Below are 55,000 nucleotides of genomic sequence, written 5' to 3' on the forward strand. Positions count from 1 at the left end.
GCTGACCTGCTTGACCGCCTCGGCCTTGAACTCGTCTGTGAATCGCTTGCTCGCCATAGATCCTCCGATCCTCAAAAGACACTATCAGGTGTCTACGGAATCGGGGGCGTACCAACGTGGTACGCCCCCGCTTTCGTAGACGGTTAGGGGCTTTGTTTTGAGTTAACCGCCTCAAACATCATTGGCGCAAGGCCTCCCAGATGTCCATGGCGGCGCTGTCGATTGTAGAAAACCTCGATGTAATCGAACACGTCACTGCGCGCTTCTTCGCGACTGCTATAGACCCTGCCGCGTACGCGCTCCTTCTTCAGGCTGCTGAAGAACGACTCAGCGACTGAGTTGTCCCAGCAGTTGCCGCGACGACTCATGCTGACTTCCAAGCCGTGCTCGCGGCAAAAGCGACGCCAGTCGTCGCTACCGTATTGCACGCCCTGGTCGGAGTGGATGACAACCTCCGAAGTGGGGCGGCGCCGCCAGATGGCCATCAACAGTGCATCCATCGCCAGTTCGCGCGCCAAGCTGGATTTCATCGACCAACCAATGACCGCGCGCGAGTAGAGGTCGATCACCACGGCCAAGTACAACCAACCTTCGGCAGTGCGCAGGTAAGTGATGTCGGTGACCCAGGCAAGGTCGGGTTGCTTGACCGTGAACTGTCGTTGCAAGCGATTGGGCGCCACCACTGCAGGCTTACCGCCCTTGTATCTGCGACGCAGCGGAGAGCGCACCGAGCGCAGTCCCTTCTGTCGCATCAATCGCTCCACCCGCTTGCGGCCAATACGTTCGCCGGCCTCGGTCAGATCGCGGTGCACATTACGACTGCCATACACGCCGCCGGAGGCCAGGTAAGACTCCTCGATGTACGCCAGCAGGCGMGCATCCTCTTTGGCACGTGCCGACTGCGGGCACTTCAGCCATGCGTAGTAACCGCTGCGCTCSACCTTGAGCACCCGGCACATCGTCACGACCCGAAACTGCTGCTGATGGGCCTGCATGAAGGCGTACCTTGCCCTTACCCCTTGGCAAAGTACGCGGCGGCCTTTTTTAAAATGTCGCGCTCCTCTTCGGCGCGACGCAGCTCCGCACGCAGCCGGGCGTTCTCCTGGACAAGGTCCWCGCTCTTCTTGGCCTTGCGCACTTCGCGACTGATCCCGCGCTCACGCAGCCAGCCGTAGAGGCTGTGCGATGACACGCCGAGTCGCTCGGCAACTTCAGTGACGGGGTAACCACGCTCGCTGACCTGCTTGACCGCCTCGGCCTTGAACTCGTCTGTGAATCGCTTGCTCGCCATAGATCCTCCGATCCTCAAAAGACACTATCAGGTGTCTACGGAATCGGGGGCGTACCANAACCACGCTCGCTGACCTGCTTGACCGCCTCGGCCTTGAACTCGTCTGTGAATCGCTTGCTCGCCATAGATCCTCCGATCCTCAAAAGACACTATCAGGTGTCTACGGAATCGGGGGCGTACCAAAGCGTGGTCGATGTGGAGATGCCGCTCGCCTCCAGCAAGATTGCGGACTTCGTGCGTGAGACGTCATCGCCCGGCTGGACGCGACAGCGCGGGGTGCAGGCCTTGGCGCAAGGTATCGACCAGCGTGCTTTGCGCCGGTTCGATGCCGTCGTGCGCGTACCGCCCGCGTCGTGCAGCGACGAAGAGTTGCAACATCTGGCGAAGCGGCACTTCGGTCGTACCGGGCTGCTGGCCCTTGTCGACGAGCATTACGGGCATGGGATCAGCTGGACGGACGACTACCCGCATGCGTTGGTACAGATGCGGTGGCGGGGCCGCCCCGCCTTCGTGATCTGGTCCAACTCCCAGAAAGCCCGCATGCTGCCTTGGCACCCAGGCATGCCGGTGGACTCGCCACAGGAAGCGGACCAGAACTGGTCGCTGCCCTTGAGCGCATCGCTCCAGGCGTTGTTGCCGCCGCAATCGCGTACCCATGAACGACTGGGCGGCGCCGACATGGAGCAACGACTCAACCGGAATGCCATGTACAAGGCGGAGCGGCAGTGCGAAGCGCTACGTGGAGGATCGGATGCGAGCGCTGGATCGCACAGGTAAATTCCCTCCTGTCTTGCAGCGATCCGGCCTGCCCGTCGCTACCAGGTCGCCTCCCGGCGCTTGAACGGCTGCGTGGTCCGCATTCGCGGCGGGCTAGGCAAACTGGCGCGAGAAATTCCCGACCGCATCGATGTTGGCGCGTGCGAGCGCGCGCATGTCCGATCCGATCCACTCGCTGTCTGCCACGCGATGCCAGAACGCGATCGCCGCCCCTGCCGCCCAACGGATGTGGCCGATCTGCCCGGTGCGATCCGGTGCGGTTGGTCGCACGGCCTCCAGGGGGCGCACGGCGCCGGTGCGCGAGGGCGCCAGCGCCATCGGCAGCATGTCGTAGGCCGGCGCCAGCGCAAGCGGACGATCATTCCCGAGATGGAACCCGAGATTGCCCGCATGCATGTCGCTGTTGTCGATGAAGCGCCCGAACCAATGCAAGCGCGCCATCTGCGTCGCGTCCTGCGTGGTGATCCAGCCGTCGGCCGCCAGCCGTTCGCCGAATCGCCCCCAGTCGCGTGCGCCGTCGCCGTAGAACGCGGCGTCCAGCGCTTGCAGGGAGACGAAACCATGACGGCCCAGCGTGTCGGCGGCGCGATCGAAGCGACGGACTTCCAGGAAGGTGTAGCCGTCGGCATGCAGGCACTGCGACAACGCCGCAGGCAGGCCCGCCTCGTGCAGCGTGGTGGCGGCCAAGTGCTCGCAACCCAGCAGGTCGGCCCAGCGGCGGACCGCGAGGCCTTCGTCCGGCACCGCGAACTTCACCAGTGCGGCGTAGCGCGTGCCGTCCTCCTGGTGCACGGTGGCGGTGAACTTCGGTTGCTCGCCGCCGGGCGAGGAGCCGATGTCCTCGCCGGCCAGCGCGGCCTGCGCCCAGGCGGGGTATTGCCGCGCGCGATCGGAGGCAGCGACGACATCGGTCGGCGTGTCGCGCTCGGCCATCGCCGTGGCCAGGGCTTCCTGACCGAGGATCAGGTCGCCGATGCCGGTGCCGCCGGTCCGGGTGATCGCCAGCAACGTGTCGCGGACCTGCCATCGGTTCAGGTCGTCGGGTACGCCGAGCGCGCGTCCCTGGCGGTGCGCCAGCGTGCGGCCCAGGAATCCTTGGGGCCGCAGGTCGTCGAGGAACCAAGGCAGGCCGCGATGGAAGCCGGCGACCCGATCGACGGTGCGTGTCAGCAGGGGCCTGTCACCGGAGGCCTCGAAGAAGAAGCGGTCTCCGCGCAGGGCATGCAGGGTGCCCAGTTCTTCCAGCGTCGCATCCGGCCGCATCCGCCACAGCGGCCAAGCCTCGCCTGCATCCGTGCGCGCGCGCGCCGCGTAGGCAGTGGCGCGTGCCTTGCCGATCCGCAGCACCGCCGGCCCGGCCTCGGCGACCAGCCGGGCCAGGATGGGGCGGCTCACGCCCAGCGCCTGTGCCAGCGCCGCCGCCGGCACGGGGTCGCCACCCGCCAGCAACGACAGGAGATCGGGTACATCGGCAGTGCGCGCGCGAGGCATCCGGAAGCCTTGATTCTTTACGATTCAAGAACGATATATCAGAAATCTGTTCCCGTAAAGAATTGATATAAAAGCATTTATTCAAAGCATCGCGCGATGTTTGTTTACGATTCCCGGTGCGATACCGACGGCATTGCCCGGGACGACTACCAGCTCGCCTCCAACCGGCTGAAGGGGTGGGCGATCCGTAATCCCTGATTGTCGTAGTCGCTCACCGCCTTGCCATCCACCGTCACCCGCGACGGCTTCGTGCGGGTCGGCCAGCTGACCTTCAATGCGGTGTCCTTGCGCAGGCCCGGGCCCAGGGTGATGCGGAGCGTCTGGCCCTGTTGCCGCGCGGCCATCGCCAGCGTGCCGTAGGCGGTCGGCAGGCCGTCCACGCGCAGGCCATCGCCGGCGACCCACGCCGGCGGCGTGCCGGGCAGCAACGACAGCGCGTCGTCGCCTTCGTGCATCAGCATGCCGAAGATCGAGCGCGCGTATTCCGACCCGATCCACGTGTGCGGCATGTCGCCGAGGTAGATCGCGTGGCGCGCATCCGAGTACACCACTTCCGCCAGCACCTGCCACGGCGCGGGGCGGCGGTGGCCGAGGAAACGCATCAGCAGTTCGTGCGCTTCCTGCGGGCGGTTGAGGTGCACGTAGGTCAGCACGTTGCGGATTTCGTACGGCGTGTAGGCATACAGCGCGCCGGGCGTATCGCGCTTGCGCACCTCATCGAGGTAACGGTCGAAGGTGGTCTTCAACGCATCGGCCGGCATCACGTCCTGCTGGCCGGCCGGGTCCAGGCCGATCGACAGGCTGGTCGGGTCGCTGCCGCCCATGTCGGCGTCGGCGGGCACGTAGTCCACGCCTTTCCACGTCATCGTCGCGCGCAGCGATGCGGCCATCGATGCGCGCAGCGCCGCGTACTGCCCGCGCGCCCACGCGGCGGTCTTCGCATCGCCCCACTGTTCGGCCAGCCACGCACCGTCGTGCCAGCCCTTCAATGCCCAGTAATCGTCCCAGTAACTGTGCGTGGGCACCGGATAGCCTTCGTGGCTGATCGATGGTGCGAGGATGCCGTGGAAACGCTCCGGCGACGGCTGGTCGGCGAGATAGCCGGGCACCATCGTGCGTTCGCGCAGTTCCTGCATGAATTTCATCGCGCGCGTCACCTTGTCCTGGTAGTCGCGCACGCTGCGCGCACCGCCATCGAGGCGCGCGAGTTCGGCGACCAGCCAGATGAACTGCCCTTGGCTGTCGTACTCGATGTCGGAACCGAATCCCGTGTTGACCGACCCGTCGTCGTTGAGGATCGGCGACACCAAGCCGTTCTCGTGCACCGCGTGTCCGGCGTACCACTGCAGGTAGTCGCGCGCCGTCTTCGGCATGCCCATGCGCACCAGCGTGGCGGCGGTGGCGGCGCCATCGCGGATGAAGGAGCGGTTGTAGTTGCGCGGCCCCGGCTGCATGGCGTGGCCGCTCTGGTTGATCAGCATGTAGGCCGCTTGCGCGCGCAGCATGTCGACCAGGGACGCATCCGGCAGCGACAGGCCGATGCGGCCCAGGCGCTTCTGCCATTGCGCGGCGACCTGGTCGGCGAGCGTGTCGAACGCGCCCTCGCCGGTGAGTCCTTTCATGTCGATCGCCGGTGCGGCCGGCAGCGGCTTGGCCGGATCGATGCGTGCATCGCCGAGGGCGAAGGCGATGACGATGTCCTGCGTCGCGCCCGGCGCCAGCGCCACGTCGTAGCCGAGTTGCCCGGCCGCCAGGCCCGTGTCGTCGTGCGCCTGCTGCGCGTCGGGCAGGGCATCGGCCATCAGCAGGCCGGTGATCTCGCCTTCGCCATGCGCGCCGAACGCCGATGCGGACGCGCGCGCCACCGGCGTCAGCGACTGGAACAGCGTGCGTCCGTTGACGGCGACCTGCGCCGCGTTGCCGGTGCCGACGCTGATGTCGCGGATCGGCGAGGGGCCGCCGTTCTGCCACGGCGGACTGACCTGCATCGGCCGCGTGAGCAGGTTGAAGCTTCCGGCGACCGGCGTGGTGCCGGTGTTGCGCAGGCGATAGCGCACCAGCGTGACCGGCGCGCCGCGTTGTTCGAGCGCGATCGCGGCGGTCGTCAGTTCCAGGCCGGGCTGTGGCGACCAGTGCACGGTCGGCATCGGCATCCAGCCGTCGCGCAGCGCGTGGGTGATGGTGGTGTCGGCGTTCGCTGCATTCGCGCGGCCGCTGGCGTCGCGCCATACCGGCTGCACCAGCGGTGCGCCCTTGAAGGCTTCGACATGACCGAACTCGTCGAGCACCGACTTCTGCCGGCCAGCGGGAATACCGACCGCCGTCCAGTACACCTGCTGCTGGTGCAGCGACGAGGGGAACAGCGCACGGTGTTCGCGCGACGCCGCGAGTTCGTAGCGCTTCATCGCCGTCATCACCCGCTTCGGCCCGATCAGGCGAAGCCGTTGCAGCGACGGTGCCTGCGTGCCCTGGCCGCGCACGCTCAAGCGCAACGCGGACAGCGTGCGGGCCTGGCTGTCGGCGAGGAACGCGGTGCTGCCGTAGGCGTTGGGATCTTCCGCCAGCACGATCCAGCGATCCGAACCCGCCTCGCGCCCTTCGAGTCTCGCGGCGCGCGGCGTGTCCTTCCACGCGACTTCCAGGCCGGCTACCGACAGCGGCCTGGGCAGGTCGATCTGCAGCTGCCGCATGCCGTCGGCCGCAGGCTTCGCGTTCATCGCATGCGCCTCGCCCGCATCGGACCACAGCGCGGCGGGATCACCGGTTACGCCGGTGATGCGCGGCGTCTCGCCACCCGCGTACGGTTGGAATTCGAACACCGACACGCCCCAGTCCGCCGAGCGGTCCGGCGCGGTGAGGCGCAGGTAGCGCGCCTGCACGGTGGGGAACACGTCGTACTCGATGCCGCCCACGCCGTCGCGCGTCTCGAACGCGGTGCGCCAGTGCTCGCCGTCGTCGGAGGCCTGGATGGAATACGCGCGTGCGCCACCCCATTCCCAATGCAGTTCCACTGCACCGACGGAGACGCGCTTGCCGAAGTCGACCTGGTACCAGTGGCCGGGCGAGAACGCGCCGCCCCACTTGGTGGCGGGGTCGCCATCGATGCCTTTGGCCGGGGCCATCTCCACGGTGGTGCTGGCCGAACTCGTCGCCGTCCACGCGGCGCGCGGAGGCAGGGCGTCGGCCGAACGGGCCAGGGGGCTGATGGCCAGCCCGATTGCCAGGCCGAGCAGCGCGACGGCCAGGGGCGGGCGGATCGCGGGTGCGGAGGGGGTCATGGCGGGGCTCCAGCGGCGGGCCATGCAGGCCAGGGGAGCGCCGGATACTAGGGATGAAAACGTTTACATGCTAGTTGCAGCGCACGATTCGCCGCTGATCGCCGTGCGTTGCGCGCAGCCAGCCCGGCACCGCTTACGGGGCGCGGTGCAGCCCGTGGCCGGCCTGCTCGCAGACCACGAGGGTATGCGGCTCGGACACCGTGCCGGTCGCGCGAACGCGGTCGCCGGCCTTGAGCGCCTGCACATCGTCCGGCGGCGGCGCCTTGCACAGGTTCCAGCGCGCCGGCAGGTGCACGTCCACGTTGCCGGTCGGCGTGGCCAGCGTGACCACCGCGCTGCCGTCGTAGGTCCAGGGCGTGGTATCGACCGTGGCGACCTGGCCTTCCACCGTGGCCTGCTGTCCCGGTACCCAGGCGGGCGCGGCCGGCGTGGTCGTGCAGGCCGCCAGCGACAGGCACGCGGCCAGGGTGGCGGTGAGGCGGGCGGTCGATGCGGTGGTGCGTGGCTTCATCGAATGACTCCGGGACGCGGCTCAGGGATTCGAGGCAGGTTCGGTGACTTTCGGTGCCTCAACCGGACACCGCGGCACGCCCGAACCGACCACGCAGTTCACGCAACACGCCTGGCCTTCCGGCGACGCGTCGGGCGCGTCCTGTACCGGTGGCAGGTAGCCCGGGAGTTTCGCAAGTTCCGCCTGCGATTTGAGGCGCAGGATCGCCGCCCAGTCCTGGCGATTCATGTTGCAGGCAGCTTCGTTGTCGGGCGCGCACAGCGTGCCGTCGCCGATCCGCAGCGGCAGCCCGCCCCAGAATTCGCCGTTGCGGTTCAACGGCAACATCCGCATCGTCACCGCCTGCTGCACGTTGCCGCCGATCGCGTACGCGGTGCTGTCGTTGTTCGGATTCACCGCCACGACGATGTCGCAGTGCATGTCGAGCGAGCCGCCACTGCGCAGCAACGGCACCAGGCCTTCATGGCCGAACAGGCGGCTGTACTGGCGCACGTAGCAGATGAGGTCGCCGACCGCCGGCTTGGCGTGGGCCACGTCGATCACGTCGAACGCGTTCGACGCCGGCTGCTGGTAGGCGGCCTGCACATAGGTGAAGTGGCGACTGGAGCCGCGGAACCCCGGCACCCTGGCTTCGCGCATCACCCACGAGATGAAGGCGGCCGACCACGGCGTGTCCACCACGAAGCCGCGGCAGGCGTCGGCCTGCGGGCCGGTCGCCGAGGCATACAGGCAGTCGGTCGCACCGCGGCGATGGCCGATCGCGCCGAGCAGGCCGCTGTCGCGCCAGTAACGCGCCACGCGCTGCCAGGCGCGGTCGTCGCCGATCGACAACAGCGACGACTCCGCTTCCATCATCGGCGCGTTCGCCAGCTTGCCCTCCCGGTCGATGAAGGGGCGATACCACATCAGGTGCTCGCGGCAGGCGACCGCGGCGATGCGGGTGGCGACATCGGACGGCGTCTGCTGGGCCAGCTGCGGGCAAGGGTCGGCCGCACGCGCGGCGAAGGAAGACAGCAGCAACAGGGGCAGCAACAGCCATGCACGCATCAGCAAGTCCTTCGGGGTCTGTGGTCTTTCTTACGCATCATGCCGCATCGGCAGGACAGGACTTCGTCACGCGGCCTGAAGGTATGGCTTTGGTCGGGCCGTTGCCGGGTGTCGCACGGGCTGGCTAAGCTCGCGCTTCATCGTTGGGAAACCCGCCATGCCTCGCGCGTCCGTCTTTGCCCGTTCCGTACTCGCAGCCCTCCTTCTGCTACTGGCGCCGTTCGCGTCCGCAGACGCGAACCGCTATGAGAACCCGACCCTGCAGTTCGCGTTGACCAAGCCGTCGACGTGGCACTTCATGTCGGCGCGGGAAAATCGCGAGAACCTTGAGCGGGTACAGTTCGGGTCGGATGCGTTCAAGCGGCAGGTGGTGGAGCAGTCCGCCGCGCCGTTGGTGGTGATCACCCAGTATCCGGAGCCCCACGCGGGCCTCAATGCCAGCCTGAAGGTTTCGGTAAAGCCGTTCGGCGCGTTGCCGACGCGCGAGCCCGCGCCGCTGCTGAGCATGATCCTGCCGGTGATGCAGCAGCAATTGAACGATGTGCAGGTCATCCAGGAACCTCGTGCGACGACCGTCGCGGGGCTGCCCGCAGCACACGTCGTGCTGCATTACACGTTGGGGACCGTCGATGGCGATGCATTCGCTACGCCATCCGAGTTGTGGATCGTCCCCAATGGCGACTTCTTCTACATGATCGGCGCCGGCTATGCGCAAGGCGACGCGAATACGCGGGCAGAGATCGCCAGGGTGGTCGAAGGGCTGACCATCGCACGCCAGGAGGCGCCTTGAGATGAGGAAGCCCGGGTATTCATGGATGACGGTCGTGCTGTTCGCCTTATCGCTGGCAGCGCAGGCGACCGAACCGGATCGCCGCATCGCGATCACCATCGACGATCTGCCCTGGCAGCGCATGGACAAGACGCCGGCCGCGGAGGTGCAGGCGCGCTATGCGCAACTGATGGCGCAGCTCAAGCAGGCCGGTGTGCCGGTGGTGGGTTTCGTCAACGAAGGCAAGCTGGAGGTCGACGGCCAGGTGCAGCCGACGCGCGTGGCGATGCTGGACGACTGGCTCGACGGTGGCTTCGAACTCGGCAACCACACGCACGGCCATGTCGATCTGCACGCCGTCGGGTTGCCCGCATTCCAGCAGGACGTGCTCGATGGCGAGCGCGTCCTGCGTCCGCTGCTTGCGAAGCGCGGGCAGGCGCCGCGCTGGTTCCGCCATCCCTACCTGCGTGCCGGCCGCACGCCGGAAGACCGCGCCACGTTGTCGGCCTTTCTCCGTGCGCACGGCTACCGCATCGCGCCGGTGACCGTGGACAACGGCGAATGGGTCTGGGCCTTCGCCTATGCGAACGTGCTCGACGGCCAGCCCGATACGCCCGAGCGTGCCGCCACGCTGGAGCGGCTGAAGCGCGGCTACATTCCCTACATGCTCAACAAGGTCGACTACTACGAACGGCAGTCGCAGGCCCTGCTCGGCTATGCGCTGCCGCAGGTCTGGCTGCTGCACGCCAACGAGCTCAACGCCGTCGCCTACGCGGACCTCGTGGCCGGCGTGCAGCGGCGCGGCTACCGCGTGGTCACGCTGGACGAGGCGATGCGCGACCCCGCCTACGCACGGGGCGAGGATGGCTACAACGGCCGCTACGGCCCCAGCTGGCTGCACCGCTGGGCGATGGCCGAGAAGAAGCCGAAGGACTTCTACGCCGGCGAGCCGGTGGTGCCGGGCTGGGTGCTGCAGCTGGCGGGCGTGGAATCGGAGTAGCTGGCCCGGGGGACCCTGTTTCCGCGTTGTTCGGAATGGACCAGGGTAGGACGGACCGCATGCCAGGCATGGGCGCGACGTGATCGAGCCGGAGAGAACGCATGCAGAAGAAAGTGGACCTGTCGACCTGCCAGGGACATCTGGTGGAAGTGGTGATCGAGCGGCCCGACGACCAGCAACCCTGGTCGCTGGCGGTGCGCGTGCGCGACGCGCAGGGCAGCGCCTGGAGCGAGCCCTGGCGCGAGGGCGAGCCGCACTACTTCACCTGCCACGACGCGCTGGCGGCGGGCAAGCAGCAGGCGGTGCGGATGATCGGCGCAGCGGACGCGGTCGATCCCGGCTGATCAGGCGCGGCCGGCGGCCTGCAGCGCAGCGAACTCGGTGTCGTCGAACAGCCGCGACCGCACCAGGAAGCGCACGCCTTCGCCATTCTCCAGCGAGAACATGCCGCCGCGGCCCGGCACCACGTCGATGATGAGCTGGGTGTGCTTCCAGTATTCGAACTGCGCGGGACTGATGTAGAAGTCGGCACCGCCGATCTCGCCCAGCCGCACGTCGCGATCGCCGACGATGAAGTCGCCCACCGGATAGCACATCGGCGAGGAACCGTCGCAACAGCCGCCGGACTGGTGGAACAGCACCGGCCCGTGCCGTGCGCGCAGCGTGTCGATCAGCTGCAATGCCGGCAGTGTCGCGATCACCTGCAGGGGAGGGGTGGCTGCAGGGGGCGGCGCGTCGGTCACGGGCGGTGCCATCCGGGGGGCGTCAGGCGGCGAAGTCGAGCACGATGCGGCCTTCGATCTGGCCGGCATGCATGCGGGCGAACACCTCGTTGATGTTCTCCAGCCGGTCCGTCGCCACGGTCGCGGCCACCTTGCCCATGGCGGCGAACGCCAGCGACTCCTGCAGGTCCAGCCGCGTGCCCACGATCGAGCCGCGTACCGTGACGCCGTTGAGCACCATGCCGAAGATGTCCAGCGGGAACTGCCCCGGCGGCAGGCCGTTGAGCGACACCGTGCCGCCGCGGCGGACCATGCCGATGGCCTGCTCGAACGCTTTCGGCGAGACCGCGGTGACCAGCGCACCATGCGCGCCGCCGATCTCCTTCTTCAGGTAGGCCACCGGATCGGTGGTCTTCGCGTTGACGGCGACGGTGGCGCCGAGGCGGCGTGCGAGGTCCAGCTTCGCGTCGTCCACATCGACCGCCGCCACGTTCAGCCCCATCGCCTTCGCGTACTGCACGGCCATGTGGCCGAGCCCGCCGATGCCGGAAATCACGACCCAGTCGCCCGGCTTCGTGTCGGTGACCTTGAGGCCCTTGTAGACGGTCACGCCAGCGCAGAGCACGGGCGCGATCTCGACGAAGCCGACGTTGTCCGGCAGGTGGCCCACGTAGCCGGCGTTGGCCAGTGCGTACTCCGCGAATCCGCCGTTGACCGAGTAGCCGGTGTTCTGCTGCGTCTCGCACAGCGTTTCCCAGCCGCCCAGGCAGTGCTCGCAATAGCCGCAGGCCGAGTACAGCCACGGGACGCCGACGCGGTCGCCTTCCTTCACGTGGCTGACGCCGGCACCCACGGCCGCCACGTGGCCGACGCCTTCATGGCCGGGGATGAAAGGCGGGTTGGGTTTCACCGGCCAGTCGCCTTCGGCGGCGTGCAGGTCGGTGTGGCAGACGCCGCAGGCTTCGATCTTGACCAGGATGTCACCGGCCGCAGGCCGCGGCACCGGGACTTCCTCGATCACCAGCGGCTTGCCGAATTCCCGCACGACGGCGGCCTTCATGGTGCTGTCCATCTGCTGCTCCTGTCTTTGTCCGAAGAACCCCCACCGTACGTCGGTGGCGATGCGGGCACGTTGATTCCAATCAATCCAGCGTGGCGTCGCGCGGCCGCCCGTCGGACGGCCGCGTGCGACGGGCGTCAGAAGAAGCCCAGCGCCTTCGGCGAATAACTCACCAGCAGGTTCTTGGTCTGCTGGTAGTGGTCCAGCATCATCTTGTGGTTCTCGCGGCCGATGCCCGACTGCTTGTAGCCGCCGAACGCCGCGTGCGCCGGATAGGCGTGGTAGCAGTTCGTCCACACGCGACCGGCCTGGATCGCGCGGCCCATGCGGTACAGGCGCGACGCGTCGCGGCTCCACACGCCGGCGCCCAGGCCGTACAGGGTGTCGTTGGCGATGGCGAGCGCTTCGGCTTCGTCCTTGAACGTGGTCACCGACACCACCGGCCCGAAGATCTCTTCCTGGAAGATGCGCATCTTGTTGTGGCCCTTGAACACGGTGGGCTTCACGTACCAGCCGCCCGCGAGGTCGCCGTCGAGCGCGTTCTGCTCGCCGCCGATCAGGACTTCCGCGCCCTCCTGCCGGCCGATGTCGATGTAGCTCAGGATCTTCTCCAACTGCTCGCCCGAGGCCTGCGCACCGATCATCGTGTTGGGGTCCAGCGGATTGCCCTGGACGATCGCGGCCACGCGCTTGAGCACGCGCGCCATGAACGCGTCGTAGATCGACTCCTGGATCAGCGCACGCGACGGACAGGTGCAGACCTCGCCCTGGTTGAACGCGAACAGCACGAAGCCTTCCACCGCCTTGTCGAGGAAGTCGTCGTCCTCGGCCATCACGTCGGCGAAGAAGATGTTCGGCGACTTGCCGCCCAGCTCCAGCGTCACCGGGATCAGGTTCTGGCTGGCGTACTGCATGATCAGCCGGCCGGTGGTGGTCTCGCCGGTGAAGGCGATCTTGGCGATGCGCGGATTGCTGGCCAGCGGTTTGCCGGCTTCCAGGCCGAAGCCGTTGACCACGTTGAGCACGCCGGGCGGCAGCAGGTCGCCGATCACTTCCATCAGCACCAGGATCGAGGCCGGCGTCTGTTCCGCCGGCTTCAGCACCACGCAGTTGCCGGCGGCCAGCGCGGGCGCCAGCTTCCAGCAGGCCATCAGCAGCGGGAAATTCCACGGGATGATCTGCCCGACCACGCCCAGCGGTTCGTGGAAGTGGTAGGCGATCGTGTCGTGGTCGATCTCCGCGACGCTGCCTTCCTGTGCGCGGATGGCACCGGCGAAGTAGCGGAAGTGGTCGACGCACAGCGGGATGTCGGCGTTGAGCGTCTCGCGGATCGGCTTGCCGTTATCCCAGGTCTCGGCGTGGGCGAGCAGGTCGAGGTTTTGCTCGATGCGGTCGGCGATCTTCAGCAGCACGTTCGCGCGCTCGGTGGGGCTGGCCTTGCCCCAGGCATCCTTCGCGGCGTGCGCAGCGTCCAGCGCGCGCTCGATGTCGTCGGCGTTGGAACGCGGGATGCGGGTGAAGACCTTGCCGTTCACCGGGCTGGCGTTGTCGAAGTACTGGCCGGAGGCCGGTTCCACCCACGCGCCACCGATGAAGTTGGCGTATTGGCGCTTGAAGATGGCGGATGGATCGACCGCTTGCGGGCGGGGCGTGGCGACTGCGTTCATCGGTGGTCTCCCTGGAAGTCAGTGGGCCCGGTTGGGCTGCGACCGTCCGACGCAGGGCGCGTGCCAACAAGATGTGCTGCGTCGCGTCACGGCGTGGAGCGAAGCGCGATGGCACACCGGTGTGGATTCCTGTGGCGGCGCAGCATGGAGGGGGATTGCGGGGTGTCGCGCGCTGTGGTGTGTATCGGGACAGCAGGTGGTTGCGCTGTCGCAAAATGCGACACATCGCCAGCGAGGACCGGACCATGGCGCGTGCACAGACGGGCAACGATGCGATCAGCGAAGCGCGACGCGCCTTCTTCGAGGCCGGCCGCACGCCCGTGGGCCAGGTGCCCGGCGCGATCCTGCAGTCGTGGCGGCGGTGTCGCGGCCTGGGGCTGGCGGCGAATGCGCGACCGGCGATCGAGCCGATCGATGCGCCGCGCCTGAGGATCATGCGCGAGCAGCACGAGCGGCTGTGGCGCCTGGCGCGCGCGGAAGTCGAGATGCTGGCCGCCGATGCCGCCGACACCGGCAGCATCGCCATCCTCACCGACGCGGATGGCTGGATCCTCGATGCCGAAGGCAGCGCCGCCTTCCTGGACAAGGCCGGCCGCGTGGCGTTGATGCCGGGCGCCTGCTGGAGCGAAGCGCGCGTGGGCACGAACGCCATCGGCACCGCGATCGCCGATGGCCTCGCGGTGGAAGTGCGCGGCGCCGAGCACTATGCCGCGCCGCACCGCATCCTCAACTGCGCCGCGTCGCCGATCTTCGATCCGCAGGGCCGCATGGTCGGGGTGCTCGACATTTCCGGCGATGCGTCGGTGGCGCAGGTGCATGCGCTGGGGCTGGCGCAGATGGCGGTGGCGAACATCGAGCACCGCTACTTCGACGAAGGCATCGCCGATGCCGACCTGCTGCGCGTGCACAGCAATCGCGCGCTGCTGGGCACCGCACGCGAAGGCCTGCTGGCCTTCCGCAACGGGCGGCTGGTGGCGGCCAACCGCGTGGGCCTGGCGCTGTTCGGGCTGGAACGCGGCGACCTGGGGCGCGCCTCCTACGAAGCGCTGTTCGATGGCGCGGTGTCGCGGCTGCGCGACGACGGCGCGCTCCACGACCGCAGCGGACGCGTGCTGTACGGCCATGTCGACGAACCCACCCGTGCCCGTCGCGCGCGCGCGGCCACGCCCATCACCGTTTCATCTGCGACGTCGTCGCGCGATGCCGATGCGCCGTTGTTCGATGAAGCGCAGCGCGACGATTTGGCGCGCGCCTGCCGGGTGCTGGATGCCGGCATCCCCGTGCTGGTGCTCGGCGAGACGGGCACGGGCAAGGAGGTGTTCTCGCGCGAGTTGCATCGCCAGTGCGCGCGCGCCGGCAAGCCCTTCGTCGCGGTGAACTGCGCGGCGCTGCCGGAGGGCCTGATCGAGGCGGAGTTGTTCGGCTACGAAAGCGGCGCTTTCACCGGCGCCCGCAAGGACGGCAGCCAGGGCCTGCTCCGCCAGGCCGATGGTGGCGTGCTGTTCCTCGACGAGATCGGCGACATGCCGATGGCGTTGCAGCCGCGGCTGCTGCGCGTGCTGCAGGATCGCGAGCTGTCGCCGCTCGGCGGCGGCCGGCCGGTGAAGCTGGACTTCGCGCTCGTCTGCGCCACCCACCGCCACCTGGAGGAGGCGGTCGCGGAAGGACGGTTCCGCGCCGACCTGTACTACCGCATCTCGCACCACATCGTGACGCTGCCATCGCTGCGCGAGCAGCCCGCGCGCGACGCGCTGGTGCGGACGCTGTGGGAGCGCATCGGCCAGGGACGCCAGTTGACGCCGGCCGCGCGCGACGCGCTGGCGCAGTACGGTTGGCCGGGCAACCTGCGCCAGCTGGTCGCCAGCCTGCGGACCCTCGCGGCCCTGAGCGAACCGGGCAGCGACGTCGGCCTGGATGCGCTGCCCGCCTACCTCCGCACGCGCATGGCACCGATGCCCCGCCCGCTCGCGCCGCTCGACGCGGATCTCGACGCCATCACGCTGGCCAGCATGCGGGCGGCGGTGGAGGCTTGCGGCGGCAACATCGCACGGGCGGCGCGGCAGTTGGGCATCAGCCGCAGCACGTTGTACCGTCGCCTCGGCGCCGATCCGCGCGTCCTCTAGCCCCGGGAGCGCCGATGCCTGTGAAGCGATCCGCAGCTCCCGCCGATGTCGGGGCGTTCCTCGCCGCGCTGGCGCATCCGCAGGACGCCACCCTCCAGCGGCTGCGCACCGCGATCCGCGCCACCGATCCGCGCATCGGCGAAGACATCAAGTGGAATGCCCCGAGCTTCCACGTGGACGGCAGGCACTTCGCCACCATGCAGCTGCGGAAGACCGACAGCGTGCTGCTGGTGCTGCATCTGGGCGCCGGCAAGCGCGCGCTGCAGCAAGGCGCGATCGCGGATCCGGAAGGGCGGCTGACCTGGCTCGGCGCCGATCGGGCGACCCTGGCCTTCGCCAACCCAGGCGAGGTGGATGCACATGGCGAGGCCATGCAAGCCGTGCTGCGGCAGTGGATGGCGCATCTCCCGTCGCCGGGCGCGCAAGATCATCCCGAACCCTGATGCGGGCGGCCTTCCGCGCGTGATACAACGCCGTCCTGCCCTGGGGAAAGGACGTCGGATGCGATACGCGCTGCTGAGTGCCCTCTTGTCCGTGCCCGCGGTCGCGATGGCGGCCCCCGCCGAGATTCCCGCGGAGGTCCTGGCGCGGCAGACGTGCCAGGAGCATGTCGTCGAACCGGCGAAGGCGACCCCGGCCGACCTCCCCAAGGTCTCCGGCGAGTACAACGCCTACGTCATCGTCGACTACCGCCTGGACGGGTCGGGGAATGCGGTCGACCCGCGCGTCGTCGAGGCGCGCCCGCGACGGGGTTTCGACGACTACGCCCTGCGGATGCTGGCACGCACCCGGTTCGCGCCGGGCGTGCAGGCGCAGTGCACCGATGTCCGCACGATCAGCAAGCTGCGGCGCGGCGGCCGATAGGGCCAAGCGCGCACGCGGGCGCAGAATTCGATGGCGAAATAGTGGATAGTGCGGCGCACCACCCGGACCGCCCCGCCGCCGCATCCGCATGCCCGACCCCGTCCCGCCCGCCGGCCGCGTCCCGCGTCCCCCGTCGCTGAGAAGGCAGTTCGCGCGCGCGGTCGTGCTCGCGGCGTTGCTCCCCGCCGCCGTGCTCGGCGTCGTCGAGCAGGTGCGTTCCTACCGGGCCGAGCAGCACCACCTCGGCGAGCGCCTGGAGGTGAGCACCATGCTCAGCGCCACGGCGGTCAACGATTTCGTCGACATGCACCAGGCCGGTGTCGCGCTGGTGGCGTCGATGAGCGGCAAGGACACCGACTGGCCGGCACAACTGGAGGAACTGCGCCGGCGCTATCCCGGGTTCAGCAGCGTGCTGGTGACCGATGCGCTGGGTACCGTGCAGGCATCCCAGCCGGTGCCGCCGCGCGCGCCGGCCATCAACGTGGCCGATCGCGAGTATTTCCGGGTGGCCCGCGAGACGGGTGCCCCGTTCGTCTCCGACGCGTTCCGCGGCCGCCGCCTCAGCAACGATCCACTGGTGGCGGTCTCCGCGCCGTGGCAGGTGGAGGGCGCCTTCGCGGGCGTGGTGCAGGGCTCCATCCGCGTCGATGCCTTCACCGGGCCGCGGGTCGCGGCCATGCGTCGCCGCGGCGTGGAGATGCTGCTGCTCGACCGCGAACTGCGGGTGATCCGCGCGACCGAAGGACTGCAGTACCGTTTCCAGCAGTCGCTGGCGGGCACGCCGCTGCTGGCCGGTGCCGGACATGGCGCACGCGAGACCGAATCGCGCAGGCTGCACGGCGTGATGGCGGACGGCCGTGCGGCCTGGGTCTCGCAGGCGAAGCTGACCTCCGGCTGGACCCTGGTGCTGGTGGTGCCGGACGACATGCTGGTCAGCACCGTGCGCAGCCGGGCACTGGCCACGGCGGGCCTGCTGGTGCTGATCGCGGCCGGGGTGTGGTTCGCGTACGCCTGGCAGATGCGGCGGCTCGATGGTGCGCTCGCGCAGTTGTCCGACGCGTTGCATGCGCTGGCCGTGCACCGACGCTCCAGCGCGACGGCGCCGCTGCCGGAAGAGTTCGAGCCGGTGGGGCGCGCGGTGGGCGAACTGGCCGACCAGCTCGAGGTCGCGCATGAAGACCTCCAGCGCTCGTTGGCCGACCAGAGTGCGCTGGCGTTGTCGCTGCAGCGCACGCTGGAGCGGCGCGAGCAGGAGATCGACCGCCGCACCGCCGAACTCCGCCAGGCCAATGCCGAACTGGACCGGCTCAACCGCACCGATCCGCTCACCGGCTGCCTCAATCGCCGCGGCCTGCAGCACAAGCTGTCGCTGGTCAGCGACGAAGCCGGGCAGCTGACCGTGGACATGACGGTGATCGCCATCGACGTGGACCACTTCAAGGCCTACAACGATCGCTATGGCCACGCGGCCGGCGACAGTGCGCTGCGGCGCGTGGCCGGCGTCGTGGGCGGCCTGCTGCGGCATCCGCAGGACGCGGTGGCACGCATGGGCGGCGAGGAATTCCTGGTGGTGCTGCCGGATACCGATGCCGCAGTCTCCGCCCGCGTGGCCGAGCGCGTCCGCGCGGCCGTGCACGCGTTGGGCATTCCGCATGAAGATTCGCCGTGGGGCGTGGTGACCGTCAGCATCGGCTGGGTGCGCACCGCGCCGGGCGAAGACTACGCGCAGGCCTTCCTCATCGCGGACGAAGCGCTGTACCGCGCGAAGCACGCCGGTCGCAACCGGGTGGAAACCGACGAGTAACCGGCGCGCGTCACGTCGTCGGTCGTGGCCCCACCAGCTTCAAGAAGGCTTCGTGCTGGTAGCGGCTCATGCGCAGCTGCTGGCCGGTGTCCAGGGTGATGACGTGGTGGCCGTTGAACCACGGCTGGATGTCGCGGATCCGGCGCACGTTGACGATGGCCGAACGATGCACGCGGGCGAAGTGGCGCGGATCCAGCCGCGCGGCCAGCGAGGCCATCGTTTCGCGCAGCTCGTGCACGCGGCCGGCCAGGTGCAGCAGCACCGTGTTGCCGTTGGCGCGGATCCAGACGATGTCGTCCACGTCCACCAGCACGACCTTCTCGTCCTCGCGCACGGGGATGCGGGTGGCGTAGTCGTCGCGCTGGCGCAGGGTTTCCAGGGTCTGCAGGATGCGCGTGGTGGCATCGGCGTCGGCGCCTTCGCGGACCGTCAGCCGCTGGCGTGCGCGACGCAGGGTTTCCTGGAAGCGTTCGCGGCTGAACGGCTTGACCAGATAGTCCACCGCGTGCGCTTCGAAGGCGCGCACGGCGTAGTGCTCGTAGGCGGTGACGAAGATCGTCGCCGGCATGCGCGCCGCCCCGATCGTGGCGACCACGTCCAGGCCGGTGATGGCCGGCATCTGGATGTCGAGGAAGACCAGGTCCGGCGACAGGGCGCGGATCGCCTCGACCGCGGACACGCCGTCGCCGCATTCGCCGACGATCTCCAGATCCTCCGCGTCGCGCAGATGGCGGACAACCGCGTGCCGTGCGATCGGCTCGTCGTCGACCACCAGCACGTGCAGGCTCATGCCGGCACGTGCTCCGGCGCATCGTCGTCCTGCGCAAGCTCGTGGAACGGCACGCGCAGGCGGCAGGCGACGCCGCGCGGCACCATCGCATCCAGGCGCAGGTCGGCGTCGTCGCCATACAGCTCGCGCAGCCGCAGGCGCGTGTTCGCCATGCCGATGCCGTGTCCGCCATCGCTGGGCTGGCCCAGCGTACTGTTGCCGTTGCGCACTTCGATCAGCAGGTGCCCGCCCTCGCGGCGGCAGTCGATCTCGACGCGGTCCTCGCCGACGTTGCGGCCGATACCGTGGCGGATCGCGTTCTCGACCAGCGGCTGCAGCACCAGGCTGGGCACGGCGGCATCGAGCGTGTCCGGCGCCACGTAGATGCGGGTCTCCAGGCGGTCCTTGAAACGCCGGCGCTGGATGCCGAGGTAGAGTTCGAGCAGTTCCAGTTCGCGCCGCAGCGAGATTTCCTGGCCGTCGTAGTCTTCCAGGAACGCGCGCAGCAACTCGCTCAGCTTCAGCAGCATGTCTTCCGCCGACAGCGTGTCCTCGTCGAGCAGGGTGACGATGGCGTGCAGCGTGTTGAACAGGAAGTGCGGCTGCAGCTGGGTCTTGAGCACCTGCAGGCGCGATTGCGCGAGTTCGGTCGCGAGCTGGCTGGCCTCCAGTTCGCGCCGTGCCTTCTCGGCGTGGAACTGGATGGCCTGCTGGATGGCGAACAGCAGCCAGTAGGTCAGCAGGCCGATGGCGAAATGCTGCTCCAGGAAGTATCCCAGCTGTTCGAAGAAACCGCTGGGTTCGAACAGCGTGGAGACCAGTGCGCCGATCATCATCGCGACGAAGGTCGTGCACAGGCTGGCCACCAGCTGCTTGCCCAGCCCGCGGAAGCGCATCGTGTCGCGTATCGGATAACGCTCGGCCAGCCGGAACACGAGCGGCGCCAGCGCCGCCCAGGTGTACCACTGGATCAATGACCAGCGGATCAGATCCCACAGCGGCCAACTGGGACGGTGCAGGCCGTTGTTGAGTTTCGTCTGCAGGGTGAACAACAGCGCGACCGCCGTCCACAAACCCAGATAGCGGAACAGGCCGATCTCGAGGGTGCCCAGTCGGATCTTCATGCGTGGTGTCCCGGAAGGTGGGGGCATCCTAGGCCGGGGTTCCGCGCGTGGGAAGCGTCACGCGCGCAGGGCTACGATTCGACCCGGCGCCGCGACGATTCATCCCGAATCCGTTGCCGGCATGGCGCGGGCGGCGCGAGATGCGGCCATCCGCCGCGCCCGCGTGGCCTTCGGCGGATCCCCTTCCCAACGGAGATTCGCCATGCGCCCCCTGTCGATCCGCTTCGCCCTCGTCGTCGCTTTGTTGCCCGCCGCCGCTGCCATCGCCCACGCCGAGGACGTGTCGCGCGTGCACTACCTGGACATCGTCAACCGCGCCCATGAGCGACTGGTCGCGCTGTCGGCCGCGCCCGTCGGTGGCGAGCCCGTGCCCGTCGTCCTCGGTGAGGATCTACAAGGGGGCGGCAATTCGGCCACGGTGCGTCTGCCGCTGCAGGGCTGTGTGCAGGACTTGCGGCTCGAGTTCCGCAACGGCCAACAGGTGCTGTATCCGGCCGTGGATGTGTGCGCGCATCGCGGGTTGACGATCCTGCCTGCGCACGCCCGCCGGATGACGGCAGAGGAACTGCAGAAGCAGCAGCGCGTCGCGCGCGGGGATTGAACGCGCGTCAGCGCACCACGCTGAGCCGTCGCGGCGGGTGTTCGTCGCGCTGGAACAGCACGCGTTCGGGACGGTGCAGGGCGAAGCCCTGGCCGTAGTCCACGCCCAACGAACGCAGCGCTTCGCAGAGTTGCGGGCTGCTGACCCATTCGGCCACCACCTTCAGTCCGCGCTGATGGCCGATCTGGGCGATGGCGCTGACGATGGTGCGGCTCATCGGTTCGGTTTCCAGGTCACGGATGAAGCTGCCGTCGATCTTGATGAGGTCGACCGGCAGGTTCTTCAGGTAGCCGAACGACGACATGCCCGCGCCGAAATCGTCCAGCGCGATGCGGCAGCCGGCGCGGCGCAGCCGCTCGATGACGTTGACGACCTTCAGCAGGTTGCGCACCGCCACCGTTTCGGTGATCTCGAAGCACAGCGTGTGGGCGGGCACGGCGTATTCGGTGATGCGGGCCAGGATGAAATCCGCTAGGCCATCGTCCTCGATGCTCGCGCCGGACAGGTTGATCGCGCAGGTGCCCAGGCGCATGCCGGAATGATGCAGTTGCGCGAAGTGCGCCAGCGCGTTGCGGATCACCCAGCGGTCGATCGCGGGCATCAGGCCATAGCGCTCGGCGGCCGGCAGGAACGCGCCGGGCAGGACCACGCCACCATCCTCGTCGCGCAAGCGCAGCAGCAGCTCGATGCTGGTCGCGGTGTCGCTGCCGTCGAGCGGGACGATCTCCTGGTAGTCCAGCAGCAGGCGGTCCTGCTCCACCGCCCAACGCAGGCGGCTGGCCCATTCCATCTCGCCCTGGCGGCGCGTGGTCTCGTTGTCCTGCCGGTAGACGTGTACGCGGTTGCGGCCGTTCTCCTTGGCCAGGTAGCAGGCGGTATCCGCCCACGCCAGCAGGTCCTTCAACGTCGGTTCCTGCTGGTCCACCACGACCACGCCGATGCTGGCGCTGACGGTGTAGGTGCGGTCCTGCCAGACAAACATCAGCGCCTCGATGCACTCGCGCAGGCGTTCGGCCAGCGCCTGCGCGCCGTCGGCATCCACGTGGAAGGCCATCAAGCCGAACTCGTCGCCGCCCAGTCGCGCGAGCACGTCGCCGCCGCGCAGCTGGTGGCGCATCGCCAGCGCGAGTTGGGCGAGCAGCTGGTCGCCGGCCATGTGGCCGGAGACGTCGTTGATCAGCTTGAACTGGTCCAGGTCGATGTAGAGCAGCGCGCACGGGTCGGTCTGCACGCGGCCCTTGCGCTCGTGCAGCGCCTCTTCCACGCGACGTTCGAATTCGCGGCGGTTGCAGAGCTCGGTCAGCGCATCGTGCGTCGCCTGGTAGCTCAGGCGCTCCGTCAGTTCGCGCTGCTCGGAAATGTCGGTGGCGACCATCAGCAGGTGGGCCTGGCCTTCCATGTCCACCTGGGCGATCGACGCGTTCGCCCAGAACGCATCGCCGCCCGGACTGAGCAGCACGGCTTCCAGGTTGCCCCAGTCGTTGCCGATGGCATCGGCATCGCGTGCGCGATGCTGCAGCTGTGGATCGGAGAACAGCGCGGACAGCGGCAGGCCGGTCGGGTCGCCCAGGCGCAGGCGCGCGGCCTGGTTGGCGTAGACGATGCGGCCGTCGCGCGCATCGGCCAGCAGCACCAGCGCGGGCAGCAGTTCGTTGAGCGTGCGGAAGCGCAGTTCGCTTTCGCGGAAGCGCTCGCTCATCTGTGCGCCCAGCGCGACCGCACGCTGGCGGGTGGTGGTCAGCGACCACACCAGGGCCGATAGCAGCAGGCTGATGAGGCCGCCGCCCACGAGGATGGCCTGCAGCCGCCCCAGGTCCAGCGGCTGCGGACGCGGCAGCAGCTCGATGCGCCATTGGCGGCCACCGAAGTCCAGGCGGCGTACCTGCGCAGGCAGCCCTGGCGCCGTGGCCGTACCCGAGTCGTAAAAAGGATGCGCATCCGCCGTGGCGTCGTGCAGGCGTACCCGGAAGCCATCCAGCACGGGGCCGGACAGCGCGCTTTCCACCATCGGCTCCAACCGGATGCCGATGGCCAGTGCGCCCAGTTCGCGTGCGCGGCGCTGGTTGGGCGTGGTCGGCGTGGGGCCCTGCGAGTACACCGGCAGGCGCAGCGTCACGCCCAGCGGGTTGTGGCCGGCCGGCGTGGACTGGCGCAGCGCGAACGGCGCGGAGACCACCACCGTGTCGGTATCGCGGGCCTGCAGCAGGGCGGTCAGGTTCGCCTTCTGGGTCGCCATGTCGAAGCCGATCAATGCCGTGTTGGCTTCGTACGGCGCCACATAGACATAGCGATACGACACCTGGTCGGCCAGCGGCTGCCCGGCCGGCGTGCGGCGGGCGAATGCCATGGACGTGTACGCGCCCGGCTGCAGCGGGCTGCGCAGGCTGGCGTGGTACTGGCTGAAGTGCGCCTGGTCCATCCGGTCGTTGGACAGGAACACCGTCTGCATCGCGCGCAGCATCGAGGCCGCCTGCTCCAGCGGCACCCGCAGGCGGGCGACGCCGGCGTCGGCCAGGGCGCCACGGTGCTCATCGGCGCGGTCCTGCAGATCGTTCCACTCGCGATGCGCGACGAACGCCGTGCACAACAGGCCCGCCAGCAGCACAGTCGCCGCCCATGCCGTCGGGGGCAGGCCGAGGCGGCGGTCGGGCGACCCCGTGGCCGCCGCACTGGCGTGCCCGGGGGACGTGTGGGTGGCTTCCACCAGCAGCATTCCTGCGTTGAAGGGGACGGCCATCCAGGGCGGTGCCGATCCCGGGAAGGGATGCAGGCTTCGTGCCAATCCGCCGATGTGTCGAAAGCACGGACTTGCGGGGCGTGCCCGCAAGCCGGTCCTTCACCGGACGGAAGTCGGATGGACCGTATGGGTCACTATCGGCCCTGCCTGCGCCATCTTGACCATGGCGCGTGCTTCGTCGCGATAACGTAAAGCGGGTTACGCCAACGGGTGAATCGGAGAGGGACGGGTCATGCGCCTTCGCGTGGCCACCGGCCAGGCGTGGGTGTGCGGCGCAGGCTCGAGCGCGCTCAGGGACCGCTGCAGCAATGCGAGGTCCTGCAGGGCGCCCAGCTGGTCGACCAGTTCGGCGATGTCGCGCGTTGCCGCCGCCACGCCGTGGGTGGACACGCGCAACCGCTTCAGCGTGTTCAGTTGCATGCGCAGGCGTCGCGACTTGCGGCGCAGGTCATGGAGGTCGTCGAGGCTCCCGCTCGCCAGCGCGACCTCCTGGGAGCGTTGCTGGCGACGCACCGAACGGGCCAGGCCATGGCGGAGGTCGTTGGCGTGCAACCGATGCCACGGCAGCGCCCGCAGCCGTTCGGCCTCGCGGTGCGCCCGCGCCTGCCGTCGCATGAAACCCGGATCGTCGGCGAGGGCGTTGGCCACCCGGTGCTCCTGCTGGTGGACCAGCAGCGGCCTGAGCGCGTCCCAGGTCGCCGCCTCGTCCGCGCTGCCGGCGTGGCGTGCGCAGTGATCGGCGGCGTCCAGCACGACCTGGCCGTCGCGCAGCGCCGACAGGCCCTTCGCCAGCGTCTTCAGTGCGTCATCGATCGTCCGCACGTCGGCCTTGCCGAGCGCGGCACGCACGAGCGCAAGCAGCGAGCGCAGGCGGCGGATGCTCTTGCGGGCCTCGTGCACGCCTGCCGGTGCCGCAGGTGCGGCCGCCAAGGCTTCGGCCAGCACCTGGATCTCGTCGGCGGCGAGCGCGGCGACGCGCTTGCCGGTTCGGGAAGAGGCTCCGGGCATCGGCACGCTCCGGGGAGGGGAGCCGAGAGTCTACGGCGTCCCGCCGTGGCCGCCGCCGCGACATCGCTGAACGGCCCGCCGCCCGTCGGAAGGCGGACGCTTGGCGACGGTCCCCGAAAAAGGTATAAATGATTTATACGATTTTCGGGGGCGCCATGGTCAAGCAGCGAAAGTCGCGCGCCGCCGCGCCGATGGACAGCGTGGACAAGCCCGCCAGGCTGGTCCGCGACAGCTTCACCATGCCGGCCGACGATTTCGCGCTGGTGGCCGTGATGAAGGCACGCGCGCTGCAGGCGCAACGGCCGGCGAAGAAGAGCGAGTTGCTGCGTGCGGGCTTGCATGCGTTGTCGTCGCTGTCGCCGCAAGCGCTGGCCAAGGCGCTGGATGCGCTGGCCCCGGTCAAGGCCGGGCGCCCGAAGAAGAAATAGACGTCGCGTCCGCGCGGCGAAACCGAACCGTCCTACGCATGCGCCCCACGGCGCGTGCGGTGTCCCCGTCCCGGATGTGTTGCCGATGAACGTTGCCGCTTTCCTTCGCCGCCGCCGCGTGGCGCTCCTGTTGTCCTTGCTGCTGCTGGCGCCGGTGCTGGTGGCGTGGTCGCACGTGCACACGCGCGGCGATGCCGGTGCCGAGGCGCAGGCGGGCTATCGCGTGCAGGACCTGGACTGGGTGGACCCGGCGCGTGGACGCGCGGTGCCGGTGAAGTTGTTCTGGCCCGATACGGCACGCGCCGGCAAGGTGCCGCTGGTGGTGTTCTCGCACGGCATCGGCAGCGCGCGTGATGGCTACACCTACCTGGGCCGTTACTGGGCGAAGCACGGCATCGCCAGCCTCCACGTGCAGCATGTCGGCAGCGACCGCACGCTGTGGGAAGGGAATCCCTTCGCGCTGGTGTCCCGCTTCCAGCAGGCGGCGGGCGATGCCGAAGCCATCGATCGCGTCCGCGACCAGCGCTTCGCGTTGGACCGCATTCTGGCGAGCGAATGGGGCGCGCACATCGACCGCGCGCGCATCGCTGCCGCCGGGCATTCCTACGGCGCCAACACCACGCTGATGTCCGCCGGCGCGCGGGTGGTGCGCCATGGGCAGGCGATCCAGCTACGCGATCCGCGCATCCGCGCCGCGATCGTGATCTCCGCGCCGCCGTTCTATGGCGACCAGGATTTCCGCCCGATCCTGTCGGGCATCACCGTGCCCACGCTGCACGTCACCACGGCCGACGACATCATCCGCATCCCCGGTTTCGGTTCCGGGGTGGAAGACCGGCTCAAGGTATTCGACGCGATCGGCGGCGCGCACAAAGTGCTGGCCGTCTACCGGCACGGCACCCACAACGTGTTCACCGATCACCGGTATTTCGATTCGCGCGAGGTCAGCGAGGACGTGAAGCGGGCCACCGAATCGCTGTCGCTGGCCTTCATCGACGGCACGTTCGGTGGCTCGCCTGCCGAACTCGCGCAGTGGCGCGCGCGTCACCGCGCGCTGCTGGCGCGCTACGAGACGCGTTGACTCAGGTCGCCGACCACACGGCCAGCTCGTAACCATCGGGATCGGTGAACTGGAAGCGCCGTCCGCCGGGGAAGGCGAAGATGGGCTTCGTGATGCGCCCGCCGGCAGCGTCGACCTTCGCCAGGCTGTCCTCCAGCGCCGTCGAGTACAGCACGACCAGCGCGCCGCCCGGCTGCGCCGCGTCGTGGGTGAACCCGCCGGTCAGCCGGCCATCGCGGAACTCGCAATAGTCCGGGCCGTAGTCCTGGAACGTCCAGCCGAACGCCTCGCCGTAGAACGCCTTCGATGCAGCGATGGAGGCGACGTTGAACTCGATGTAGTCGATGCGGTGGTGCTGGTCGGCGGTGCTCATGGCGGGCGTCCGTGGAAGAGGCCGTCAGTCTGGCCGAGTCCGCGCGCCCTGTCTTGGCGAAATCGGACAGTCAGTCCGCGACCTGCGCGATCAGCTGGGTGGGCGTGAGGCCGGTAAGCCGGCGCGCGTCGCCGGCCAGCTGCGCGGCGTCGTAGTAGCCCGCGTCGAGCGCGGCCCCCAGCAGGGTGGCATGGCGGTGCCGATGCTGCAGGAAGCGTTGCAGCCGCAGGATGCGCGCCAGCAGCTTCGGTCCATAGCCGAACGCCTCGTCGCACTGGCGCAGCAGGGTGCGTTCGGTGAGGCCGAGATCCCGCGCGAGCTGCGCGACCGAGGCGGGCTGCGTGCGCGATAGGCGCGCATGCACGGCCTGCATCGCGCGGTCGCGCGGTGGCGTGTCGGACAGGATCCGCTCCGCGAGCCAGGCCATCGCATCGTCCTCACGTTCCGCCAAGCGTTCGCCCAGCGCGCTCAGGCGGGGACGACCGATATCGCGCAGGTCCACGCGCTGGTCGGCGAGGGCGTGCAAGGGGACACCCAGCCAGCGCGCGGCCGCGGCCGGTGCGAACCGCAGGCCCTGCAACCGGCGAGCCGGCGCGATGTGCGCGTACTGCGCGTGCGTATCCGGTCCGGCGATGCTCAGGCGCGCGCCATCCCACAGCAGGTCCACGCAGGCATCCGGCAGCACCAGCGCGGGCGCGGCCTGCGCCCCCTGCACGTAGTCCCAGCGGCAGAGCAGGGGCTGGCCGGGCGCGAGGTCGAGTTGTCGGTAGCGGCCGCTCATGCAGGCAGGGCGTCAGCGTTCGGAATGGCCGCTCTCATCGTAATCGCGGCGCTCGAACAGGTGGGGCTGGATCAGTTCGATGAAGGCGCGCGCCTGCGGCGAGAGGAACTTGCCCTTGCGCACCACCACGCCATAGCTGCGCGACGGGAACCATTGCGCCAGCGAGCGTGCGGCAAGCCGGTCGCGGTCGGCATCGGTCAGGCAGATCGAGGCGATGATCGAAATGCCCATGCCCATGCTGACGTACTGCTTGATCACTTCCCAGCCGCCAACCTCCAGCGCGACGGTGTAGGGCACGCGCGCCTGCTGGAACACCAGGTCCACCAGCCGGTAGGTGATCAGCCGTTTCGGCGGCAGGATCAGTCCGTAGGGCGAGAGATCCTCCAGGCGCAGATCGCGCTTCTTCGCCAGCGGATGGTCCGGCGGCGTGATCAGCATCGGCTCGAAGCGGTAGACCGGCGCGTAGCTGAGGTCGGCCGGCACATCGAGCACCGAGCCCACCGCCAGGTCCACGGCATCCGAGCGCAGCAGGTCGGTGCCGTCCGCGGTGGCGGCGTTGTGGAGGGTCAGCTTCACGTCCGGGTGCTCCTGGCGGAAGTGCTCCACGATCTTCGGCAGCAGGTAGAGGATGGTCGAGCTGTTGGCCGCCACGTTCAGTTCGCCGGCCTCCAGCCCGCTGACCTTTTCCCGGAACGTCGCGTCCAGCCCGTCCAGGCCCGCCACCAGCGGCTGCGCCAGTTCGTACAGCACCTGGCCTTCCCGGCTGGGGGTCAGCCGGCGTCCGCTGCGCTCGAACAGCGTGATCCCCAGGTCCCGTTCCAGTGCCTGCAACTGCAGGGTGATGGCGGGCTGGCTGACGAAAAGCGCCTCGGCGGCCCGCGACACCGACCCCAACCGGACCGTCTGGCAGAAGGCGCGGAGCGGCTTCAACCGGTCGGATTTGTAGGGAAATCGGGGGGTTGGCGCTTCTTTAGAGCTCACGGTCTAATCAATTATAAGTCCAGCTTATTTTGTGCATTGACAAAACTGTTTTGTCAAATAATTGGGGGCGGGAGCACTGTGCGTCTCCAGCAAGACGCCAGGAGACGCCCATGTCCGCCACCGCTTTCGCCCTGCCGCCGCGCGATCCGCGCGCCGACCGCCCCACCCCCGGCATCGCCCTGACCGCAAACGTTGCGGGCCAGGACGCCCTGCTGCCGCCTGGCGCGCTGGCCCTGCTCGTCTCGTTGCATCGTGCGATCGAGCCGGAGCGCCAGGCCCGGCTGGCGGCCCGCCGCGCGCGGCAGTCGTTCTTCGATGCCGGCGGCCTGCCGGACTTCCGCGAGGACACCCGCAGCATCCGCGAGGGCGACTGGGCCGTCGCGCCGGTCCCGGCCGCCCTGCAGGACCGCCGGGTGGAGATCACCGGCCCGGTCGACCCGAAGATGGTCATCAACGCGCTGAACTCGGGCGCGAAGGTGTTCATGGCCGACTTCGAGGATTCCACCTCGCCGACCTGGCAGAACCTGCTGACCGGCCAGCGCGCGCTGATCGGCGCCGTCCAGGGCGACCTCGAGTTCACCTCCGACGCCGGCAAGCACTACGCACTGAAGCCGCAGAACGAACAGGCCGTGCTGCTGGTGCGCCCGCGCGGCTGGCACCTGGACGAAAAACACGTGCTGATCGACGGCGCGCCGATCGCCGGCGGGTTGTTCGACGTCGCCGTGTTCGCCTGGCACAACGCCCGCGCGCTGCAGGCGCGCGATCGCGGCCCGTACTTCTACCTGCCCAAGCTGCAGAGCATGGAAGAGGCCGCGCTGTGGGAAACCGCGCTGTCGCACATCGAGGCCGCGCTGGGCCTGCCGCATGGGCAGATGAAGGTCACCGTGCTGATCGAGACGCTGCCGGCCGTGTTCGAGATGCACGAAATCCTGCATGCGCTGCGCGAGCGCATCGTCGGCCTGAACTGCGGCCGCTGGGACTACATCTTTTCCTACCTGAAGACCTTCCGCCGCCACGCCGACAAGGTGTTGCCCGAGCGCGGCCAGGTGACGATGACGCAGCCGTTCCTGAAGGCCTATTCGGAACTGCTGATCCAGACCTGCCATCGCCGCGGCGCGCACGCGATGGGTGGCATGGCCGCGCAGATCCCGATCAGCAACGACGAAGCCGCCAACGAACAGGCCCTGGCCCGCGTGCGTGCCGACAAGCTGCGCGAAGTCACCGCCGGCCATGACGGTACCTGGGTGGCGCACCCGGCGCTGATCCCGGTGGCAAGAACCATTTTCGACGAGCACATGCCGCAGCCGAACCAGCGCAGCGTGCAGCGTGAAGACGTGGCGGTCACGCGCGACGACCTGATCCGCCCGTCCACCGGCACCATCACGCGCGCCGGTTTCGAAGGCAACGTGGAAGTCTGCGTGCGCTACCTGGCCGCGTGGCTGGACGGCAACGGCTGCGTGCCGATCCACTGGCTGATGGAAGACGCCGCCACCGCCGAGATCTCGCGCACGCAGATCTGGCAGTGGCTGCACACCGCCGACGTGCACCTGTGCGACGGCACCCAGATCGACTACGCGCTGCTGCAGCGCACGCTGGCCGCCTTGCCCGCGAAGCTGGGCGACCACGCGCGCCTGCCGGGCGGCGAGCGCATCTCCGAAGCGATCGCCCTGCTCGACCACCTGAGCCGCGCCGACGAGCTGGCCGACTTCCTGACCTTGCCCGCGTACGACCGCATCGACTGACGCATCGACTGACGCATCGACCGATCACCCCCACCACGACGCCCCACGACGAAAGAGAGCCCGCCATGAGCACCAAGCAACAGCAGATCGACGCCATCCAGCAAGACTGGGACAGCAATCCGCGCTGGACCGGCGTGAAGCGCGACTACGCCGCCGCCGACGTCGTCCGCCTGCGCGGCAGCCTGCAGCCGGAATACACCCTGGCCCGCCGCGGCGCCGAGAAGCTGTGGAAGCTCGTCAACGGCGAGGCGAAGAAGGGCTACGTCAACGCGTTCGGCGCGATCAGCGCGGGCCAGGCGATGCAGCAGGCCAAGGCCGGCCTGGAAGCCGTGTACCTGTCCGGCTGGCAGGTCGCCGCCGACGGCAACACCTCCGAGACCATGTACCCCGACCAGTCGCTGTATGCGTACGACTCGGTGCCGACGATGGTCCGCCGCATCAACAACACGTTCCAGCGCGCCGACGAGATCCAGTGGAAGAACCTCTGCGACGGCAAGGCGAACGAAGCCGACGCGATCGACTTCTTCCTGCCCATCGTCGCCGACGGCGAGGCCGGCTTCGGTGGCGTGCTGAACGCCTACGAGCTGATGAAGAACATGATCGTCGCCGGTGCCGCGGGCGTGCATTTCGAAGACCAGCTGGCCGCGGTGAAGAAGTGCGGCCACATGGGCGGCAAAGTGCTGGTGCCCACGCAGGAAGCCGTGCAGAAGCTGCAGGCCGCGCGCCTGGCCGCCGACGTGCTGGGCGTGCCGACCATCGTGCTGGCGCGCACCGATGCCGAGGCCGCCAACCTGCTGACCTCGGATTTCGATGCCAACGACCAGCCCTTCGTTACCGGCCAGCGCACGGCGGAAGGCTTCTACCGGGTGAAGAACGGCCTGGAACAGGCGATCAGCCGCGGCATCGCCTACGCGCCGTACGCCGACCTGGTGTGGTGCGAAACCGGCACGCCGGACATCGGCTTCGCCCGCGAGTTCGCCCAGGCGGTGCACGCCAGGCATCCGGGCAAGCTGCTGTCGTACAACTGCTCGCCCAGCTTCAACTGGAAGAAGAACCTGGACGATGCGCAGATCGCGCGCTTCCAGGATGAGCTGTCGGCGCTGGGCTACAAGTACCAGTTCATCACCCTGGCCGGCATCCACATCAACTGGTTCAACACCTTCAAGTTCGCCCACGACTACGCGCGTGGCGAGGGCATGAAGCATTACGTCGAACAGGTGCAGGAAGCCGAGTTCGCCGCGCGCGAGAAGGGCTACACCTTCGTTTCGCACCAGCAGGAAGTGGGCGCGGGTTACTTCGACGACGTCACCACCGTCATCCAGGGCGGCAGCTCCAGCGTCACCGCGCTGAAGGGCTCGACCGAGGAAGAGCAGTTCTACGAAAAGGAAAAGGCGGCCTGAGCGCCGCCGGCAGGGATGCGCGCAAAGAAACGCCGGCGTTCGCCGGCGTTTCTCTTTTCTGGCATGGAAGGAAGGAGGGGCAGACTTACTTCTTCACTTCCTGCGTATGGCCCTTCAGCGCATCGGCCAGGCCCGGCACGCCGTTGGCGCCCGTCGGCACGCTGATGCTCGAACCGGTGAAGTCCTTGCCGATCGGCTCGGCGCGACCGCCCAGGCACTGGGCGAGGAAGCCTTCGGTCACGGCGTTGAACGCCTTGTTGTTCTCCGGCCGCGCGAAGCCATGGCCTTCGTCGGGGAACAGCACGTAGGTCACCGGGATGTTCTTGGCCTGCATCGCCTTGACGATCTGGTCGCTCTCGTCCTGCTTCACGCGCGGGTCGTTCGCGCCCTGGCCGATCAGCAGCGGCTTCTTGATCTGGTCGGCGCGGGTCAGCGGCGAACGTTCGGTCAGCCATGCCTTGCCGGCGTCGGTGCGCGGATCGCCCATGCGCTTGGCAAGTTGCTCGAAGAAGCTGGCCCAATACGGCGGTACGGTGCTGAGCAGCGTGTTGAGATTGGACGGGCCGACGATGTCCACGCCGCAGGCGAACGCATCCGGCGTGAACGTCAGGCCGGCCAGCGTGGCGTAGCCGCCATAACTGCCGCCCATGATCGCGACCTGCTCTTGCGTGGTGACGCCCTGCTTGACCGCCCACTGCACGGCATCGATCAGGTCGTCGTGCATCTTGCCGGCCCATTCGCCGTTGCCGGCGTTGGTGAACGCCTTGCCGAAGCCGGTGGAGCCGCGGAAGTTGACCGACAGCACCGCGTAGCCGCGGTTGGCCAGCCACTGGTTGTAGCCGCCATAGCCGTAGGAGTCGCGTGCCCACGGGCCGCCGTGGACCAGCAGCACCAGCGGCACCGGCGCATCGGCCTTGCCGTCGTTGTTCGCGTCGGCGCTGCGCGGCAGGGTGAGGTAGCTGACCAGCGTCTTGCTATCGCGCGAGGCGATCTCCACCGGCCACTGCGGTACCAGGGGCTTGCCTTCCAGCTTAGGGCGCGCGGAGAACAACTTGGTCAGCGTGCCGGCGGGGCGGTCGTAGCGGTAATAGACGAGCGGCGCTTCGGCTGCCGAATAGGCGACGATCCAGGTCTTGTCGTCCAGCGTGCGGGTGTTGACGGACACATCGCCCGGGCCGATCGCCTCCAGCTTCTCCAGGTCGGCGCGGATCGACGGATCGACCACTTTCCATTCGTCGCGCAGGTAGTCCACCGACACGGCCTGCACCTTGCCGGTCGCCGGATCCGCCAGGCTGCCGCCGACGTCGGCACGCGCGTCTTCCAGCACCAGCGTGCGCTTGCCGCTGGCCACGTCCACCGCGAACAGCGCGGCGGTATTGCGGCCGCGCGAATCGGTGAAGTACAGCGTCTTGCCGTCCAGCGTCAGGCCGCCAGGGCTGGTGGTCAGCACGTCTTCGAACGGGATGTCGTCGAACTTCTCCCAGCCGCCGTTGGCGCCGCGCTTCAGCACGTCCGCGCCGCCGTCAGGACGCGAGCGCTGGGCGTACTTGAGGGTGTAGTCGGCGTCGGCGATGTAGCCGGCGATCTGCGCATCGTTCTTCTCCAGCAGCGTGCGCGTGCCGCTGGCGAGGTCGACCTTGTAGACGTCGTGCCACTGCGCGTCGCGGTCGTTCATGCCGACCAGAATCGTGCCGGGGTGCTTCGGGCTCAGGCCGGCGACCTGCGCGGTGGTCTTCGGGAAGGGCGTCAGGTCTTTCGCCTGCCCGGTCTTCAGGTCGACGGCGTACAGGTGGAAGTCCTCGTCGCCGCCGCTGTCGCGGAGGTACAACAGCGTGTCCGGGTTGTACGACCAGAAATAACTGCGGATACCGCGCGCCTTGTCCTGGGTGACGGCCTTGGCCTGCGCAGGATTGTTGGCAGGAGCGACCCAGACGTTGAGCACGCCGTCGACGGCGGCGACCCAGCTGAGGTATTTGCCGTCGGGACTGAGCTGCACGTTGGCGCGTTCGGGATTGCCGAACAGCGCGTCGCGCGCGATCAGCTCGGTACCGGCGATGCGGTCGGCCGCGGACGGCGCGGCCTGCGCAGCGAGGGCGAATGCGACGGTCGAGGCCAGCAGCGTGAGACGGAATGCGGTGTGGCGCATGGGCGGACTCCAGGATGGCAAGGAAGGGACAGCGGACAAGACGTCCGCCGGCGCGATGTGTGACCCGAGTAGACCACACCCCACCTTCCACCGCCGTGGCCGGACGTCATGCTGCGTTGCCGCGTTCCAGTCCCCGGTAGCCTAAGGCCTCGGTCAGGTGCGCTGTGCCGATGGCCTCGCTGTCCGCGAGGTCGGCGATCGAGCGCGCCACCCGAAGGATGCGGTGCAGGCTGCGCGCCGACAGTTGCAGGCGTTCGACGGCACGTTCCAGCAACGCCTGGTCGCGGGCCTGCAGGCGACAGTGCGCCATGGTTTCCGCCTGGCCCATGCGGGCGTTCGGCTTCCCGCAGCGGCGCAGCTGCCGTGCACGGGCCGCGATCACGCGTGCCTGCACGGCCGCCGTACCCTCGCCGTCGGGCGCATCGGGTCGCAGGTCATGGGGCGGGAGGCGCGGCACATGGACGTGCAGGTCGATGCGGTCCAGCAGTGGCCCCGACACGCGGCTTCGATAGCGACGCACCAGGTCGGGCTCGCACCGGCAACGTCCACTGGGATCGCCTGCCCACCCGCACGGACAAGGATTCATGGCGGCGACCAACTGGAAGCGCGCTGGAAACTCCGCGGTCCGCGCGGCGCGCGAGACGGTGACGGTGCCCGACTCCAGCGGCTCGCGCAGCACCTCGAGCGCGGCGCGGTTCCATTCCGGCAGTTCGTCGAGGAACAGGACGCCGTGGTGCGCCAGCGAGATCTCGCCGGGACGCGGCAGCGCGCCACCACCCACCAATGCCACGGCACTCGCCGTGTGGTGGGGCGCGCGATAGGGGCGTTGCCGCCAGCGCGCCGGGTCCAGCCCGCGGCCACTGACCGAGGCGATGGCCGCGGCTTCCATCGCTTCGGTATCGCTGGCTTCGGGCAACAGGCCGGGCAGGCGCGAGGCCAGCAAGGTCTTGCCGCAGCCTGGCGAACCGATCAGCAGCAGGTGATGCCCGCCTGCCGCGGCGACTTCGAGTGCGCGTCGCGCGTGGGTCTGGCCGCGGACGTCGGCCATGTCGGGAAGGGAGGGCGGCAGTCCCGGCGGCGCCACCGCGTCGGGCAAGGTTTTCCGGCCCTCGAGCTGCGCGCAGACCTCGAGCAGGGTGCGCGCTGTCAGTGCCCGGCCCTGTTGGGCCAGTGCGGCCTCGGCGCCGCTCGGTTCCGGCACGACCAGGGTGCGTCCACTGGCGGCGACGGCCAGCGCCGCTGGCAGCACGCCGTCCACGGCGCGCAGTTCGCCGGTCAGGCTGAGCTCGCCGAGGAATTCGTAATCCGCCAACGCCTCCCGCCGGATCTGTCCACTCGCGGCGAGGATGCCGAGCGCGATCGGCAGATCGAAACGCCCGCCGTCCTTCGGGAGGTCGGCCGGCGCGAGGTTGACGGTGATGCGACGCGTCGGGAATTCGAACTGGGCGCACAGGATGGCGGCGCGCACGCGGTCCCGCGCTTCGCGCACGGCGGCTTCGGGCAGGCCGACGATCTGCGTGGACGGCAATCCGCCGGACAGGTGGACTTCAACCCGCACCGGGGGTGCGGACACGCCCGCCCGTGCCCGGCTATGCACCAGGGCCAGACTCATGGCGGCGGGGTCAGGGCTGGGCGGGCTTGTCGGCCAGCTGGGCTTCCAGCGTGGCGACGGTGCGCTCGAGCGTTTCCAGCTTCTCGCGGGTGCGCAGCAGGACGGCCTGCTGCACGTCGAACTCCTCGCGGGTCACCAGGTCCAGCTTGGCCAGGCCCGCCTGCAGGGCGGACTTGAAGGTCTGTTGCAGCTCTTCCTGCGAATCACGCAGGCCGGGCGGCACCAGCTGGCTGAGGCGGCGGGCGAGGTCGTCGATGTGGTTGAGGTCGATCATGGCGTTCTCCGGCAGTGCACCGAGCTTGCGAGGGCCGTCGACGGCAGGCCATCGGCGTTCGCTGCGCAGCGTTGTCGGAAATGTCCGAGCGGCGAGGTGCCCATTGAACCGCGAGACCGCACCGTGTCGCAACCGCACGCGGTCGTGTCGCGTTATCCTGCATGCAGCACCGACGGGAGGAAGCTGCATGAAAATGGTCATGGCCATCATCAAGCCGTTCAAGCTGGATGACGTGCGCGAAGCACTGGCCGAAGCCGGGATCGCCGGCATCACGGTCACCGAGGTGAAGGGTTTCGGCCGGCAGAAAGGCCATACCGAGCTCTACCGCGGCGCCGAGTACGTGGTGGACTTCCTGCCCAAGGTCAAGCTGGAAGTCGCGGTGACCGACGATCAGGTCGAGCGGGTGGTCGAAGCCATCGTGAAGGCGGCCGGCACCGGCAAGATCGGCGACGGCAAGGTGTTCGTCTACGACCTGGAGCGCGTGGTGCGGATCCGTACCGGCGAGCTGGATGCGGATGCCCTCTGAGGGTTGCCGCCGATGACGCGCAGCGAGTTCAAGAACCGTCTGACGAAAGCACTCGAGCATCTCGAGGCGACCGGCATGCGACGCAGCATGTATGCGCCACCCATGTTCCGGCTTCTCTGGAAGATGGGCGTGCGGGTACCACCCCCGCATATGAATGGCTTCATCGCCAACGTCGTGATGATGGGGGTGTTCTTCGCGGTGTCCTGGGGACTGGTGATGTGGCTGATTCTGTGGTCCTGGCAGGGCAAGCCGTTCTCCATGATGGCCACCGTGTCGGCCGTGGCGGGCCTGCTGTTCGGCTTGCTCACCGCATCCTCCATGGCCTATCAGGCACGCCAGCACGAAGTGCCGCGCTGGCAAACCCTGGGTCCCTGAAAAGACCCCGCCCAATAAAAAAAAGGCCCCGCAGTGCGAGGCCTTCTCTTTGTACCGTACGGCGGGGCTTACTCGCCCAGCGCCTTCGCCACGAACGGCGGCGCCACCAGCACGCCCGTGTGCAGGTGCGCGGTGTAATACAGCGTGTCGAACGGCTTCGCCGCCGCGTCCGCCTGGCGGAACGCGAAGTCCGCGCCGGCCTGCTTGCTGGCCACGGTGACGCTCCACCAGCCGGTCGGGTAGCACGGTTGCGGGAACGGCAGCGTCTTGAACGACTGGAAGCCGGCCTTGCCCATCTCCGCGCGCATGTCCTTGATCAGGTCCAGCAGCGCCAGCGGCGATTCGGACTGCTGCACCAGCAGGCCATCCGGCTTCAGCGCGCGGAAGCAGCTTTCGAAGAACGCCTTGTTGAACAGGCCCTCCGCCGGGCCGACCGGATCGGTCGAGTCGACGATGACCACGTCCACGCTGCCGGGCTCGCAGTTGGCCATGTAGGCCACGCCGTCGTCGAACAGCAGCTCGGCGCGCGGGTCGTTGTTCGATTCGCACAGCTCGGGGAAGTACTTCTCCGCCATGCGCGTGACCTGTTCGTCGATGTCGCACTGCGTGGCCGTCTCCACGCCCGGGTGCTTCAGCACCTCGCGCAGCGTGCCGCAATCGCCGCCGCCGATGATCACCACGCGCTTGGGCGCGGCGTGGGTGAACAACACCGGGTGGGCGATCATCTCGTGGTAGAAGAAGTTGTCCTTCGTCGTCAGCATCATCGCGCCGTCGATGACCATCAGCTTGCCCCAGTCGGTGCTGTCGTAGATCTCGATCTTCTGGAACGGCGACTGCACTTCGTCCAGCTTGGCGGTGGTGCGGAAGCCGATGGCCGAGCCGGTGTGCTCGAAGTGTTCGATGAACCAGGTGTCGTTGGCGGTCATGGGGCGATGTCCTGCGTGTGGAAGGCGAAAGCGGTTTCCTTCTCCCGTCGGGAGAAGGTGGCGCGCAGCGCCGGATGAGAGTGCGGCGAATGCAGCGACGTCCGGTGATCCGGATGTCGCCGGACCCTCACCCCAACCCCTCTCCCGACGGGAGAGGGGCTTCGGCGAGGCGGCGCATTGTAACGGACCCATGTGACCGCAGCCTGTAGAATGCGCGTCCGTTCGCCCCACCCCTGGAAACCGCCATGTCCTGGTCCACCGACCGCGCCCGTACGACCTACTCCATCCCGCACTGGGCGGAAGGGTATTTCGACGTGGACGCCGCCGGCCGCATCGTCGTCTCGCCGAAGGGCGCGCAGGGTCCGCAGATCCCGTTGCCCGAGGTGGTGGAGGCCGCCCGGACGCAGGGCGCCAAGCTGCCGCTGCTGGTGCGCTTCCCGGATATCCTCGGCGACCGCCTGGGCAAGCTGCAGGCCGCGTTCGCGCAGGCGCAGGCCGACTGGGACTACAAGGGCGGCTACACCGCGGTGTATCCGATCAAGGTCAACCAGCATCGTGGCGTTGCGGGCACGCTCGCGTCGCATGCGGGCGAGGGCTTCGGCCTGGAGGCCGGCAGCAAGCCCGAACTGATGGCCGTGCTGGCGCTGTCGCGCCCGAGTGGGCTGATCGTCTGCAATGGTTACAAGGACCGCGAGTACATCCGCCTGGCGCTGATCGGCCGCAAGCTGGGCCTGCAGACCTTCATCGTCATCGAGAAGCCGTCGGAACTGGCGCTGGTCATCGAAGAATCCCGCAAGCTGGGCGTGAAGCCCGGCCTGGGCGTACGCATGCGCCTGGCCACGTTGGGCGCAGGCAAGTGGCAGAACAGCGGTGGCGACAAGGCCAAGTTCGGCCTGTCCCCGCGGCAGGTGCTCGACCTGTGGAAGCAGCTGCGCGAGGCGGGCCTGCAGGACACGCTGAACCTGCTGCACTTCCACATGGGCTCGCAGATCAGCAACGTGCGCGACATCGCCAACGGCATGCGCGAGGCGACCCGCTACTTCGTCGAACTGTCGAAGCTGGGCGCGACCATCAGCCACGTCGACGTCGGCGGCGGTCTGGGCATCGACTACGAAGGCACGCGTTCGCGCAGCTACTGCTCGATCAACTACGGCATCGGCCAGTACGCCAGCAACATCGTGCAGCCGCTGGCGGAAGCCTGCGAGCAGAATGGGCTGACGCCGCCGCGCATCGTCACCGAATGCGGTCGTGCGATGACCGCGCACCACGCCGTGCTGGTGGTGAATGTGTCCGAGGTCGAGCAGGCGCCGGAAGGCCGCGTGCCGGCCGCGCACGACGACGAGCCGGCGGTGATCCGCCACCTGCGCGAGATCCACGGCGAATTGGACACACGGCCGGCCGTGGAGCTCTTCCACGAAGCGCAGCACCACCACAGCGAAGGTCTGTCGCTGTACGCACTGGGCCAGATCGACCTGGTCCACCGTGCGCGCATCGACGACCTGTTCTACGCCATCGCGCATGCCGTGCGTGGCCGCCTGAGCAGCGACGAGCGCAGCCACCGCGACCTGCTGGACGAGCTCAACGAGCGCCTGGTCGACAAGTACTTCGTCAACTTCAGCGTGTTCGAATCGATCCCGGACGTGTGGGCGATCGACCAGGTGTTCCCGATCGTGCCGATCGAGCGCCTCGACGAAGTGCCGTCGCGCCGCGGCATCATCGCCGACATGACCTGCGATTCGGACGGCATGGTCAAGACCTACGTCGAGAACGAAGGGCTGGATTCGTCACTGCCGCTGCACGCGATGAAGCCAGGCGAAAGCTACCGCCTGGGCATCTTCCTGGTCGGCGCCTATCAGGAAATCCTCGGCGACATCCATAACCTGTTCGGCGACACCGATGCGGTGGAAGTCAGCGCCGATGCCGGCACGGGTTACCTGCTCACCCAGCAGCGCCGCGGCGACACCACCGACGTGATGCTCGATTACGTGGGCTACCGGCTGGACGACCTGCGTGCGGCCTACCGCACGCGCGTGGAAGAAGCGACGCTGTCCGCGGATGAATCCGCGGCGCTGGCCGACGCGCTGGAAGCCGGCCTGACCGGCTACACCTACCTGTCGGACGAGCCGCTGGGCTGAGCGGCCTTCAGTCGCGGGCCACCTGGAAGCCGGCGAACGACTGCGTCACCGGCATGATCTCCAGCCGGTTGATGTTGAGGTGCGCGGGCAGCGTGGCGACGTAGAAGATCTGTTCGGCGATGTCGTCGGCCGTCATCGGCTGCGCGCCGGCATAGAGCTTGTCGGACGCGGCCTGGTCGCCATGCGTGCGCACCAGGGTGAACTCGGTCTCGGCCATGCCGGGCTCGATATCGGTCACCCGCACGCCGGTGCCGTGCAGGTCGCTGCGCAGGCCCAGCGAGAACTGCCGGACGAAGGCTTTCGTGCCGCCATAGGTGTTGCCGCCCGGATAGGGATAACTGCCGGCGATCGAGCCGATGTTGATGATGGCGCCCTTGCGCTCCACCAGCAGCGGCAGCAGCCGGCGGGTGACGGTGACCAGCGCGAGCACGTTGGTCTCGATCATCGTGCGCCAGTCGTCCAGCGAGGCCTGCTGCGCGGGCGCCGTACCTAGGGCCAGCCCCGCGTTGTTGACCAGCAGGTCGATGCCGCGGAAGGCCTCAGGCAAGGCGTCGAGGGCGTCGTCGAGCGCGGCTTCGTCGCGTACGTCGAAGGCGGCGACATGCACCTTGTCCGCGCCGAGTTCATCGACCAGCGCCTGCAGCCGGTCGGCCCGGCGACCCGTGGCGACCACGCGCCAGCCGGCGGCAACGAAGCGGCGGACAGCCGCGGCACCGAAGCCTGAGGTGGCGCCGGTGATGAGGGCAGTGCGGGTCATGGTCGATCCTGCGGCGAGGGGAGAAAGGGCGGTCAGGCGGTCGCGCGCATCGCACGGTGCGCCTGCCAGCGGGCACCGAGGTCGGTGCCCAGCGCGGCCGCGGCGAGCGACAACACGGCGCTGGCGACATTCGTGCGGAAGACAGCGAAAAGGGGATGCACGCCGTCGGTGGTCGGCAGCGCGATGTTCGCCAACAGTACGAACGTGGCGATCCACAGCGCGAAGGTCATGCCCAGCGCGACCACCAGGAAGCGCCGCCCGGCCATCGCGCCGCCCAGCGCCATGCAGGCGGCGGTGACCAGGTAGCTGATCGGGGCGAGGTAACCCAGCGGCGTGGCCACGACCTGTTGCCAGGCGGGCGGCAGGAATCGTGCCGCGATCCAGGACGCGAGCAGCAGTGCGACGAGCACCGTTACCGTGGCCAGCGCCATGCGCTGCCAGGGGCGAAGGCGGCTCACTGCGCCTTCACCGCCATCGCCGGCAGGCCACCGCTGGCGAGCTTCTGCTTGGCTTCGGCCAGTTCGCTCGCCGTGCCGTACGGGCCCATGCGCACGCGGTACACCGTCTTGCCGTTGATCTGCGCCGATTCCACGCGCGCGCTCAGGCCGAGCATGGCGATCTTGGCCTTCGTCGCCTCGGCATCGCCGGACGCACCGAACGCGCCGGCCTGCAGGATGTAGCGCGCGCCGGTGTCGGCGCTCGCCACGGCGGCGGCGGGCTTGGGTGCCGGCGCGGTATCGGCGGGACGCGGAGCGTCGGCCGTCGCGCGCGGCGCGGGCGCCTCGTCGATCGGCGCAGGCTGGGCGGTGTCGTTGCCGGCCGGCGCTGGCACGGCGGCCGTCGACTGGCCGTTCAACGCGGCACGGGCCTTGCGGGCTTCCTCTTCGCGCGCGCTGGCGGCGAGTTCGGCGTCCGACATCTGCACTTCCTTGCCCGGGAGCAACGTGTAGAAGTCGTACTGCGTTTCCTTGCCGGTCTCGCCCGTCGCGGTCGACGGCGTGCCCGTCTCGGCGACCGGCGCATCGGGCACGACGGCTTCCACGTCGGCGCTGTCGATCGGTGCGGGCTGCGCATCCGGATTGGGCTGCGGACGGAAGAAGCCGTCGCCGTCCTTCTTGCCCAGGCCGGGCACGATGAAATACACCGCCAGGCCGATCAGCAGGCCGAGGACCAGCCATACCCAGGCGGGCGTGGCGTGACCGGAATTGCGCGTGGCCTGGTTCTTGCCGCGTCTTGCTGCCATGTACTGCTTCTCCGCTTACATCTTTTCGGGCGCGCTGACGCCCAACAGGTCCAGTCCGTTGGCCAGCGCCTGGCGCACCGCCAGGGCCAGCGCCAGCCGCGCATCGCGCGCGGCGGCATCGTCCACCAGCACCGGCGTGCCGGCGTACCACGTGTGGAAAGCATAGGCCAACTCGCGCAGGTATTGCGCCACGGCATGCGGCTCCAGCGATTCGCCGGCCACTTCCACCACTTCCGGATAGCGCGACAGTTCCACCATCAGCAGCAGCGAGGTCTCGTCGTCCAATCGCGCGAGGTTCGCCAGGCCGTTCGCCTGGTCGTACGCATAGCCCTTCTCGCCGGCCTGGCGCAGCAGGCTGCACACGCGGGCATGCGCGTACTGCACGTAGAACACCGGATTGTCGTTGCTCTGCTGGCGGGCCAGGTCGATGTCGAACGTCAACTGCGAATCGGGCTTGCGCGCGATCAGGAACCAGCGTGTCGCGTCGGCGCTGGTTTCCTCGATCAGATCGCGCAGGGTGAAGTAGCTGCCGGCGCGCTTGGAGAGCTTGACCTCCTCGCCGCCGCGCATGACCGTCACCATCTGATGCAGCACGTACTCCGGGTATCCCTGCGGAATGCCTTCGCCCAGTGCCTGCAGGCCGGCCTTCACGCGGGCCAGCGAGCCATGGTGGTCGGCGCCCAGTTCGGTGATCGCACGCTCATAGCCGCGCTGCCACTTGCTGAGGTGGTAGGCCACGTCCGGCACGAAGTAGGTGTAGCTGCCGTCGGACTTGCGCATCACGCGGTCCTTGTCGTCGCCGAAGTCGGTGGACTTCAGCCACAGCGCGCCGCCTTCTTCGTAGGTGTGGCCCGAAGCCACCAGCTTGCGCACGGTCTCTTCGACCTTCTGGTCGGCGTACAGCGAGCTTTCCAGGAAGTAGCGGTCGAACGAGACGCCGAACGCCGCCAGGTCCAGGTTCTGCTCGCGACGCAGGTAGGCCACCGCGAAACGGCGGATGGCGTCCAGGTCCTGCGGATCTTTTTCGCCGGTGACCACGTGGCCGTCGACTTCGACCGAATCACCGTTGAGGTAGGACTGCGCGACGTCGGCGATGTAATCGCCGCGATAGCCGTCTTCCGGCCAGCCCTCGCTGTCCGGCGACTTGCCCAGCGCACGCGCCTGGGTCGATTTGGCCAGGTTGTCGATCTGCACGCCGGCGTCGTTGTAATAGAACTCGCGCTTGGTGGTCCAACCGTTGGCCGCCAGCACGCGGGCGATGCAGTCGCCGATGGCGCCGGCACGGCCGTGGCCGACATGCAGCGGGCCCGTCGGGTTGGCCGATACGTATTCCACGCCCACGGTGCGACCGGCGCCGCTGGCATTGCGGCCGTAGGCCTCGCCCTGGGCGAGTGCGGTGGCCACTTCGCGCTGGTAGGCGCCCGGGGTCAGGTGGAAATTGATGAAGCCGGGGCCCGCGATCTCGACCTTGGCGACGTCGTCGCTGGCCGGCAGGGCTGCGACCAGGGCGGTGGCGATCGCGCGCGGATTGCTGCGCGCGGCCTTGGCCAACTGCATGGCGGCGTTGGTGGCGAAGTCGCCGTGCTCGCGGGTCTTGGGGCGCTCGACCACGAAATCGGGCGTGGCGGTGTCGGCCGGCAGGGTGCCGGCGGAGCGCAGGGCGTCGATGCCCTGGGCGATCAAGGCGCGAAGGGAAGCTTTCACGGAAGGCCGTCGTGTTGCGTGGGAACCGCCTATTCTAGATTTTCCCGGCGCTTGCGTGGTGCCGGGGCGGTTCAGCCTGCGCCTGTCAGACCCAGCCGCGCGCCGCCATCGACTGCGGTGGCCCGTCGCCGACGACGAAATGGTCCAGCAGGCGGACATCGACCAGGGCAAGCGCCTGTTTCAGCCGCTGGGTCACGGCCCGGTCGGCGGCGGAGGGTTCCGTGCAGCCCGAGGGGTGGTTGTGCCCGATGATCAGGGCCGAGGCGTTGAACGCCAGCGCGCGTCGGGCGACTTCACGCGGGTGCACTTCCGCACTGTCCAGGGAGCCCTGGAACAGCTCCTCGAACGCCAATACGCGGTGACGCGTATCGAGGAACAGGGCGGCGAAGACCTCGTGCCGCCGCCCGCGCAGTCGCTGCGCGAAATAGCGCCCGGCGGCAGCCGGATCGCCGATGGCTTCGCCGCGTTCGAGATGGGCCAGCAGCAGCCGGTTGGCCAGCTCGAGCGCCGCAGCCAGCGCGCACGCCCGCGCCGGCCCGACGGCGGGCAGGGTGAGGAGTTCCGCCGGCGGCCGCTCCAGCAGGGTGCGGAGCGGGCCATGGGCAGCGAGCAGTTCGCGTGCGGTCGCTACCGCATCGCGTCCGCGCAATCCCGAGCCCAGGAAGAGCGCGAGCAGTTCGGCATCGCTCAGGGCGCCGGCGCCCCGGCTCAGCAACTTTTCGCGGGGACGCTCGTCGGGTGGCCAGTCGCGGATCTGCATGGCCCCAGCTTCCCGTGAATGGCGCCCGATATGCATCGGGCATCACGGGGCGTTCGGTTAAGCTAATCGCCTGAATCGACGTAGGAATGGGCCGACGTGAGCGGAGCGGACAAGACATCGGGTCTGGCAGGACAGCGCCTGCTGCTGTGCGTGGGGGGCGGGATCGCCGCCTACAAGGCGCTGGAGTTGGTGCGCCGGTTGCGCGAGGCGGGGGCCGAGGTGCAGGTGGCGATGACCGCCGGCGCGCAGCAGTTCGTCACCCCGCTGAGCTTCCAGGCGCTCTCCGGCCACGTCACCCGGACCACCCTGTGGGACAGCGGCGCGGAACAGGCGATGGGGCACATCGAACTGGCGCGCTGGGCCGACCGCGTGATCGTTGCCCCCGCCACGGCCGACCTGATGGCCCGGCTGGCGCACGGCCTGGCGGACGACCTGGTCACCACGCTGTGCCTGGCGACCACCGCGCCCCTCACGATCGCCCCGGCGATGAACCATCGCATGTGGCAGCACGCCGCCACCCAGGCCAACCTGGCCACGTTGCGCGCGCGCGGCGTCCAGGTGGTGGGCCCGAACGATGGCCCGTTGGCCGAGGGTGAATCCGGCCCCGGTCGGCTTGCCGAACCGGAGGAGATCGTGGCCGCCCTCGCCGGTGCGCCCGGCCTGGCGCCCACCGGTCCGCAGGACCTTGCGGGGCTGAACATCGTGGTCAGCGCCGGGCCCACGTACGAGGACCTGGACCCGGTGCGTTACCTGGGCAACCGCAGCAGCGGAAAGATGGGTTTCGCGATCGCCGCCAGCGCGGCCAAGCGCGGTGCCCGCGTCACGCTCGTGGCCGGTCCGGTGCACCTCGCGACGCCGGCGGGCGTGACCCGCGTGGATGTGCGTTCGGCGGCACAGATGCATGACGCGGTGTTCGCCGCGTTGCCCGCGGACATCTACATCGGGGCCGCCGCGGTGGCCGACTACACCCCGCGCGAACCGGTCGCCAACAAGATCAAGAAATCCAGCGAATCGCTGGCGCTGGACCTGGTGCGCACGCCCGACATCCTCGCCAAGGTCGCCGCGCAGACCCAGGCGCTGAAGCTGGTGGTCGGGTTCGCCGCTGAAACCAACAACGTGGCGGAATACGCGCGCAAGAAGCTGGAAGCCAAGCGCCTGGACTTGATCGTGGCCAACCGCGTGGGCATCGCCGATGGCGGTTTCGAGAGCGACCAGAACGCCATGACCGCTTACTGGAAGGATGGCGAGCGCAGCTTCGCGACCGCACCCAAGACCCGCCTGGCCGATGAACTGATCGATCTGATCGTGGAGCGACTGAACGCATGAGTGCACCCCGCGCCGTGGAAGTGAAACTGCTGGACCCCCGTTTCGGCGACGAATGGCCTTTGCCGGCCTACGCCACCGAGGCCAGCGCCGGCATGGATCTGCGCGCCGCGCTGGATGCGCCCCTGGTGCTCGAGCCCGGCGATGCGGCGCTGGTGCCCAGCGGCATCGCCCTGCACCTGGGCGACCCCCATCTGTGCGCGGTGGTGCTGCCGCGCTCCGGGCTGGGCCATCGCCATGGCATCGTGCTCGGCAATGGCACCGGGCTGATCGATGCCGATTACCAGGGTCCGCTGCTGATCAGCGTGTGGAACCGGGGCCGCGAGGCCTTCACCATCCAGCCCGGCGACCGGATCGCGCAGGTCATGGTGTTGCCGGTCGTGCGGGTCGCCCTCCAGGTGGTGGATACTTTCGCCGACAGCGCACGGGGGACGGGTGGTTTCGGCCACACCGGCGTGCGATGACAGGGGACAAGCCGATGGAAACGACGAACAAGAGCCGTGCGCGGATGCCCGTGGGCGACCTGCAGCGCGCGCTGCCGCTGCTGGCCGTGCTGCTGGTCCTGCTGGCGGGCCTGCTGGGCTGGAGCGGTGTGCGGCAATGGCGCGATGCGCGCCTGCTGACCGACATGGAGCACGCACGCGACGCCGCGGCCACGGCGGTGCAGAGCGCCTACGACAAGCAGAGCCAGGAGCTGGCGCGGCGACTCGCGTCCGAGCCGGTCAAGAAGGCGCTGGCCGCGGGCGACACCGGCGCCGCCACCGCGGCGCTGCGCGAGGGATGGACGGGCGTCGAGCACGTGGAGATCTTCGACGGCGGCCTGGAAGCGGCCTACCAGGACGCGCCTGCCTTCGGCTACAGCAAGCTCGCCTTGCTGGAGGCCGGAATGCAGAGCGATCAGATCGCCGCCCGGGTGCTGAAGGAAGACAAGACCACGGTGTTCGGGCTCGCGGCGGCCGTGCCGCAGGGCGTGGCCTACGTGCGCCTGCCCCTGCCCCTGCTGACGGTGGGCTTCGATGGCGTGCAGGCGCCGCCGGGTGGCTACCTGGCCCTGCGCCAGGGCGCTTTCAATGTGCGTGAGCGCGGCAACAGCGGCTTGCAGGATGGCGCGGAACGCATGGCGCATGCCGTTGGAAAGACCGGTCTGCGCGTGGCGACGGCCGTGCCGGACAGCGAGCCGGGTCCCCTTGGCCTGGACGCGATCCCCGCCATGGTGGCGGCAGTCCTGATGGGCGTCCTCGCGATCGTTGCGCTGCTGGTGGCGCGTGGCGGCATTCGCCTGCCGGCGCTGGGCAGGAAGAAGGCCGAAGGCGTCGATGGCGATGAGCCCACGCTCGGCGAGGCGCTCCTGCGCGAACCGCCGCCGACGCCGGTGGCACCGCGCCAGGCGGGCGAGCGCGACGATGGCGCGCGACCTGCCCGGACGACGGTCGAGGTGGATCCGGGCATCTTCCGGGCCTATGACATCCGCGGGATCGTGGGGAAGACGCTGAGCATCGAAGTGGCCGAACTGATCGGCCTGGCGATCGGCTCGGTGATGCGCGACGAAGACCTCGCCGACATCGTCGTCGGGCGCGACGGCCGGCTGTCCGGCCCGGACCTGGTCGGCGGCTTGATCAGCGGCCTGCGCAAGGCCGGCCGCAACGTCATCGACATTGGACTGGCCCCCACGCCGGTGGCCTATTTCGGCGCCTACCACCTGCGTGCCGGCAGCTGCGTGGCGCTTACCGGCAGCCACAATCCGCCGGACTACAACGGGTTCAAGATCGTGGTCGGCGGGCAGACACTGTCCGGTGACGCCATCACGGACCTCTACGAGCGCATCCGCGACAATCGCCTGTACATCGCCAACGTGCCCGGCGACCTGCAGCAGCGCGACATCTCGACCGACTACATCCAGCGCATCGCCGACGACGTGCAGCTCGAGCGGCCGCTGAAGGTCGTCGTGGATGCCGGCAACGGCGTGGCCGGCGACATCGCACCGCAGCTGCTGGAAGCCATCGGCGCCGACGTGATCCCGCTCTACTGCGAGGTCGACGGCACGTTCCCGAACCACCATCCGGACCCCAGCGAACCGCACAACCTGGAAGACCTGATCCAGACGGTGAAGCGTTTCGACGCCGACATCGGCCTGGCGTTCGACGGCGATGGCGACCGCCTCGGCGTGGTGACGAAGGAAGGCGCGGTGATCTTCCCGGATCGCCTGCTGATGCTGTTCGCGGCCGATGTGCTCGAGCGCAACCCGGGTGCGCTGATCATTTACGACGTCAAGTGCACCGGCAAGCTGCAGGGCTGGGTGCTCCGCCATGGCGGCACGCCGATGATGTGGAAGACCGGGCACTCGCTGATCAAGGCCAAGATGCGCGAGAGCGGCGCGGAGCTGGCGGGCGAGATGAGCGGCCATTTCTTCTTCCAGGAGCGCTGGTACGGCTTCGACGACGGCCTGTACTCGGCGGCCCGCCTGCTGGAAATCCTCGCGAACCGGCCGGAGGCGCCCTCCGAAGTCCTGACGGCCCTGCCCGACGGGGTATCGACGCCGGAGATCAAGGTGGATGTCGTCGAAGGCACGCCGCACGAGATCGTCGCGCGGTTCGTCGACGGCGTGGAGTTCGAAGGTGCGCGGTTGTCGACCATCGATGGCTTGCGCGCGGACTGGGACGACGGTTGGGGGCTGGTGCGCGCATCCAACACCACACCGATCCTGGTGCTTCGCTTCGAGGCGGACAATGCCGAGGCGCTGGAACGGATCAAGACGGAATTCCGCACGCGCCTGCAGGCGCTGGCGCCGGAATTGACGATGACGTTCTAACGCCTGGGAAGCATGTTTCTCGAACGATGCCGGGCATGTCCCGGCATCGTCGTTCCGGGCGTCAGCGGCGCGAGGGCGCGGACGTCTGTCCGGCCGCTTCTTCCACCGCGTCGGGGCTGGTGCCCTTCATCGCGCGGTAGCGCTCCATGATGTCGGTGATCTCGACATCCAGTTCCGCGCGCTGGGTTTCGAAGCTGTGCTGGAGCCGACGCGTGCGGACCAGCTCGGCATGGCGCTGGCGGATGTTGGTGGCCAGCTCGGCCACCACCGGCCGCCCGGCCAGTTCCTGGTTGCCCGCCGTCTGCAACAGGCTGACGAGGCCTTCGCGCAGGCTCACCGCGTTGTAGCGCGCCGTACGCACGTTGTTGTCGACGATGGCGACGCGTTCGCTGAACACGCGCCGCAGATCCTCTTCGTTCCGGTACGACAGCAGCATGGCCGCATCGGTACGCCGCCGGGTTTCCGCCGCGGCGGCGTCCATCTGGCGCTGCTGCGCTTCGATGGCGGCATCGGCGCGCTCTTCTTCGGTCATCGCGCGGTCCACGCCACCGGTGCGCAATCCGCTGGTCGCGCTGATCTCTTCGCGCGCGGCATTGACGGCTTCGGCAGGCAGGGCGTCGCTGCAGACGCGCTGGCCTTTCTCCTGCCAACAGAACAGTTTCTTCGCGGGCGCCTTGTCCTGTGCCAGCGCCGCAGGCGCCACCAGGACGAGGGCCAATATCAGTGGCATGCGGACGGTCATGGCAGCCCCCTGCTGCGTCAGTCCTGGGTCGCGCTGCCGTAGCGGGCCCGATAGGCCAGCAGGTCGTCGCGATGGTGGACAAGGTCGGCGCTTTCACCGGCAAAAGCAAGCAGGTCATGCAGGCTGGCGACGGCCACGACCGGCACGCCGGTTTCCTCCGCCACCGATTGCGCGGCGGAGCGGCGGGCGCTGCCCGAGGCCGGTTCGCCCAGTACTTCCTGCCGGTCCAGCGCCACCACGATGCCAGCCGGCTGGCCGCCACCGGCGCGGATCAGGCCCAGGGCCTCGCGGATCGCGGTGCCCGCGGTGATCACGTCGTCGACGATCAGCACGCGGCGGTCTTCCAGCGGTGCACCGATCAGCAGCCCGCCTTCGCCGTGGTCCTTGGCTTCCTTCCGGTTGAAGGCCACCGGCAGGTCGCGGCCGCGGCGGGCGAATTCGCACGCCAGCGCGGTCGCCAGCGGGATGCCCTTGTAGGCCGGCCCGAACAGCAGGTCGAACTCCAGCCCGGCGCCTTCGACGGCATCGGCGTAGCACGCGGCCAGCCCGGCCAGGCGGGCACCGCTGTCGAAGCGCCCGGCATTGAAGAAGTAGGGACTCTGCCGGCCCGATTTCAGCGTGAACTGGCCGAAGCGCAGGGCCTGCGCGTGCAGTGCGAGCTGGAGGAAACGGGAACGGTGGTCGGTCATGGGGGCACGGACTGAACAGGATGGGGACAGGATAACCGCCCGGGCGTGCACGTCGCGCGGTGAAGGCGCCGGTTCGGGTACGCTTGCCCGGTTTCCGACGAACGTAGTGCACATGCGCATCATCAGCTTCAATGCCAACGGCCTGCGCTCGGCGGCCACCAAGGGCTTCTTCGACTGGTTCACCGCGCAGGAAGCCGACGTGCTGTGCGTGCAGGAGACCAAGGCGCAGGAACACCAGCTGGCCGGTCCCGAATTCCTGCCGGCCGGCTACAAGGCCTGGTTCCGCGACGCCAGCACCAAGAAGGGCTACAGCGGCGTGGCGATCTACGCGCGACGCGAGCCGGATGAGGTCCGCACCGCGCTGGGCTGGCCCGACTTCGACGAGGAGGGCCGTTACATCGAGGCGCGGTTCGGCGATCTGAGCGTGGTGTCTTTCTATATTCCGTCCGGTTCGTCGGGCGACGAGCGCCAGGGCTTCAAGTTCAAGGTGATGGACTGGCTGGCACCGGTGCTGGACGAATGGCGCCGCAGCGGTCGCCACTATGTGCTGTGCGGCGACTGGAACATCGTGCGCAGCCGGCTCGACATCAAGAACTGGACCAGCAACCAGAAGAATTCCGGTTGCCTGCCGCCGGAACGCGACTGGTTGAACGGCATGTGCGTGGACGAGGGCGGCTGGGTCGATGCCTACCGCGCGCTGCACCCGGAAGGCCAGGACTACACGTGGTGGAGCAATCGCGGCGCCGCGCGCGCCAACAACGTGGGGTGGCGGATCGACTACCAGTTCGTCACGCCCTCGCTGCGCGATCGCCTGAAAGCCTGCTCGATCTATCGTGAGCAGCGCTTCTCGGACCATGCCCCCTTCACGGTGGACTACACCTGATGACGACCTCCGCCAGCGAACGGCCCGGCAAACCCTCCGTCTGGCGCGCGTTCGCGCAGCCGTCGGCGTGGACGATGTTCTTCTTCGGCTTCGCCTCGGGCATGCCGTTCCTGCTGGTCGGTTTGACGTTGGCCTACTGGCTGACCGAAAACGACCTGGAACTGAAGAACATCACCCTGATCGCCAGCGCCGGCCTGACCTATACGCTGAAGTTCCTGTGGGCGCCGCTGGTGGACCGCTGGCGGCTGCCGCTGCTGGGACGGCTCGGCCAGCGGCGCGGCTGGCTGCTGCTCGCGCTCGTCGTCGTCACCATCGGCCTGTTGCTGATGGCGCAACTGACGCCGGTTCGGCTGGGGCCGTTCATAGGGATCACCCTGATGACGGCGTTCGCCGGGGCGACACTGGACATCGCCGTCGATGCTTACCGCATCGAGATCGCACCGCAGGAATCCCAGGGCGCACTGCTGGCGACGTACTCGCTCGGCTACCGAATCGCGTTGATCATCACCGGCATGCTGGCGCTGGTGATGGCCGATCACGTGCCATGGCCGCTGGTCTACCAGACCATGGCGGCCGTCATGCTGATACCCGTCGTTGCGGTCCTGATGTCGCGCGAACCCGAAGTCCTTCGCGTGCAGGTGACGACCTGGAGCGAAGGCTTGTACGTGGGTGTCGTGGAGCCCTTCCTGGATTTCTTCCGGCGCTTTGGCGCGGCGCTGGCGCTGGCGCTGTTGGCATTCATCCTGCTGGCGAAGGTATCCGACCAATCGCTGGGCGGCGGCATCATGGCGCCGTTCTACCTGGGCCAGGGCTTCACCAAGACCGAGATCGGCACGGTGTCCAAGCTGTGGGGGGTGTGGATGGGCATCGTCGGCGTCTTCATCGCCGGCATCGCGATCGCGCGCTGGGGCGTGAAGTGGCCGCTGCTTGCGGGCATTGTGCTGGGCGCGGTCAGTAACCTGCTTTATGTGTGGTTGATAGGCGCAGACGGCGATCTTTGGCGGCTGACGCTGGTGATCTCCGGCGAGAACCTGGCCCAGGGGTTCCAAGGCACGACGTTGGTGGCGTTCCTGTCGGCACTGGTCAATCAGCGCTTCACGGCGACCCAGTACGCGCTGTTTTCTTCGCTGGTGATGCTGCCTGGCAAACTGCTGGGCGCGGTGTCCGGCGGCATTGTCGAGCACACCGGTTACGGCGTGTATTTCTGGATCACGGCCCTGGTGTCGATCCCCGCGGTGCTGCTGTTCTTCTGGCTCGCACCGCGCATCCGGTTCGGTGGCGACCACGCGCCCGCCAGCGGGGTCGACAGGTCCGTGGGAACGGCGGCCGACTGAGCGCGTGCGTTACAGTCTGCCCATGGGGCATGCACATGCAGGGGACGGGGCAATGACCGACATCGTGCTGAAGGACGTGGATCCGATCCTGGCCGAGCGCATCCGGCGCGTGTCGCAGGCGCGCGGCTGGCCGATCCACGACACCATCTTCAATCTGCTCGAACAGGGCCTGTTCGTCTGTGAATCGGAGGTCCGTGGCGGCTTGAGCGACCGCGAAGTCAACGCGCTGGCCGACGCCATCAGCGCGTTGAAGGACGTGCCGCCCGGAAAGGGCTTCTAGGCCGGGAACACCGTGCCCAGCACGCGGCGACCGGCGGCGCCCGTGACCGCGGGCAGGTTGCCCGGCCGTCCCGCGAGCGTTTCCCGCGCAAGCCAGGCGAAGCCCATCGCCTCCACATAGTCCGGATCCAGGCCATGCGCCGTGGTGGACTCCACCACGGCCTGCGGCAGATGCGCCGCCAATCGCGCCATCAGCGCAGCGTTGTGCACACCGCCGCCGCAGACCAGCACCCGGCGGGTATCCGGCTGCGTCATCTGCAGCGCGTCGGCCACGGTGCGGGCGGTCAGTTCCAGCAGCGTGGCCTGCACATCCGCCGGTGACAGCGTGGCATCGCCGAGGCGCGCGTCGAGCCAGTTCAGATGGAACTGCTCGCGCCCCGTGCTCTTGGGCGGCGCAAGCGCGAACCACGGCTCGGCCAACAGGCGGGCCAGCAGCGCCGCATCCATCCGGCCGCTGGCGGCCAGGGCGCCGCCGGCATCGTACGGCTGGCCGGTATGGCGCTCGCACCAGGCGTCCATCAGCGCATTCGCGGGGCCGGTATCGAAGCCGCGCACGTCGCCCGCCACCGGCAACAGGGTGAAGTTGCCGATGCCGCCCAGGTTCAGCACCGCGCGATCCTCGTGGGGCGAGCCGAGCAGGGCGGCGTGGAATGCCGGCATCAGCGGTGCGCCATGCCCGCCCGCCGCCACGTCGCGGCGGCGGAAGTCCGCGACGGTGTCGATGCCGCTGCGCTCGGCGATCACGTTGCCGTCGCCGAGCTGCCAGGTGAACGGCGGGTTGGCATGCGGGCGATGGCGGATCGTCTGGCCGTGGGAACCGAGCGCGCGCACGCGGCCGCGGGGTATGGCGGCCTCTTCCAGCAGGGCGAGGGCGGCCTCGGCGAACGCGCTTGCCGTGCGGCCATCCAGCGATCCCAGCGCATCCAGTGAAACGTTGTCGGCGCCTTGGCCAAGGGCGACCAGCTGCGTGCGCAGCGCGGGGTCCCACGCAAAGGTGCGGCCGTGGACGAGTTCGCACCGCAGGCACGTCGTCGACGCCTGGAACCTGACGAGCGCGGCATCGATGCCATCGGCGCTGGTGCCGGAGATCAATCCCAGGTAGAGCTCGTCGGAAGCAGGTGTCGTCATGCGGGATTCGCGGACAAAGAAAAAGGCGGGACAGTGTCCCGCCTTTTCTGGCTTCCCGCCATGTGCGCGGCGATCAGCCCTTGCCGTTCTTCTTGCCGGTCGCCGGCTTGGCTGTCGCCACCGCCGTGGCGGGCTTGGCTGCTTCTTCCGCGGGGCCGACATCGGCGTAGATGATGTCCTCGACGGTGCGGATGCGTGCCAGTGCATTCGAGGTGTAGGTACGGAACGCGGCCAGCTGCGGGCCGGACAGCGGCTCCGGCGGCGGCATCGTCACCGACAACGGGTTGCGGTGCACGCCGTTGATGCGGAATTCGTAATGCAGGTGCGGGCCGGTCGACAGGCCGGTCGTGCCGACGTAGCCGATCACCGTGCCCTGCGGGATGCGCTGGCCCTGCTTGATCTTGCCAAGCCGCGACATATGTCCGTACAGCGTGGTGTGGCCACGGCCGTGATCGAGGATGACGGTGCGGCCGTAGCCGCCCTGCCAGCCGGCAAACTGCACGCGACCATCGCCGGCCGCCATGATCGGCGTGCCCGTCGACGCGGCGTAGTCCACGCCCTTGTGCATACGCATCGTGCCGAGCACCGGGTGGCGACGCGCGCCGAACTTGGAGCTCATGCGCGCGTACGGGATCGGCATGCGGATGAAGCTCTTCTTCAGCGGCCGGCCCGCGGCCGTGAAGTACTCCGGCTTGCCACCGGGGCGGGTGAAGCGGAAGCCCGAATGCAGCTTGCCGTCCACCGTGAAGGTCGCGGCCTGCACGGGGCCGGTGCTGATCAGCTCGCCCTCGCGCCAGGTCTGCTCGACCACGACGCTGAAACGATCGTCCGGGCCGAGGTCGGAGTTGAAGTCGATGTCGTACTTGAAGATCTCGTCGGTCATCGAATTGATGTTCGCCGACGTCAGGCCCGCCTTGCGCGCTGACCGGTTCAACGAACGACCCACTTCGCCGCTCAACACCACGGTGCGGGTCGTGGTTTCACGGGCGATGACCCGTTCGGTGACCTTGTCCGCTCCGACGACCAGTTCAACCCGGTGGCTGGGGTCGCGGTCGTAGCGCAGGGTGCGCAGGCCGCCGGTGACCGGCAGGTCGAAGGCGATCTCGGTGCCGGGCTTGAGGCGCGTCAGCGCCTTCTTGGCGTCGGCGTTGTCCAGAATGCGGTGCAGCGTGCCCGCCGGGATGCCCAGCTCCTCGAAGATCGACCCCAGGGTCTGCCCCGGCTTCACCCGCACGACCTGCCAGCTGTCGCCGGCGGTGCCGGCTTGGCGCGCGGCGGACAGTTCGGGCAGTTCGAGCAGAAGCGTGTTGCGGGGCTGGGACACCGGCGCCTGGATCGCGCTCGAGAAGCCCGGCACGATGGTGGCCATCATCACGCCGATCGTCGTGAACAGACTGGCGTGGATCCAGTGGCGTCGCGTCCAGCGGCCTTCGGGCAGGTGCCGTTTCACTTGCTGGTGCAGCGTGGTGTCGCGAAGCACCCCGAGGCGTTCGCGGAACTGTTGCTTGCGGCTGTTGCCGCCCCCATGAGTTTGCATCAAGGTTGCACCCCGGGGCCAAGGCGAAGCCCCAATCGGCGTACCATAGACACGCGAAGACTTCGCGTCAAACCATTGAGTCAATTGGATTTTTTGACTGGTATCACTATTTACTTTCTTTTAACGGTAACTTCACTTCACTGACTTGCCCTTCACGGGCCCCCTGATTGGAACTGCTCCCCTGTGTCCTCCGCTGAAGCTCTTGCCCTGATCGGCCGCGGCGCCGACGAAATCCTCAAGCCCGAAGACCTGGAGGCCCGCCTGAAGCTGGGCCGGCCGCTGCGCGTGAAGGCGGGCTTCGACCCGACCGCCCCGGACCTGCACCTGGGCCACACCGTCCTGCTGAACAAGCTGCGCCAGTTCCAGGACCTCGGCCATCAGGTGATCTTCCTGATCGGCGACTTCACCGG

At 68.6% G+C, this 55,000-nt stretch carries 50 protein-coding genes (1 of these 50 cut by a window edge); 22 read left to right on the forward strand and 28 right to left on the reverse strand.

The window, feature by feature from the left end:
- Positions 1 to 143: 143 nt before the first annotated feature.
- The 5 genes from ASD72_RS06220 to ASD72_RS06250 all read right to left on the reverse strand — a co-directional run bounded on the left by ASD72_RS06220 (position 144) and on the right by ASD72_RS06250 (position 8,395).
- Positions 144 to 1,291 (reverse strand): IS3 family transposase gene (locus tag ASD72_RS06220; RefSeq protein WP_155944504.1). Its coding sequence is split into 2 segments (ribosomal slippage): positions 144 to 1,039 and positions 1,039 to 1,291, totalling 1,149 coding nucleotides; the frame shifts between segments, so codons are not numbered across the junction.
- Between the two features lie 870 nt (positions 1,292 to 2,161).
- Entirely contained in the window at positions 2,162 to 3,559 is a 1,398-nt protein-coding gene (yjjJ, locus tag ASD72_RS06235; RefSeq protein ID WP_056879084.1) for a type II toxin-antitoxin system HipA family toxin YjjJ, read from the reverse strand.
- 146 nt (positions 3,560 to 3,705) lie between these two features.
- Complete coding sequence (locus ASD72_RS06240) at positions 3,706 to 6,837, reverse strand: discoidin domain-containing protein (RefSeq protein WP_235577949.1); 3,132 nt, start codon at positions 6,835 to 6,837, stop codon at positions 3,706 to 3,708.
- Positions 6,838 to 6,970: 133 nt separating this feature from the next.
- Positions 6,971 to 7,348, reverse strand: coding sequence for a hypothetical protein (locus tag ASD72_RS06245; RefSeq protein WP_056879086.1), 378 nt, complete (start codon positions 7,346 to 7,348; stop codon positions 6,971 to 6,973).
- A 21-nt stretch (positions 7,349 to 7,369) separates the two neighbouring features.
- Positions 7,370 to 8,395, reverse strand: a complete 1,026-nt coding sequence (locus ASD72_RS06250) for a DUF2272 domain-containing protein (protein WP_155944506.1) — start codon at positions 8,393 to 8,395, stop codon at positions 7,370 to 7,372.
- A gap of 157 nt (positions 8,396 to 8,552) precedes the next feature.
- Here ASD72_RS06250 and ASD72_RS06255 point away from each other — a divergent pair, with 157 nt between their 5' ends.
- The 3 genes from ASD72_RS06255 (at position 8,553) to ASD72_RS06265 (ending at position 10,508) form a co-directional block, all read left to right on the forward strand.
- Complete coding sequence (locus ASD72_RS06255) at positions 8,553 to 9,185, forward strand: hypothetical protein (protein WP_056879088.1); 633 nt, start codon at positions 8,553 to 8,555, stop codon at positions 9,183 to 9,185.
- 25 nt (positions 9,186 to 9,210) lie between these two features.
- Complete coding sequence (locus tag ASD72_RS06260) at positions 9,211 to 10,164, forward strand: polysaccharide deacetylase family protein (protein WP_056879089.1); 954 nt, start codon at positions 9,211 to 9,213, stop codon at positions 10,162 to 10,164.
- A gap of 101 nt (positions 10,165 to 10,265) precedes the next feature.
- The gene (locus ASD72_RS06265) at positions 10,266 to 10,508 is read left to right on the forward strand and encodes a hypothetical protein (RefSeq protein WP_056879090.1); all 243 of its coding nucleotides are present in this window, start codon (positions 10,266 to 10,268) and stop codon (positions 10,506 to 10,508) included.
- Here ASD72_RS06265 and ASD72_RS06270 read toward each other — a convergent pair whose 3' ends face one another.
- The 3 genes from ASD72_RS06270 to adh all read right to left on the reverse strand — a co-directional run bounded on the left by ASD72_RS06270 (position 10,509) and on the right by adh (position 13,613).
- Complete coding sequence (locus tag ASD72_RS06270) at positions 10,509 to 10,919, reverse strand: DUF779 domain-containing protein (protein ID WP_056879091.1); 411 nt, start codon at positions 10,917 to 10,919, stop codon at positions 10,509 to 10,511.
- Between the two features lie 10 nt (positions 10,920 to 10,929).
- A complete protein-coding gene (adhP, locus tag ASD72_RS06275; protein WP_056879092.1) occupies positions 10,930 to 11,958 on the reverse strand; it encodes an alcohol dehydrogenase AdhP in 1,029 nt (342 codons plus the stop codon).
- 125 nt (positions 11,959 to 12,083) lie between these two features.
- The gene (gene adh, locus ASD72_RS06280) at positions 12,084 to 13,613 is read right to left on the reverse strand and encodes an aldehyde dehydrogenase (protein ID WP_056879093.1); all 1,530 of its coding nucleotides are present in this window, start codon (positions 13,611 to 13,613) and stop codon (positions 12,084 to 12,086) included.
- Between the two features lie 245 nt (positions 13,614 to 13,858).
- Here adh and ASD72_RS06285 point away from each other — a divergent pair, with 245 nt between their 5' ends.
- The 4 genes from ASD72_RS06285 (at position 13,859) to ASD72_RS06300 (ending at position 18,404) form a co-directional block, all read left to right on the forward strand.
- Positions 13,859 to 15,736: a sigma-54-dependent Fis family transcriptional regulator gene (locus tag ASD72_RS06285; RefSeq protein WP_056879798.1), complete on the forward strand. Its 1,878-nt coding sequence runs from the start codon at positions 13,859 to 13,861 to the stop codon at positions 15,734 to 15,736.
- A 14-nt stretch (positions 15,737 to 15,750) separates the two neighbouring features.
- Complete coding sequence (locus ASD72_RS06290; protein ID WP_056879094.1) at positions 15,751 to 16,179, forward strand: DUF1801 domain-containing protein; 429 nt, start codon at positions 15,751 to 15,753, stop codon at positions 16,177 to 16,179.
- Positions 16,180 to 16,237: 58 nt separating this feature from the next.
- Positions 16,238 to 16,600: an energy transducer TonB gene (locus ASD72_RS06295; RefSeq protein WP_056879095.1), complete on the forward strand. Its 363-nt coding sequence runs from the start codon at positions 16,238 to 16,240 to the stop codon at positions 16,598 to 16,600.
- Positions 16,601 to 16,688: 88 nt separating this feature from the next.
- The gene (locus ASD72_RS06300; protein WP_056879096.1) at positions 16,689 to 18,404 is read left to right on the forward strand and encodes a diguanylate cyclase; all 1,716 of its coding nucleotides are present in this window, start codon (positions 16,689 to 16,691) and stop codon (positions 18,402 to 18,404) included.
- A gap of 10 nt (positions 18,405 to 18,414) precedes the next feature.
- On the opposite strand, the gene ASD72_RS06305 is transcribed toward ASD72_RS06300, so the two are convergent.
- Positions 18,415 to 19,194: a response regulator gene (locus ASD72_RS06305; RefSeq protein WP_056879097.1), complete on the reverse strand. Its 780-nt coding sequence runs from the start codon at positions 19,192 to 19,194 to the stop codon at positions 18,415 to 18,417.
- On the reverse strand, positions 19,191 to 20,297 hold the full coding sequence (locus ASD72_RS06310) for a histidine kinase (protein ID WP_056879098.1): 1,107 nt from the start codon (positions 20,295 to 20,297) through the stop codon (positions 19,191 to 19,193). Before ASD72_RS06310 ends, ASD72_RS06305 begins: the two co-directional genes overlap by 4 nt.
- 202 nt (positions 20,298 to 20,499) lie before the next feature.
- Between ASD72_RS06310 and ASD72_RS06315 the strand changes: the two genes are divergently transcribed.
- Positions 20,500 to 20,898, forward strand: coding sequence for a hypothetical protein (locus tag ASD72_RS06315; protein WP_056879099.1), 399 nt, complete (start codon positions 20,500 to 20,502; stop codon positions 20,896 to 20,898).
- A gap of 7 nt (positions 20,899 to 20,905) precedes the next feature.
- On the opposite strand, the gene ASD72_RS06320 is transcribed toward ASD72_RS06315, so the two are convergent.
- Positions 20,906 to 23,635 carry an EAL domain-containing protein gene (locus tag ASD72_RS06320; RefSeq protein WP_235577950.1) on the reverse strand — a complete coding sequence of 910 codons (2,730 nt, stop codon included), beginning with the start codon at positions 23,633 to 23,635 and terminating at the stop codon, positions 20,906 to 20,908.
- A gap of 198 nt (positions 23,636 to 23,833) precedes the next feature.
- Positions 23,834 to 24,643: a CHAD domain-containing protein gene (locus tag ASD72_RS06325; RefSeq protein ID WP_056879100.1), complete on the reverse strand. Its 810-nt coding sequence runs from the start codon at positions 24,641 to 24,643 to the stop codon at positions 23,834 to 23,836.
- Positions 24,644 to 24,798: 155 nt separating this feature from the next.
- On the opposite strand from ASD72_RS06325, the gene ASD72_RS06330 reads away from it, so the two are divergent.
- The gene (locus tag ASD72_RS06330) at positions 24,799 to 25,071 is read left to right on the forward strand and encodes a hypothetical protein (RefSeq protein WP_056879101.1); all 273 of its coding nucleotides are present in this window, start codon (positions 24,799 to 24,801) and stop codon (positions 25,069 to 25,071) included.
- Between the two features lie 85 nt (positions 25,072 to 25,156).
- Entirely contained in the window at positions 25,157 to 26,152 is a 996-nt protein-coding gene (locus ASD72_RS06335; protein WP_056879102.1) for a hypothetical protein, read from the forward strand.
- Position 26,153: 1 nt separating this feature from the next.
- Here ASD72_RS06335 and ASD72_RS06340 read toward each other — a convergent pair whose 3' ends face one another.
- The 3 genes from ASD72_RS06340 to ASD72_RS06350 all read right to left on the reverse strand — a co-directional run bounded on the left by ASD72_RS06340 (position 26,154) and on the right by ASD72_RS06350 (position 28,266).
- Positions 26,154 to 26,504 (reverse strand): VOC family protein, encoded by a 351-nt coding sequence (locus tag ASD72_RS06340; protein ID WP_056879103.1) that lies wholly within the window; start codon positions 26,502 to 26,504, stop codon positions 26,154 to 26,156.
- A gap of 70 nt (positions 26,505 to 26,574) precedes the next feature.
- The gene (locus ASD72_RS06345; RefSeq protein WP_056879104.1) at positions 26,575 to 27,285 is read right to left on the reverse strand and encodes a helix-turn-helix domain-containing protein; all 711 of its coding nucleotides are present in this window, start codon (positions 27,283 to 27,285) and stop codon (positions 26,575 to 26,577) included.
- Positions 27,286 to 27,297: 12 nt separating this feature from the next.
- Positions 27,298 to 28,266, reverse strand: coding sequence for a LysR family transcriptional regulator (locus ASD72_RS06350; RefSeq protein ID WP_056879105.1), 969 nt, complete (start codon positions 28,264 to 28,266; stop codon positions 27,298 to 27,300).
- Positions 28,267 to 28,376: 110 nt separating this feature from the next.
- Here ASD72_RS06350 and aceB point away from each other — a divergent pair, with 110 nt between their 5' ends.
- The gene (aceB, locus tag ASD72_RS06355) at positions 28,377 to 30,008 is read left to right on the forward strand and encodes a malate synthase A (RefSeq protein WP_056879106.1); all 1,632 of its coding nucleotides are present in this window, start codon (positions 28,377 to 28,379) and stop codon (positions 30,006 to 30,008) included.
- Between the two features lie 65 nt (positions 30,009 to 30,073).
- The gene (gene aceA / locus ASD72_RS06360; RefSeq protein ID WP_056879107.1) at positions 30,074 to 31,408 is read left to right on the forward strand and encodes an isocitrate lyase; all 1,335 of its coding nucleotides are present in this window, start codon (positions 30,074 to 30,076) and stop codon (positions 31,406 to 31,408) included.
- A gap of 85 nt (positions 31,409 to 31,493) precedes the next feature.
- Here aceA and ASD72_RS06365 read toward each other — a convergent pair whose 3' ends face one another.
- The 3 genes from ASD72_RS06365 to ASD72_RS06375 form a co-directional block, all read right to left on the reverse strand.
- On the reverse strand, positions 31,494 to 33,554 hold the full coding sequence (locus tag ASD72_RS06365; RefSeq protein ID WP_056879108.1) for a S9 family peptidase: 2,061 nt from the start codon (positions 33,552 to 33,554) through the stop codon (positions 31,494 to 31,496).
- Positions 33,555 to 33,660: 106 nt separating this feature from the next.
- On the reverse strand, positions 33,661 to 35,166 hold the full coding sequence (locus ASD72_RS06370) for a YifB family Mg chelatase-like AAA ATPase (RefSeq protein ID WP_056879109.1): 1,506 nt from the start codon (positions 35,164 to 35,166) through the stop codon (positions 33,661 to 33,663).
- A 10-nt stretch (positions 35,167 to 35,176) separates the two neighbouring features.
- On the reverse strand, positions 35,177 to 35,440 hold the full coding sequence (locus ASD72_RS06375) for an accessory factor UbiK family protein (RefSeq protein ID WP_056879110.1): 264 nt from the start codon (positions 35,438 to 35,440) through the stop codon (positions 35,177 to 35,179).
- A gap of 187 nt (positions 35,441 to 35,627) precedes the next feature.
- Between ASD72_RS06375 and ASD72_RS06380 the strand changes: the two genes are divergently transcribed.
- Both ASD72_RS06380 and ASD72_RS06385 read left to right on the forward strand, forming a co-directional pair.
- A complete protein-coding gene (locus ASD72_RS06380) occupies positions 35,628 to 35,966 on the forward strand; it encodes a P-II family nitrogen regulator (RefSeq protein WP_056879111.1) in 339 nt (112 codons plus the stop codon).
- A gap of 12 nt (positions 35,967 to 35,978) precedes the next feature.
- A complete protein-coding gene (locus tag ASD72_RS06385; RefSeq protein ID WP_056879112.1) occupies positions 35,979 to 36,341 on the forward strand; it encodes a DUF6404 family protein in 363 nt (120 codons plus the stop codon).
- A 68-nt stretch (positions 36,342 to 36,409) separates the two neighbouring features.
- Here ASD72_RS06385 and speE read toward each other — a convergent pair whose 3' ends face one another.
- The gene (speE, locus tag ASD72_RS06390; RefSeq protein ID WP_056879113.1) at positions 36,410 to 37,267 is read right to left on the reverse strand and encodes a polyamine aminopropyltransferase; all 858 of its coding nucleotides are present in this window, start codon (positions 37,265 to 37,267) and stop codon (positions 36,410 to 36,412) included.
- A 245-nt stretch (positions 37,268 to 37,512) separates the two neighbouring features.
- Between speE and speA the strand changes: the two genes are divergently transcribed.
- Positions 37,513 to 39,402 (forward strand): arginine decarboxylase, encoded by a 1,890-nt coding sequence (gene speA / locus ASD72_RS06395; protein WP_056879114.1) that lies wholly within the window; start codon positions 37,513 to 37,515, stop codon positions 39,400 to 39,402.
- Positions 39,403 to 39,409: 7 nt separating this feature from the next.
- Here speA and ASD72_RS06400 read toward each other — a convergent pair whose 3' ends face one another.
- From ASD72_RS06400 to radC, 5 genes are all read right to left on the reverse strand, one after another.
- Positions 39,410 to 40,159, reverse strand: coding sequence for an SDR family NAD(P)-dependent oxidoreductase (locus ASD72_RS06400; protein ID WP_056879115.1), 750 nt, complete (start codon positions 40,157 to 40,159; stop codon positions 39,410 to 39,412).
- A 32-nt stretch (positions 40,160 to 40,191) separates the two neighbouring features.
- Positions 40,192 to 40,617, reverse strand: a complete 426-nt coding sequence (locus tag ASD72_RS06405) for a hypothetical protein (RefSeq protein ID WP_155944508.1) — start codon at positions 40,615 to 40,617, stop codon at positions 40,192 to 40,194.
- Positions 40,614 to 41,402 (reverse strand): SPOR domain-containing protein, encoded by a 789-nt coding sequence (locus ASD72_RS06410; RefSeq protein WP_056879117.1) that lies wholly within the window; start codon positions 41,400 to 41,402, stop codon positions 40,614 to 40,616. The genes ASD72_RS06405 and ASD72_RS06410 overlap by 4 nt, the downstream gene beginning before the upstream one ends.
- A 15-nt stretch (positions 41,403 to 41,417) precedes the next feature.
- Complete coding sequence (gene argS, locus ASD72_RS06415) at positions 41,418 to 43,106, reverse strand: arginine--tRNA ligase (protein WP_056879118.1); 1,689 nt, start codon at positions 43,104 to 43,106, stop codon at positions 41,418 to 41,420.
- Positions 43,107 to 43,191: 85 nt separating this feature from the next.
- On the reverse strand, positions 43,192 to 43,866 hold the full coding sequence (gene radC / locus ASD72_RS06420; RefSeq protein WP_056879119.1) for a DNA repair protein RadC: 675 nt from the start codon (positions 43,864 to 43,866) through the stop codon (positions 43,192 to 43,194).
- A 96-nt stretch (positions 43,867 to 43,962) separates the two neighbouring features.
- Here radC and coaBC point away from each other — a divergent pair, with 96 nt between their 5' ends.
- The 3 genes from coaBC to ASD72_RS06435 are packed head-to-tail and all read left to right on the forward strand — an operon-like array spanning position 43,963 to position 47,998.
- Positions 43,963 to 45,192 carry a bifunctional phosphopantothenoylcysteine decarboxylase/phosphopantothenate--cysteine ligase CoaBC gene (coaBC, locus tag ASD72_RS06425; RefSeq protein WP_056879120.1) on the forward strand — a complete coding sequence of 410 codons (1,230 nt, stop codon included), beginning with the start codon at positions 43,963 to 43,965 and terminating at the stop codon, positions 45,190 to 45,192.
- Positions 45,189 to 45,653 carry a dUTP diphosphatase gene (gene dut / locus ASD72_RS06430; protein WP_056879121.1) on the forward strand — a complete coding sequence of 155 codons (465 nt, stop codon included), beginning with the start codon at positions 45,189 to 45,191 and terminating at the stop codon, positions 45,651 to 45,653. Before coaBC ends, dut begins: the two co-directional genes overlap by 4 nt.
- 14 nt (positions 45,654 to 45,667) lie before the next feature.
- On the forward strand, positions 45,668 to 47,998 hold the full coding sequence (locus ASD72_RS06435; RefSeq protein ID WP_081420183.1) for a phosphomannomutase/phosphoglucomutase: 2,331 nt from the start codon (positions 45,668 to 45,670) through the stop codon (positions 47,996 to 47,998).
- Between the two features lie 61 nt (positions 47,999 to 48,059).
- Here ASD72_RS06435 and ASD72_RS06440 read toward each other — a convergent pair whose 3' ends face one another.
- On the reverse strand, positions 48,060 to 48,740 hold the full coding sequence (locus ASD72_RS06440) for a hypothetical protein (protein WP_235577951.1): 681 nt from the start codon (positions 48,738 to 48,740) through the stop codon (positions 48,060 to 48,062).
- A 17-nt stretch (positions 48,741 to 48,757) separates the two neighbouring features.
- Positions 48,758 to 49,429: an orotate phosphoribosyltransferase gene (gene pyrE, locus ASD72_RS06445; protein ID WP_056879122.1), complete on the reverse strand. Its 672-nt coding sequence runs from the start codon at positions 49,427 to 49,429 to the stop codon at positions 48,758 to 48,760.
- A gap of 112 nt (positions 49,430 to 49,541) precedes the next feature.
- On the opposite strand from pyrE, the gene ASD72_RS06450 reads away from it, so the two are divergent.
- Genes ASD72_RS06450 through ASD72_RS06460 form a run of 3 tightly spaced genes read left to right on the forward strand, consistent with a single transcriptional unit; the run spans position 49,542 to position 51,926 of the window.
- Positions 49,542 to 50,312, forward strand: coding sequence for an exodeoxyribonuclease III (locus ASD72_RS06450; protein ID WP_056879123.1), 771 nt, complete (start codon positions 49,542 to 49,544; stop codon positions 50,310 to 50,312).
- Positions 50,312 to 51,646, forward strand: a complete 1,335-nt coding sequence (locus ASD72_RS06455) for an MFS transporter (protein WP_343123677.1) — start codon at positions 50,312 to 50,314, stop codon at positions 51,644 to 51,646. Before ASD72_RS06450 ends, ASD72_RS06455 begins: the two co-directional genes overlap by 1 nt.
- A gap of 52 nt (positions 51,647 to 51,698) precedes the next feature.
- Positions 51,699 to 51,926: a hypothetical protein gene (locus tag ASD72_RS06460; RefSeq protein ID WP_056879124.1), complete on the forward strand. Its 228-nt coding sequence runs from the start codon at positions 51,699 to 51,701 to the stop codon at positions 51,924 to 51,926.
- Here the strand turns inward: ASD72_RS06460 and ASD72_RS06465 are convergent.
- The gene (locus ASD72_RS06465) at positions 51,923 to 53,053 is read right to left on the reverse strand and encodes an anhydro-N-acetylmuramic acid kinase (protein WP_056879125.1); all 1,131 of its coding nucleotides are present in this window, start codon (positions 53,051 to 53,053) and stop codon (positions 51,923 to 51,925) included. The two genes, ASD72_RS06460 and ASD72_RS06465, sit on opposite strands and share 4 nt — an antisense overlap.
- Before the next feature lie 73 nt (positions 53,054 to 53,126).
- Positions 53,127 to 54,590 (reverse strand): peptidoglycan DD-metalloendopeptidase family protein, encoded by a 1,464-nt coding sequence (locus ASD72_RS06470; RefSeq protein WP_056879126.1) that lies wholly within the window; start codon positions 54,588 to 54,590, stop codon positions 53,127 to 53,129.
- A gap of 183 nt (positions 54,591 to 54,773) precedes the next feature.
- On the opposite strand from ASD72_RS06470, the gene tyrS reads away from it, so the two are divergent.
- On the forward strand, positions 54,774 to 55,000 hold the start of the coding sequence (tyrS, locus tag ASD72_RS06475) for a tyrosine--tRNA ligase (RefSeq protein WP_056879127.1). It continues 982 nt past the right edge of the window; 227 of the gene's 1,209 nt are visible here — the first part of the coding sequence; its start codon is at positions 54,774 to 54,776; the stop codon falls past the right edge of the window.

Source organism: Pseudoxanthomonas sp. Root630, assembly GCF_001427585.1.
In the GTDB taxonomy this organism is placed as follows: Bacteria; Pseudomonadota; Gammaproteobacteria; order Xanthomonadales; family Xanthomonadaceae; genus Pseudoxanthomonas_A.

Excerpts from the sequence above, each read along its gene's own strand:
- yjjJ (WP_056879084.1), bottom strand. The coding sequence starts at position 3,559 with ATGCCTCGCGCGCGCACTGCCGATGTACCCGATCTCCTGTCGTTGCTG.
- ASD72_RS06240 (WP_235577949.1), bottom strand. The coding sequence starts at position 6,837 with ATGACCCCCTCCGCACCCGCGATCCGCCCGCCCCTGGCCGTCGCGCTG.
- ASD72_RS06245 (WP_056879086.1), bottom strand. The coding sequence starts at position 7,348 with ATGAAGCCACGCACCACCGCATCGACCGCCCGCCTCACCGCCACCCTG.
- ASD72_RS06250 (WP_155944506.1), bottom strand. The coding sequence starts at position 8,395 with ATGCGTGCATGGCTGTTGCTGCCCCTGTTGCTGCTGTCTTCCTTCGCC.
- ASD72_RS06255 (WP_056879088.1), top strand. The coding sequence starts at position 8,553 with ATGCCTCGCGCGTCCGTCTTTGCCCGTTCCGTACTCGCAGCCCTCCTT.
- ASD72_RS06260 (WP_056879089.1), top strand. The coding sequence starts at position 9,211 with ATGACGGTCGTGCTGTTCGCCTTATCGCTGGCAGCGCAGGCGACCGAA.
- ASD72_RS06265 (WP_056879090.1), top strand. The coding sequence starts at position 10,266 with ATGCAGAAGAAAGTGGACCTGTCGACCTGCCAGGGACATCTGGTGGAA.
- ASD72_RS06270 (WP_056879091.1), bottom strand. The coding sequence starts at position 10,919 with ATGGCACCGCCCGTGACCGACGCGCCGCCCCCTGCAGCCACCCCTCCC.
- adhP (WP_056879092.1), bottom strand. The coding sequence starts at position 11,958 with ATGGACAGCACCATGAAGGCCGCCGTCGTGCGGGAATTCGGCAAGCCG.
- adh (WP_056879093.1), bottom strand. The coding sequence starts at position 13,613 with ATGAACGCAGTCGCCACGCCCCGCCCGCAAGCGGTCGATCCATCCGCC.
- ASD72_RS06285 (WP_056879798.1), top strand. The coding sequence starts at position 13,859 with ATGGCGCGTGCACAGACGGGCAACGATGCGATCAGCGAAGCGCGACGC.
- ASD72_RS06290 (WP_056879094.1), top strand. The coding sequence starts at position 15,751 with ATGCCTGTGAAGCGATCCGCAGCTCCCGCCGATGTCGGGGCGTTCCTC.
- ASD72_RS06295 (WP_056879095.1), top strand. The coding sequence starts at position 16,238 with ATGCGATACGCGCTGCTGAGTGCCCTCTTGTCCGTGCCCGCGGTCGCG.
- ASD72_RS06300 (WP_056879096.1), top strand. The coding sequence starts at position 16,689 with ATGCCCGACCCCGTCCCGCCCGCCGGCCGCGTCCCGCGTCCCCCGTCG.
- ASD72_RS06305 (WP_056879097.1), bottom strand. The coding sequence starts at position 19,194 with ATGAGCCTGCACGTGCTGGTGGTCGACGACGAGCCGATCGCACGGCAC.
- ASD72_RS06310 (WP_056879098.1), bottom strand. The coding sequence starts at position 20,297 with ATGAAGATCCGACTGGGCACCCTCGAGATCGGCCTGTTCCGCTATCTG.
- ASD72_RS06315 (WP_056879099.1), top strand. The coding sequence starts at position 20,500 with ATGCGCCCCCTGTCGATCCGCTTCGCCCTCGTCGTCGCTTTGTTGCCC.
- ASD72_RS06320 (WP_235577950.1), bottom strand. The coding sequence starts at position 23,635 with ATGGCCGTCCCCTTCAACGCAGGAATGCTGCTGGTGGAAGCCACCCAC.
- ASD72_RS06325 (WP_056879100.1), bottom strand. The coding sequence starts at position 24,643 with ATGCCCGGAGCCTCTTCCCGAACCGGCAAGCGCGTCGCCGCGCTCGCC.
- ASD72_RS06330 (WP_056879101.1), top strand. The coding sequence starts at position 24,799 with ATGGTCAAGCAGCGAAAGTCGCGCGCCGCCGCGCCGATGGACAGCGTG.
- ASD72_RS06335 (WP_056879102.1), top strand. The coding sequence starts at position 25,157 with ATGAACGTTGCCGCTTTCCTTCGCCGCCGCCGCGTGGCGCTCCTGTTG.
- ASD72_RS06340 (WP_056879103.1), bottom strand. The coding sequence starts at position 26,504 with ATGAGCACCGCCGACCAGCACCACCGCATCGACTACATCGAGTTCAAC.
- ASD72_RS06345 (WP_056879104.1), bottom strand. The coding sequence starts at position 27,285 with ATGAGCGGCCGCTACCGACAACTCGACCTCGCGCCCGGCCAGCCCCTG.
- aceB (WP_056879106.1), top strand. The coding sequence starts at position 28,377 with ATGTCCGCCACCGCTTTCGCCCTGCCGCCGCGCGATCCGCGCGCCGAC.
- aceA (WP_056879107.1), top strand. The coding sequence starts at position 30,074 with ATGAGCACCAAGCAACAGCAGATCGACGCCATCCAGCAAGACTGGGAC.
- ASD72_RS06365 (WP_056879108.1), bottom strand. The coding sequence starts at position 33,554 with ATGCGCCACACCGCATTCCGTCTCACGCTGCTGGCCTCGACCGTCGCA.
- ASD72_RS06370 (WP_056879109.1), bottom strand. The coding sequence starts at position 35,166 with ATGAGTCTGGCCCTGGTGCATAGCCGGGCACGGGCGGGCGTGTCCGCA.
- ASD72_RS06375 (WP_056879110.1), bottom strand. The coding sequence starts at position 35,440 with ATGATCGACCTCAACCACATCGACGACCTCGCCCGCCGCCTCAGCCAG.
- ASD72_RS06380 (WP_056879111.1), top strand. The coding sequence starts at position 35,628 with ATGAAAATGGTCATGGCCATCATCAAGCCGTTCAAGCTGGATGACGTG.
- ASD72_RS06385 (WP_056879112.1), top strand. The coding sequence starts at position 35,979 with ATGACGCGCAGCGAGTTCAAGAACCGTCTGACGAAAGCACTCGAGCAT.
- speE (WP_056879113.1), bottom strand. The coding sequence starts at position 37,267 with ATGACCGCCAACGACACCTGGTTCATCGAACACTTCGAGCACACCGGC.
- speA (WP_056879114.1), top strand. The coding sequence starts at position 37,513 with ATGTCCTGGTCCACCGACCGCGCCCGTACGACCTACTCCATCCCGCAC.
- ASD72_RS06400 (WP_056879115.1), bottom strand. The coding sequence starts at position 40,159 with ATGACCCGCACTGCCCTCATCACCGGCGCCACCTCAGGCTTCGGTGCC.
- ASD72_RS06410 (WP_056879117.1), bottom strand. The coding sequence starts at position 41,402 with ATGGCAGCAAGACGCGGCAAGAACCAGGCCACGCGCAATTCCGGTCAC.
- radC (WP_056879119.1), bottom strand. The coding sequence starts at position 43,866 with ATGCAGATCCGCGACTGGCCACCCGACGAGCGTCCCCGCGAAAAGTTG.
- dut (WP_056879121.1), top strand. The coding sequence starts at position 45,189 with ATGAGTGCACCCCGCGCCGTGGAAGTGAAACTGCTGGACCCCCGTTTC.
- ASD72_RS06435 (WP_081420183.1), top strand. The coding sequence starts at position 45,668 with ATGGAAACGACGAACAAGAGCCGTGCGCGGATGCCCGTGGGCGACCTG.
- ASD72_RS06440 (WP_235577951.1), bottom strand. The coding sequence starts at position 48,740 with ATGACCGTCCGCATGCCACTGATATTGGCCCTCGTCCTGGTGGCGCCT.
- pyrE (WP_056879122.1), bottom strand. The coding sequence starts at position 49,429 with ATGACCGACCACCGTTCCCGTTTCCTCCAGCTCGCACTGCACGCGCAG.
- ASD72_RS06450 (WP_056879123.1), top strand. The coding sequence starts at position 49,542 with ATGCGCATCATCAGCTTCAATGCCAACGGCCTGCGCTCGGCGGCCACC.
- ASD72_RS06455 (WP_343123677.1), top strand. The coding sequence starts at position 50,312 with ATGACGACCTCCGCCAGCGAACGGCCCGGCAAACCCTCCGTCTGGCGC.
- ASD72_RS06460 (WP_056879124.1), top strand. The coding sequence starts at position 51,699 with ATGACCGACATCGTGCTGAAGGACGTGGATCCGATCCTGGCCGAGCGC.
- ASD72_RS06465 (WP_056879125.1), bottom strand. The coding sequence starts at position 53,053 with ATGACGACACCTGCTTCCGACGAGCTCTACCTGGGATTGATCTCCGGC.
- ASD72_RS06470 (WP_056879126.1), bottom strand. The coding sequence starts at position 54,590 with ATGCAAACTCATGGGGGCGGCAACAGCCGCAAGCAACAGTTCCGCGAA.